Origin of the sequence: Veillonella parvula (assembly GCF_048309325.1) — a bacterium.
GTDB classification, from domain to species: domain Bacteria; phylum Bacillota; class Negativicutes; order Veillonellales; family Veillonellaceae; genus Veillonella; species Veillonella parvula_T.
Window position 1 is genome coordinate 233,187 of sequence record NZ_DBFBTX010000005.1, and the last position, 57,671, is coordinate 290,857.

At 37.7% G+C, this 57,671-nt stretch carries 53 protein-coding genes, 1 other RNA gene, 1 riboswitch and 1 other annotated feature (1 of these 56 only partly in view); of the genes, 44 read left to right on the top strand and 10 right to left on the bottom strand.

Annotated features, from left to right (window positions below):
• The 32 genes from ACMKPP_RS05780 to ACMKPP_RS05935 all read left to right on the top strand — a co-directional run.
• On the top strand, positions 1–399 hold the 3' end of the coding sequence (locus ACMKPP_RS05780) for a DUF2163 domain-containing protein (protein ID WP_418369438.1). Its footprint begins 456 nt before the window's first position; 399 of the gene's 855 nt are visible here — the last part of the coding sequence; its start codon lies beyond the left edge, outside the window; its stop codon occupies positions 397–399.
• On the top strand, positions 396–860 hold the full coding sequence (locus ACMKPP_RS05785; RefSeq protein ID WP_418369439.1) for an NlpC/P60 family protein: 465 nt from the start codon (positions 396–398) through the stop codon (positions 858–860). Before ACMKPP_RS05780 ends, ACMKPP_RS05785 begins: the two co-directional genes overlap by 4 nt.
• On the top strand, positions 860–4,615 hold the full coding sequence (locus ACMKPP_RS05790) for a phage tail protein (protein ID WP_418369440.1): 3,756 nt from the start codon (positions 860–862) through the stop codon (positions 4,613–4,615). Before ACMKPP_RS05785 ends, ACMKPP_RS05790 begins: the two co-directional genes overlap by 1 nt.
• Positions 4,616–4,626: 11 nt before the next feature.
• Positions 4,627–4,947, top strand: coding sequence for a hypothetical protein (locus ACMKPP_RS05795; protein WP_418369441.1), 321 nt, complete (start codon positions 4,627–4,629; stop codon positions 4,945–4,947).
• Between the two features lie 18 nt (positions 4,948–4,965).
• Positions 4,966–5,934, top strand: a complete 969-nt coding sequence (locus ACMKPP_RS05800) for a leucine-rich repeat protein (RefSeq protein WP_418369442.1) — start codon at positions 4,966–4,968, stop codon at positions 5,932–5,934.
• Positions 5,935–5,957: 23 nt separating this feature from the next.
• Positions 5,958–6,488 (top strand): phage holin family protein, encoded by a 531-nt coding sequence (locus tag ACMKPP_RS05805; protein ID WP_295815403.1) that lies wholly within the window; start codon positions 5,958–5,960, stop codon positions 6,486–6,488.
• Between the two features lie 56 nt (positions 6,489–6,544).
• Complete coding sequence (locus ACMKPP_RS05810; protein WP_418369443.1) at positions 6,545–6,934, top strand: YcbK family protein; 390 nt, start codon at positions 6,545–6,547, stop codon at positions 6,932–6,934.
• 13 nt (positions 6,935–6,947) lie between these two features.
• The gene (locus ACMKPP_RS05815) at positions 6,948–7,397 is read left to right on the top strand and encodes a hypothetical protein (protein ID WP_418369444.1); all 450 of its coding nucleotides are present in this window, start codon (positions 6,948–6,950) and stop codon (positions 7,395–7,397) included.
• A gap of 327 nt (positions 7,398–7,724) precedes the next feature.
• Positions 7,725–8,030, top strand: coding sequence for a hypothetical protein (locus ACMKPP_RS05820; protein WP_418369445.1), 306 nt, complete (start codon positions 7,725–7,727; stop codon positions 8,028–8,030).
• Positions 8,015–8,443 (top strand): helix-turn-helix domain-containing protein, encoded by a 429-nt coding sequence (locus ACMKPP_RS05825; protein ID WP_418369446.1) that lies wholly within the window; start codon positions 8,015–8,017, stop codon positions 8,441–8,443. The genes ACMKPP_RS05820 and ACMKPP_RS05825 overlap by 16 nt, the downstream gene beginning before the upstream one ends.
• Before the next feature lie 257 nt (positions 8,444–8,700).
• Positions 8,701–9,423 (top strand): tRNA (adenine(22)-N(1))-methyltransferase, encoded by a 723-nt coding sequence (locus ACMKPP_RS05830; protein ID WP_418369447.1) that lies wholly within the window; start codon positions 8,701–8,703, stop codon positions 9,421–9,423.
• Between the two features lie 20 nt (positions 9,424–9,443).
• Positions 9,444–10,547 carry a Nif3-like dinuclear metal center hexameric protein gene (locus tag ACMKPP_RS05835; protein WP_418369448.1) on the top strand — a complete coding sequence of 368 codons (1,104 nt, stop codon included), beginning with the start codon at positions 9,444–9,446 and terminating at the stop codon, positions 10,545–10,547.
• A 49-nt stretch (positions 10,548–10,596) separates the two neighbouring features.
• An RNA gene (gene rnpB / locus ACMKPP_RS05840) (RNase P RNA component class A) lies at positions 10,597–10,947 on the top strand.
• A gap of 57 nt (positions 10,948–11,004) precedes the next feature.
• Positions 11,005–11,334, top strand: coding sequence for a thioredoxin family protein (locus tag ACMKPP_RS05845; protein ID WP_205112493.1), 330 nt, complete (start codon positions 11,005–11,007; stop codon positions 11,332–11,334).
• A gap of 274 nt (positions 11,335–11,608) precedes the next feature.
• Positions 11,609–12,748 carry a hydrogenase small subunit gene (locus tag ACMKPP_RS05850; RefSeq protein ID WP_418369449.1) on the top strand — a complete coding sequence of 380 codons (1,140 nt, stop codon included), beginning with the start codon at positions 11,609–11,611 and terminating at the stop codon, positions 12,746–12,748.
• A complete protein-coding gene (locus ACMKPP_RS05855; protein ID WP_418369450.1) occupies positions 12,748–14,649 on the top strand; it encodes a nickel-dependent hydrogenase large subunit in 1,902 nt (633 codons plus the stop codon). The genes ACMKPP_RS05850 and ACMKPP_RS05855 overlap by 1 nt, the downstream gene beginning before the upstream one ends.
• Positions 14,650–14,663: 14 nt before the next feature.
• The gene (gene cybH, locus ACMKPP_RS05860; RefSeq protein ID WP_287511120.1) at positions 14,664–15,473 is read left to right on the top strand and encodes a Ni/Fe-hydrogenase, b-type cytochrome subunit; all 810 of its coding nucleotides are present in this window, start codon (positions 14,664–14,666) and stop codon (positions 15,471–15,473) included.
• Positions 15,466–16,044 carry a HyaD/HybD family hydrogenase maturation endopeptidase gene (locus ACMKPP_RS05865; RefSeq protein ID WP_302498308.1) on the top strand — a complete coding sequence of 193 codons (579 nt, stop codon included), beginning with the start codon at positions 15,466–15,468 and terminating at the stop codon, positions 16,042–16,044. Before cybH ends, ACMKPP_RS05865 begins: the two co-directional genes overlap by 8 nt.
• A gap of 68 nt (positions 16,045–16,112) precedes the next feature.
• Complete coding sequence (locus ACMKPP_RS05870; protein WP_008714244.1) at positions 16,113–16,490, top strand: hydrogenase expression/formation C-terminal domain-containing protein; 378 nt, start codon at positions 16,113–16,115, stop codon at positions 16,488–16,490.
• Between the two features lie 376 nt (positions 16,491–16,866).
• Entirely contained in the window at positions 16,867–17,877 is a 1,011-nt protein-coding gene (locus ACMKPP_RS05875; protein WP_004696372.1) for a glycosyltransferase family 2 protein, read from the top strand.
• 84 nt (positions 17,878–17,961) lie between these two features.
• A complete protein-coding gene (locus ACMKPP_RS05880; RefSeq protein ID WP_008714242.1) occupies positions 17,962–18,774 on the top strand; it encodes a C40 family peptidase in 813 nt (270 codons plus the stop codon).
• A gap of 277 nt (positions 18,775–19,051) precedes the next feature.
• Positions 19,052–21,667 carry an alanine--tRNA ligase gene (gene alaS, locus ACMKPP_RS05885; protein ID WP_418369451.1) on the top strand — a complete coding sequence of 872 codons (2,616 nt, stop codon included), beginning with the start codon at positions 19,052–19,054 and terminating at the stop codon, positions 21,665–21,667.
• Between the two features lie 154 nt (positions 21,668–21,821).
• Positions 21,822–22,082 (top strand): IreB family regulatory phosphoprotein, encoded by a 261-nt coding sequence (locus ACMKPP_RS05890; RefSeq protein ID WP_004696366.1) that lies wholly within the window; start codon positions 21,822–21,824, stop codon positions 22,080–22,082.
• The gene (ruvX, locus tag ACMKPP_RS05895; protein WP_004696363.1) at positions 22,082–22,501 is read left to right on the top strand and encodes a Holliday junction resolvase RuvX; all 420 of its coding nucleotides are present in this window, start codon (positions 22,082–22,084) and stop codon (positions 22,499–22,501) included. Before ACMKPP_RS05890 ends, ruvX begins: the two co-directional genes overlap by 1 nt.
• A 25-nt stretch (positions 22,502–22,526) precedes the next feature.
• Positions 22,527–22,823, top strand: a complete 297-nt coding sequence (locus ACMKPP_RS05900; RefSeq protein ID WP_008601328.1) for a DUF1292 domain-containing protein — start codon at positions 22,527–22,529, stop codon at positions 22,821–22,823.
• A 243-nt stretch (positions 22,824–23,066) separates the two neighbouring features.
• The gene (gene mltG / locus ACMKPP_RS05905) at positions 23,067–24,500 is read left to right on the top strand and encodes an endolytic transglycosylase MltG (protein WP_314983968.1); all 1,434 of its coding nucleotides are present in this window, start codon (positions 23,067–23,069) and stop codon (positions 24,498–24,500) included.
• 23 nt (positions 24,501–24,523) lie between these two features.
• On the top strand, positions 24,524–25,132 hold the full coding sequence (locus ACMKPP_RS05910; RefSeq protein ID WP_119563189.1) for an O-methyltransferase: 609 nt from the start codon (positions 24,524–24,526) through the stop codon (positions 25,130–25,132).
• Positions 25,132–26,376 carry a peptidase U32 family protein gene (locus ACMKPP_RS05915; protein WP_418369452.1) on the top strand — a complete coding sequence of 415 codons (1,245 nt, stop codon included), beginning with the start codon at positions 25,132–25,134 and terminating at the stop codon, positions 26,374–26,376. The genes ACMKPP_RS05910 and ACMKPP_RS05915 overlap by 1 nt, the downstream gene beginning before the upstream one ends.
• A gap of 3 nt (positions 26,377–26,379) precedes the next feature.
• Positions 26,380–26,655: a DUF4911 domain-containing protein gene (locus ACMKPP_RS05920; RefSeq protein WP_314983964.1), complete on the top strand. Its 276-nt coding sequence runs from the start codon at positions 26,380–26,382 to the stop codon at positions 26,653–26,655.
• Between the two features lie 101 nt (positions 26,656–26,756).
• Entirely contained in the window at positions 26,757–27,746 is a 990-nt protein-coding gene (locus tag ACMKPP_RS05925) for a hypothetical protein (protein WP_418369453.1), read from the top strand.
• Between the two features lie 237 nt (positions 27,747–27,983).
• Positions 27,984–28,216, top strand: a binding site (T-box leader).
• Positions 28,217–28,358: 142 nt separating this feature from the next.
• On the top strand, positions 28,359–30,269 hold the full coding sequence (thrS, locus tag ACMKPP_RS05930; RefSeq protein WP_012864554.1) for a threonine--tRNA ligase: 1,911 nt from the start codon (positions 28,359–28,361) through the stop codon (positions 30,267–30,269).
• Positions 30,270–30,427: 158 nt separating this feature from the next.
• Positions 30,428–31,633: an MFS transporter gene (locus tag ACMKPP_RS05935; RefSeq protein ID WP_418369454.1), complete on the top strand. Its 1,206-nt coding sequence runs from the start codon at positions 30,428–30,430 to the stop codon at positions 31,631–31,633.
• A 164-nt stretch (positions 31,634–31,797) separates the two neighbouring features.
• Here ACMKPP_RS05935 and ACMKPP_RS05940 read toward each other — a convergent pair whose 3' ends face one another.
• A complete protein-coding gene (locus ACMKPP_RS05940) occupies positions 31,798–33,291 on the bottom strand; it encodes a DASS family sodium-coupled anion symporter (protein WP_413085282.1) in 1,494 nt (497 codons plus the stop codon).
• Positions 33,292–33,724: 433 nt separating this feature from the next.
• On the opposite strand from ACMKPP_RS05940, the gene infC reads away from it, so the two are divergent.
• From infC to ACMKPP_RS05965, 5 genes are all read left to right on the top strand, one after another.
• Entirely contained in the window at positions 33,725–34,243 is a 519-nt protein-coding gene (gene infC / locus ACMKPP_RS05945; protein ID WP_038150063.1) for a translation initiation factor IF-3, read from the top strand.
• 20 nt (positions 34,244–34,263) lie between these two features.
• Positions 34,264–34,461, top strand: coding sequence for a 50S ribosomal protein L35 (gene rpmI, locus ACMKPP_RS05950; protein WP_004696338.1), 198 nt, complete (start codon positions 34,264–34,266; stop codon positions 34,459–34,461).
• A 46-nt stretch (positions 34,462–34,507) separates the two neighbouring features.
• Positions 34,508–34,858, top strand: coding sequence for a 50S ribosomal protein L20 (rplT, locus tag ACMKPP_RS05955; protein ID WP_004696335.1), 351 nt, complete (start codon positions 34,508–34,510; stop codon positions 34,856–34,858).
• Between the two features lie 141 nt (positions 34,859–34,999).
• Complete coding sequence (locus ACMKPP_RS05960; RefSeq protein WP_413085283.1) at positions 35,000–35,554, top strand: hypothetical protein; 555 nt, start codon at positions 35,000–35,002, stop codon at positions 35,552–35,554.
• Positions 35,555–35,821: 267 nt separating this feature from the next.
• Positions 35,822–36,463 (top strand): PdaC/SigV domain-containing protein, encoded by a 642-nt coding sequence (locus ACMKPP_RS05965; protein WP_227037082.1) that lies wholly within the window; start codon positions 35,822–35,824, stop codon positions 36,461–36,463.
• A 125-nt stretch (positions 36,464–36,588) separates the two neighbouring features.
• Here ACMKPP_RS05965 and ACMKPP_RS05970 read toward each other — a convergent pair whose 3' ends face one another.
• A complete protein-coding gene (locus ACMKPP_RS05970; RefSeq protein WP_024061940.1) occupies positions 36,589–36,858 on the bottom strand; it encodes a hypothetical protein in 270 nt (89 codons plus the stop codon).
• 116 nt (positions 36,859–36,974) lie between these two features.
• Here ACMKPP_RS05970 and ACMKPP_RS05975 point away from each other — a divergent pair, with 116 nt between their 5' ends.
• Complete coding sequence (locus ACMKPP_RS05975; protein WP_278606706.1) at positions 36,975–38,306, top strand: hypothetical protein; 1,332 nt, start codon at positions 36,975–36,977, stop codon at positions 38,304–38,306.
• A 98-nt stretch (positions 38,307–38,404) separates the two neighbouring features.
• Here ACMKPP_RS05975 and ACMKPP_RS05980 read toward each other — a convergent pair whose 3' ends face one another.
• Positions 38,405–40,363: a DUF2075 domain-containing protein gene (locus ACMKPP_RS05980; RefSeq protein ID WP_278606707.1), complete on the bottom strand. Its 1,959-nt coding sequence runs from the start codon at positions 40,361–40,363 to the stop codon at positions 38,405–38,407.
• Between the two features lie 142 nt (positions 40,364–40,505).
• Here ACMKPP_RS05980 and ACMKPP_RS05985 point away from each other — a divergent pair, with 142 nt between their 5' ends.
• The 3 genes from ACMKPP_RS05985 to ACMKPP_RS05995 all read left to right on the top strand — a co-directional run bounded on the left by ACMKPP_RS05985 (position 40,506) and on the right by ACMKPP_RS05995 (position 46,086).
• Positions 40,506–41,450, top strand: a complete 945-nt coding sequence (locus tag ACMKPP_RS05985; RefSeq protein WP_418369455.1) for a DUF4268 domain-containing protein — start codon at positions 40,506–40,508, stop codon at positions 41,448–41,450.
• 1,425 nt (positions 41,451–42,875) lie between these two features.
• Positions 42,876–44,051: a DNA cytosine methyltransferase gene (locus ACMKPP_RS05990; RefSeq protein ID WP_278606633.1), complete on the top strand. Its 1,176-nt coding sequence runs from the start codon at positions 42,876–42,878 to the stop codon at positions 44,049–44,051.
• Positions 44,038–46,086: an ATP-binding protein gene (locus ACMKPP_RS05995; RefSeq protein WP_278606632.1), complete on the top strand. Its 2,049-nt coding sequence runs from the start codon at positions 44,038–44,040 to the stop codon at positions 46,084–46,086. Before ACMKPP_RS05990 ends, ACMKPP_RS05995 begins: the two co-directional genes overlap by 14 nt.
• 966 nt (positions 46,087–47,052) lie before the next feature.
• Here the strand turns inward: ACMKPP_RS05995 and ACMKPP_RS06000 are convergent.
• Together ACMKPP_RS06000 and ACMKPP_RS09815 are read right to left on the bottom strand one after the other, a co-directional pair.
• Positions 47,053–48,264 carry an L-lactate MFS transporter gene (locus ACMKPP_RS06000; protein ID WP_413085287.1) on the bottom strand — a complete coding sequence of 404 codons (1,212 nt, stop codon included), beginning with the start codon at positions 48,262–48,264 and terminating at the stop codon, positions 47,053–47,055.
• Between the two features lie 89 nt (positions 48,265–48,353).
• Positions 48,354–48,441, bottom strand: a riboswitch (ZMP/ZTP riboswitch).
• Between the two features lie 259 nt (positions 48,442–48,700).
• Positions 48,701–48,835 (bottom strand): hypothetical protein, encoded by a 135-nt coding sequence (locus ACMKPP_RS09815; RefSeq protein WP_256195453.1) that lies wholly within the window; start codon positions 48,833–48,835, stop codon positions 48,701–48,703.
• A gap of 176 nt (positions 48,836–49,011) precedes the next feature.
• Between ACMKPP_RS09815 and ACMKPP_RS06010 the strand changes: the two genes are divergently transcribed.
• A complete protein-coding gene (locus tag ACMKPP_RS06010; RefSeq protein WP_021148297.1) occupies positions 49,012–49,608 on the top strand; it encodes a hypothetical protein in 597 nt (198 codons plus the stop codon).
• 201 nt (positions 49,609–49,809) lie between these two features.
• On the opposite strand, the gene ACMKPP_RS06015 is transcribed toward ACMKPP_RS06010, so the two are convergent.
• Positions 49,810–50,469, bottom strand: coding sequence for an HAD family hydrolase (locus ACMKPP_RS06015; RefSeq protein ID WP_413085288.1), 660 nt, complete (start codon positions 50,467–50,469; stop codon positions 49,810–49,812).
• 139 nt (positions 50,470–50,608) lie between these two features.
• Between ACMKPP_RS06015 and ACMKPP_RS06020 the strand changes: the two genes are divergently transcribed.
• Positions 50,609–51,448, top strand: a complete 840-nt coding sequence (locus tag ACMKPP_RS06020; protein WP_215675529.1) for a hypothetical protein — start codon at positions 50,609–50,611, stop codon at positions 51,446–51,448.
• A 150-nt stretch (positions 51,449–51,598) separates the two neighbouring features.
• Here the strand turns inward: ACMKPP_RS06020 and ACMKPP_RS06025 are convergent, their stop codons facing one another.
• Together ACMKPP_RS06025 and ACMKPP_RS06030 are read right to left on the bottom strand one after the other, a co-directional pair.
• Positions 51,599–52,906: an APC family permease gene (locus tag ACMKPP_RS06025; protein ID WP_215675531.1), complete on the bottom strand. Its 1,308-nt coding sequence runs from the start codon at positions 52,904–52,906 to the stop codon at positions 51,599–51,601.
• A 15-nt stretch (positions 52,907–52,921) separates the two neighbouring features.
• Entirely contained in the window at positions 52,922–53,662 is a 741-nt protein-coding gene (locus tag ACMKPP_RS06030) for a gamma-glutamyl-gamma-aminobutyrate hydrolase family protein (RefSeq protein ID WP_215675533.1), read from the bottom strand.
• Between the two features lie 221 nt (positions 53,663–53,883).
• Between ACMKPP_RS06030 and ACMKPP_RS06035 the strand changes: the two genes are divergently transcribed.
• Entirely contained in the window at positions 53,884–54,927 is a 1,044-nt protein-coding gene (locus ACMKPP_RS06035; RefSeq protein ID WP_412416503.1) for an AEC family transporter, read from the top strand.
• Between the two features lie 94 nt (positions 54,928–55,021).
• On the opposite strand, the gene ACMKPP_RS06040 is transcribed toward ACMKPP_RS06035, so the two are convergent.
• Positions 55,022–56,578 (bottom strand): putative polysaccharide biosynthesis protein, encoded by a 1,557-nt coding sequence (locus tag ACMKPP_RS06040; protein WP_287507360.1) that lies wholly within the window; start codon positions 56,576–56,578, stop codon positions 55,022–55,024.
• 3 nt (positions 56,579–56,581) lie between these two features.
• Entirely contained in the window at positions 56,582–57,511 is a 930-nt protein-coding gene (gene fba / locus ACMKPP_RS06045; RefSeq protein ID WP_195394676.1) for a class II fructose-1,6-bisphosphate aldolase, read from the bottom strand.
• Positions 57,512–57,671: the final 160 nt, after the last annotated feature.

Here is a 57,671-nt window from a genome sequence, read left to right on the forward strand (position 1 = left end):
TATCCGAATAGGCGGTATTATCCACAATGCCCCTTTAGCGTGTATTCAAAAGAGTGCGGCGTTGATATTTCAAAATTCAGAAAGAGCGGCAAGGTTACAGCTTTAGGCTCTGGCCCTAATTCCATAAGAATTGATATACCATTTACAAATGGCTATTACACAGCTGGCGGCATTGATTGGATCACTGGCCCATTAGCAGGGCAATCTACACAGATATTACAAAGCATTGACGGCGTAATATTGTATATGAGCGCTCTCGAGGTAAGCCCAAGAGTCGGCGACCAATTTTATATATATGCTGGCTGTAATAAGACACCTAGTGAATGCAAAAATAAATTCAATAACTGGAATAGGAACAGGGCGACGCCTTACGTACCACTAAAGGAGAGCATACGATGAATACTTTAACAACTGGCGAAAGGATAGCTAATGCTGCGATTGAATGGCTAGGCACTCCATACGCCAATAATTCAATGGTAAAAGGTGCTGGCGTCGATTGCTCTTATCTGTTAGTGGCTGCGGTGGTTGATAGCGGCCTCATGAAAGCCGATAGACTACAGATAGAAAACTACTCAAATGAGTGGCATTTACATCACTCAGAGGAGAAATATCTTAAATACGTGCAACAAGTCGCCGATGAAGTGAAAGAGGGCTCTCCGCTTGAAATTGGCGATTTTTTGCTATATCAATATGGCCGATGTATTTCGCACGGCGCTATATATATCGGTAAAGGGCTTGTAATTCATGCTTTCGTTGATTATGGCGTGATTATATCCAAGCTTGATGATGTGATTTTTTACGATAAGAAAGGCCGCTCACGTTTGAGGGCTGTGTATAGATTTAGAGAGGAGCGTAAATAATGGGCTTTTTATTCAGAGGCAAAAGTACAACTAGCCGAGCCGATATGATCGCTGATTTTCAAATCAATACAGCCTCATATGGTGAGGTAGTTCCAGAGATATTGGGTACTACTCGAGTAAGCGGCAACATCATAGATTATGATGATTTCACAGCTCGCGAGCATAAAAGCACCACTAGAACTGGTAAAGGTGGCGGTGCAAAGCACACAAATATTACTTATACCTACTCTGTAGCGGCTGCTATTGCTCTATGCGAGGGCCCTATCGCTGGTATTGGTAAGGTATGGCGTGATAAGGAAATATATCAATATCCGAATGAAAAAATCGAGCTAACTTTATTTAATGGCGAGGCTGCTCAAACGCCGTGGCCTTATATGCTATCTAAGCACCCAGAAAAGGCATTGCCTTATAGTGGTTTAGCTTATATGGCTGGCGTGGTTGATTTAGGCGAGCGTGGCAGTTTACCTCAATATAATTTCGAGGTATATGGCAAGCTAAGAGAAACAGGCGACGGCGTAGACGTCAACCCAGCTGACTATATCGAGCATGTACTGCAATCGGTTGGGGCAGATGTACAAATTGAGGGCATTGAAAACTTTAGAGCCTACTGCAAGGCGGCTGATATATTAATCAGCACACCACCAGAGCAAAAAAGCGCTAAAGCTCAAAGCATTATTAATGATATAGCCGAGATCACAAATAGCCTTGTATTCTGGAGCACAGACCGCCTTAAAATCGTGCCTTTAGCCGATAAGCCTATCGGCACGTGGACACCTGCGAACCAAATTCAATACAACTTAACGGCAGATGATTTTATCGCAGGCACAGACGGCCAGCTTATTTTGTATAAGCGAAAAGATACAAGCGAGGCCTATAATGAGGCTACAGTTGAGTTCATTAATCGATCTAATGGCTACGAGAAAGAAACAGTATCCTTTGAGGTGGTGGCTGATGTACAGCGCAACGGCTTAAAACCTGCCTCAAAGAAAACGGCTCACTACCTATATACAAAGGCTAGGGCTCAATACTACGCTGAACAGTTGGCTATGAAACGCTTATACGCTAAAACTCAATACACATTTAGGCTAGATTGGGCGTTCTGTACTCTCGAGGTTGGCGACTTAGTAACGCTTACAGATGAGGCCTGCCAGCTCAATAAGCAAATTGTAGTAATTACCGCAGTAAATGAGGCGGCAGACGGACAACTCGAATTTACAGCCGAGGGTAAGCCTGCTGGTACATATGCACCAGCTCGCTATGATGTGCACGAGAACGAGCGGCCTTTCATTGATTATAACCAAGCCGCGCCGAGCGTTAACGATGTGGCAATCTTCCAGACTGTTGGCGATGTAGGCGGCAATCAAGTATTCATCGGCGTTAATGCGCCGAGTGGTTGGGGCGGTTGCTCTGTATGGCTTTCTGATAATGGCGAGAATTACAGCCGTATAGGTTCTATCACACAACAGGCTCGCATGGGCCGCACTCGGTTAGCATTCAACGAAACAGCGAACGCCTGCGAGGTTACTCTTAATCAAGGCGTACTCAAAGGCGGTACGCACATTGACGCCGAGCGAGCGAATACGCTTTGTTGGGTAAATGGCGAGGCGTTCAGTTATGAGGGTGTTAATATGGGCCCTAATAACCAATTTTCATTGAGCGGCCTTGTACGAGGCCAATACGGCACTAATGCAATTAGCCATAATGCTGGTGAGCGGTTTATTCGTGTAGATGAGGCGCTTTTCCGTTATCCTTATAGAAAAGAGGATATAGGAAAAACAATATACCTCAAATTCACCTCTATGAACCTATTTGGAAGCAATGAGCAAGGGCTCGACGAGGTGCAGCCGTATCAATACACATTGACGCCGTACTTCATACCAGAGGTTACAGACCTTACTCTATATACTAAATACTACGAGATCACTAATAGGGTTAAGTCATTCGATGTGGTGGCAGAGTTTAACGTGCCACATATTAATAGCCTTGATACTGTGGAAATCTGGTATAGAGAGCCTAACGGTCAATGGAAATATGGCGGCGCAGGTGAGGGGCAAGTCATTATAAGCGGCTGTGAATTAGGCCATACATACGAGATTAAAGCCGTTGTAAAAGATACACACGGAAACACCTCGCAGGGCGTATCTAAGAGTATTACCGTAGAGCTAAAGAGTGAAATTCCGAATAAGCCGCTAGGCTTTTCTATTTCATTCGGCGATATGGCTCATTTCAACTGGTTAGAGGTTAGAAATGCCGATGTAGATTATTACGAGCTAAGGCTTGACTTGAACGCAGGCCAAAATGACGGCTTAATTGGCCGTAGCAATAACACTACCTATAGTGGCATATTGCGTAATCGTACTGGCAAGGTATACTTGTATGCTCATAACCCAGCTAAAGGCTACGGAGCACCTGCAGAATTGACTTATAACGTGCCGCAGCCTAAACAGCCGACCAATCTCAAAGCAACAGGCAATATCAACGGCATAGGCGTTACATTCGAGGCTATTCCTGCGAACTGTAAGGGCGCTAATGTATACATTGATAGTAAAGTGTATTTTACAACTACAAACGCTCTAAGTATTCCTTTAGAGGCTGGCGTCTACAATGTGAAAGTGGCTTACGTTGATATATTCGGCGAGGGCATAGCTACAGAGGCCGTGAGCGTGGCAGTTAAAGCTAAAATTGATAAAGAGCTACTCGATATGGAAAGCCTCGGCATATCTAATATGGATAAGGCTATTAAGGCTTTAAACGATGAAGTCGGCACAGTCAAGACTAGCGTTAATGGTTTTGAGAATAAACTCATCGACCAAGCGAGTGCGTTTCAGCGCTCTTTGAATGATTTAAATAAGCATGTAAGCTCACAAATCACTCAAATTTCAGAGGGCATTGAGTTGAAAGTAACAAATGCACTAGGCAAGCTCGACGGTAAGGAACTTATAAGCCGCATTAACTTAACGCCAGCAAGCACTAAGATTGACGGCAAGCTATTGCACGTTACTGGACAAACTTTATTTGATAAAAATATTATCGCTAGAGGTATGATACAAGCTGGCGCAGTTACAGCCGATAATATCCACGTTGACAACCTAGCAGCTATATCGGCCAACATAGGCGATTTACAAGGCGGCACTATTACTGGTACCGTAATCAAAAACGCCTCAAATACGTTCAGCGTTGACGCAGAGGGCAATATCAGAGGTGTAAATATTACAGGCTCTAGGATAGACGCAAACAGCGTATATGCAAATGGCGAACCGCTTAAAAATACTAATTTTATGACGATGCATGTTGTAAGCGGTCAAAAAATTAGCCTGCCTAGCGGATACAATTACGAGCGCTGTTTATTCTATGCAACTAACGTGAAAATGAATAAAGAGGCCACATATAAATTAAATGGTCGATATTTTAGCCACGAGGATATGCGCCAGATACACGACTTCAATAACCGATATTCGATGTACTGGAACGGAAAGCCAGACGGTGGCAGAATGGACGACCTCGAAGGCGGATATTGGCTACATGGCGAGCCGTTGCAAAATCGAGTTTTCTTTCCAAACGGAGATAGCCCAGACGGTGGAACATTCTCATATGGCCGAGGTTATGCGAAGAATAATGCAGCTAGTCAAAACAATGACGGCCGCTGGTATAGAGGCTGCGGCGTAACTAAAGAGGGCTATTTCTATTTCTTTTATAATAGTGGCCGATTTGGTTATTATGGCGAGGCTGATTTATTAATAATTTCATTCTGGTAAGGGGGCATTTAGTGGACTGGGTAAAGCGACAAAATGAAATATTACACATAGGCTCTGATTGGCGGCGAGCATATACGCTCGCCACTGATTTGGATATTTCAAACGGTCAGGCCGTGTGCAAGATTAGAACTGGTCAAGGTAAATTGTTATGTGAGGCTGAAACGAAGATACAGGATAAGACTGTATACGTTACCATTCCAAGCGCAAAAACGCTGGAAATCGATAAAGCCTATATCAAAGGGGAATATGATGTATTCCTCACAGTAGGCACTAACACATTTAAGCTGATCATGGGTGATATAGCATTCATTCGTGATGTATCAATGCATTAATTAAAAGGAGAAATAATTATGCCAAACGAACTTCAAAAAATCTTAGTTGAATTAGCTGATAAACCTCTAAATATAAATCTAGGCTTAGGCGAAAAACCTGTCAATATGAATATTAACATTCTGGGCTTAAAAGGCGTTGACGGAACAGACGGCCGCAATGGTGCTGACGGCCTAAGTGCCTATGATATCGCTCAACTAGAGGGCTTTAGAGGTACTCGTCAAGAGTGGTTAGAATCTCTAAAAGCAAAAGTTGAGTTGCCTAACGCTTTTACAGCATTAAAACGTAAGAATATTTATTTGCCTAACGCTCAACTTGATACTATATTAACTAAGCTCATCGAGTTAATGGGTAATAGTATTGATGTTCCTGTTAAGCCTCTTGAATTTGACCAACCAGCAAATGGCCAAACTTATATTAATGTATATGGGCAGCCTCATTTTAAAGTTGCTTTGAGCGGTCAAGGCGTGCAAAGTGCTACAGTTATCGAGGATAGCGGTAAAGCAAAATTAAACCTAACTACACCTTTTGCGTCCGATGATGTGGATATTGAATATTTCAACTTACTAGATGAGTCTATCGGTACTTATAAAGTGCGTGGAAATGGCGGCACTAAAACAACAATCGGTGATTATGAATTTGCAAATAATTACGATACTCAAAATTACGAGTTCCCAGAAGTTACGACCGTAGGGGCTCATGCATTCGGCAACTCCGCCAAGATAATCAAATTGCCTAAAGCCGTTAGAATTGACAAAACTGCATTTGATAATTGCGCAGATGTAACAGAAATTTATATCCCTAATTTTGTAATGCAACAAGGTAATGAGTTCCAAACAATCAATATGTATGAGCTCGTTAAATTAGTAGTAAACGAGGCGTCTGACGTTGAAGCATTAGCAAAAATGCTTTTGAGTCGAGGTAAAATCTATAATCAAGACGAAACTAAGCGCTTTGACAAAGAATCTAAATCTTGGGTGCAAGCATAATTTAAACGTGGTAAGGGGAACAAATGCAAGAATTAACAAATTTCATGAGCGAGGCATGGCGAACTCTTACAGAGTCCTTTGTGCTTAAAGCTATATTGGCATTTGTTGCTGAAATAGCTATATATATGATTGGACTTAAACACGTGCAGGTGCTAGGGATATTCATTTTGTTAGTATTCCTAGATTTACTAACAAAATGGGCGGCTATCGGCTATCAAATGTTGCTAGATTTAGGGGCTAGCCCAGAGAATATTAGCGGTTCTGATAAGTATATCGCTATTCCTGCTGCTTGGGGTAAGGGGTTAATATCCTCTAAGCATATGCGAAAGCCCTTTGTTACAAAAGTGCTCACGTACTGCCTTGCAACCGCTGCGGCATGGTGCTTTGATTTCATGGCTGGAAACTACGCTTTTGCGGTTAATCTAGTATGGCTGTATCTTGGCTCGGTTGAGTTCCTAAGTATTCTCGAGAACATGAGAGACGGCGGAAACAGTACAGTAACAGGGTTATTAGATATAGTCCACTCAAAAATAGATATGATTTTAAAAAAATAATTAGGTATTGGCTGCATTCGTAAAGGGTGCAGCCTTTTATATTGGGGGTAAAAACTATGAAAATTGGCGAATATTTCGACGATTACGAATTTGCTTGTCATTGTGAGCGGCATGAGGTTGATGAAAACGGACGCAATAAACTAGATCACATCATCGACAAGAGGCTTGTAGACCTGTTAGACAGAATTCGTGAGCGCTTAGGCGTTCCTGTTACTATCAATAGCGGCTACCGCTGCCCAGAGCATAATGCCGAGGTTGGTGGTGTTCCTAATTCCTATCATACGCAAGGCGTTGCTGCTGACATTACCTACGACGGAATTGACGTAGATTATCTCGCACAAATTGCCGAGGAATGCGGCGCCGACGGCATAGGTAAATATTACTATCAAGACTTCGTTCATGTTGATGTGCGAGGTTATGAGGCTCGCTGGAGTGATATGGACTAAATAGGGGGTTATCATGTATGAGAAATGTAAGACATACCTCGAAACGCTTAAATCTAAGGCTACTATGCAGCGCCTTATTGTTGGTGCTATTTGTGTTCTGTTCCTCTATGGCGTTGGCAGCCTCGCAAGTGGATATTTCACAGCCAGAGCCAACTATCAGCGTGCCATTGAGCGACTGGAACAGACTGAAAAACAGCTTGCAGAAATCCGACGCCTCAATCGAGAACTCAACAAACTCATTGAAACAAGCCAACAGCTTAACCACGACGCAGGCGAGCGAATTAACCGAATTGAGGGCTATCAACAGCGAGAGGACGCAAGCCTTAACCGAATTGAAGACTATCAACGAGAAACAGGGGCAAGAATTAGCGAAAGCCTCGAGCAAAATAACAGAGCAAGAGGAGAGATTAAATCAAGCCTCGAACTCATTAGACGAATTGAGGAACGAAATCAAGAACAATAGACGAACCGAGCAACGCCTCAGACGGCAACGTGATACATGGGCCGCTGGTGGTGTGATTGGTTTTCTAATTGGCGCAGCTGGCGCTATTCGATGAAATCGAGGTGATCCGATTATCTCCCTACTATGTGAGGGTGGACGCATAGCTTTGATAATTGGTAAGTAAATAGGCCTACTATATTGAATATATACATTTAATGTAGTGGGCCTTTATTTTTTTGTAAAAATAGGAAAAAATTTTAAAAAGTGCTTGCATCATCACTCAATGAGTGATATACTTAAATCAAGGTAAGGGATATAAACCCAGTTAGTATATAAGGAGATAGAAAAATGCAAGCAACTAAAACTTACAACGAATTAACAGAATTAGAAATGAAAAAATTAGTAGTTCCAGCAGGTACAACAGCAAGCGACTATAAAAACTTTGTTGTACACTACAATAAGAAGGGCGAACTTATCAGAGTGGCATTAGGCGAATTTAGCGAAGAAAAAAGCCAACAATTAAAAGAAGAATGGAACAAGCCAGACGCTATGGATTATGCGATTGTAAAGGCTGGTAAAACAAAACCAAGACAAATGCAAGTATTCACAGCTGAGGAAAGAAAGGCGATCCGTGATACATGGTTAAAGAAATAAATAGAATAAAAGAGGCTAGATTAAATGCTGGCCTCACACAAGCAAAAATGGCAGAGATTTTCAAAATGCCAAAGAGAACTATAGAAAATTGGGAAACAGGCAGCAGAAAGCCGCCAGAATGGGCCGAACTATTGGTGATAGATAAACTAAGAAACATAAGTGAGGATATTATGGATTTGCTAATTAATAAAGAAATTACAAAATGCGTTATTGTTGATGAATTGCCAAATAATAAAGGCGATATAAGCGAATATCAAGACATTACACGCAACGCCACAGATATAAAGGGAAATGAATATAAAGTAACGAAAGTTACATATACCGACGGAACATATAAATACATGGCAGAACGATTATATGATTTAAGCGACGATAAAGAATTTCAAGATCTATCAAGCAAAATTAATGATTAAAGTAATAGGGTAGGCGGTAGAATTTATATAAAAGTGGTTCGCTTTATGGTATGAATTGCCCACCATTATGTTGATATCTACCGTCCTTGAGATTTCAAGGGCGGTTATTTTTATATGTAACTCATTTTGAGGCAACATAATAGAGATTATTTTAGAATAGTATTGTGTCTATAGATATATAAACGAGAATAAATAAGTAAGAAAATAATCAAGAATTAGTAATTAAGAATAAATAATTAGTGATAGTAGAGGAAGTTATGGAACCTAGACCTATGATGGACCGCCTAGAAGCGGTATTCTCAATCGTACCAAAGGCTCATGCCATTGCAGATATTGGTACCGATCACGGCTATTTAGCGGTAGAGCTTATCAATCGTCAACGTGCTGAATACGTCATTGCCGGGGATGTGCATAAGGGTCCGTTAGAGTCTGCAAGAGCATATGTTGAGTCTTGTGGATTAGCCTCTAAAGTAGATTGTCGCTTAGGGGACGGACTTAAAGTGACCAAGCAGGGCGAGTTGAATGGTGCCATCTGTTGCGGTATGGGTGGCTTTTTAATGCGAGATATTATAGATGCAGGTCCAGAACCATTAGAGTTCTATGTACTCCAACCACAGAATGGACAAAAAGAATTACGTCAATACATGGTTCAAAAGGGATATGTTATCGTTCTAGAAATCATCGTAGAAGATGCTGGTAAGCTCTATACAGCGTTTTTAGCAGTACGCAATGATTGTGTAGAAGCTTATACAGGTATGACTGAATATGTAGATGCTTATCAAGCGTTACCGGAAGATTCCTTGTTGTGGTCTGTAGGGGCTTTATTGGAACAAGACAGACCACCACTTTGGAAGAAATATATAGAGTATTTAATATATCAACGACAATGTGCCTTGGAAGATATGACAGAGAAATTAAGTTATATTGATAAATATCAGGATTTAGAGCAGGAAGTTAATTTTCTTTGGAATCTTTTATAGAATAGAGAGGAAGTGATTTTATGACGACGGTTCAACAAATTATTACTGTAATGGAACAACTAGCACCCCGCTCCTATGCAGAGTCTTGGGATAATGTAGGTTTAATGGTGGGCAATCGGAATGCAGTTGTTACAGGTGTAGTGACTACGTTAGACGTAACAGAAGAGACCATAGAATATGCTATTGAACAGAATTGTAATCTAATTATTAGTCATCACCCATTGATTTTTAAAGGTTTGAAACAATTATCCTGCGATATGGTACAAGGTCGCATGATCAATCAGTTGATACAACATAAGATTGCCGTATATAGTGCTCATACAAATCTTGATATTGCACCAGGCGGTCTTAATGATATGTTGGCGAAACAATTGGGCCTCACAGATATTAAGGGCTTTATTAAAACTGGTGAAGAGGTGCTCTATAAGGTGACGACCTTTGTACCTGAAAGCTCGGCTGATGCGGTTCGTTTGGCTATGGGGAATGCAGGGGCAGGCCGAATTGGTAATTACGAGTATTGCAGTTTCAGTATCCATGGTGAAGGGCGCTTTGTTGGTAATGAAGATTCTCATCCTGTCATTGGGACAGCGGGCACTTTGACTGTGGCTCCTGAGGTACAAGTAAATGCTATAGTCGATGGTACACATTTAAGCGAAGTCGTAACGGCTATGAAATCAGCTCATCCGTATGAAGAGGTGGCTTATGAGGTTTTAAATATAGTTGAGCCTACCAGTTCAACTCAATATCTAGGACGTGTAGGGCGTTTGCCAAATGCATTAAACTTAGATTCTTTCCGTGAATGGGTACAAGAGGCTTTGCCTGATGCCAATATTCGCTTTGCCGGTGTTGCGCCAGAAACAATTCAATCTATTGCGCTATGCTCTGGTGCAGGTGCTGAATTTATTAAGGATGCTGCTAGATTACATGTAGATGCCTATATCACGGGTGATGTGAAGTATCATGAGGCGCAAATGGCTAAGGAATTAGGCTTACTCGTAGTTGATGCGGGTCATTTTGGAACTGAGTCTATAGTGGCGCGTGGTTTGTGTGACTATTTAATCTCTGTAGGATTTACTGTTCCTGTGAAAGCTTTTACAGAACAAAATGATTTCTTCTTTGTGTAATGATGCATTTTCTTGCAACAAATTGTTAGCTATGATAAACTGAATTGAAGCAAGTATGAAAGACGATTGCGAGTCTATAAGACTCGAGGAAAGTCCGAGCTCCATAGGGCAGGATGCCAGATAACGTCTGGCGAGGGTAACCTTAGGGAAAGTGCCATAGAAAAGGAAACCGCCACGTAAGTGGTAAGGGTGGAAAGGTGAGGTAAGAGCTCACCAGCAGTCTGGTAACAGGCTGGCTCGGTAAACCCCATCCGGAGCAAGACCGAATAGGGAAGGGTTAAGGGTGGTCCCGCCTACCTTCCGGGTTGTGTCGCTCGAGCGTGCAGGCGACTGTACGCCTAGAAAGATAATCGTCACCGCGCAAGTGGAACAGAACTCGGCTTATTGATTGCTTGCTTCCATATTTAACATATAATTGATAGTATATAAGATTGTAGATCTTTGTTAGGAGAACTTCATGGCAATTACAGCAATTACTAGTGTACAAGAATTTGATGAGAAAGTGCTTGGCGCTAAAGGTTTAGCTATTGTTGATTTTTGGGCTGGTTGGTGCGAACCTTGCACCGTTATGCGTCCAGAGATTGAAGACGTAGCAGAGCGTTTAAAAGGTCAAGTAGAATTCTTTAGTGTTGATGCAGAAGATAAAAATCTTCGAGGTATTTTGTTAAAAGAAGATGTTGATGGTATTCCATCCTTAGTATTCTTCCGAGATGGTAAAATGCTTGATTCCCTTGTGGGTTATAAAAAAGCAGATATGCTTGAGTCTCTAATAAAGGAAGTTATCTAATTAATTAATAACTAGGAATTCGTAGAAAATAAATAACATGAGGCTGTATATAAGAAAAGTTAATTTCTTATATACAGCTTTTTTGTTAAATTTTATAGTTTTTAAAAATGTTAAGTGATATAATAAAATAGTAAAAATATGATTGTTATCATGCTGGTTGAACTTCGTCAAACTGATAGAGTGAGCTCATAAAAATGATTTCTGTCATAAACGTTGTAGTTTATTAAGTAATATAATTATATTGCGCAAAGTTGTTGTAAGGAGGCTATATTCCATGAAGAATCGTATAAATAGTTTGTGGACACTCTTCCAAGAACGCCGTTTGAGTCGACGCACATTTATGAAATCCTGTGTAGCACTCACTGCTATTTTAGGTCTACCTCCAACGATGTTAGACACCGTTGTTAAGGCTGCCGAAACAACTGAATTACCTACGGTGATTTGGTTGCATGGTCATGAATGTACTGGTTGTAGTGAATCTTTTATCCGTTCATCCTCTCCCTTTACTTCTGATGTTATTTTGAACATGATTTCTCTTGAATATGATGATACTTTGGCGGCAGCGTCTGGCACACCACTAGAGGAACATTTAGAAAAAATCATCAAAGAAAAAGCCGGTAAATATATCTTGGCTGTTGAAGGTGGCGTACCACTTGATGAAGATGGTGTTTATTGCACAGTAGGTGGACGTACATTTAAAGAATCCCTATTAGAAGCAGCTAAAGGAGCTGCAGCAATCATAGAATATGGTTCTTGTGCTTCTTGGGGTGGTATACAGGCTGCAAAACCAAATCCAACAAATACAGTTTCTGTATCTTCCGTTGTAACTGGTAAGCCAATTATCAAGGTCCCTGGCTGCCCTCCAATTCCAGAGGTTATGACTGGTGTAATCATGCACTATGCATTATTTGGTCAAATCCCACCTCTTGATGCGCAAGGTCGTCCAAAACAATTTTATGGCAATCGTATTCACGACACATGCTATCGTCGTGCCTTCTTTGATTCTGGACTCTTCGTTGAAAAATTTGATGATGATGCATCTAAATCTGGTTGGTGCTTGTACAAGGTAGGTTGTCGTGGACCTCAAACATATAATTCTTGCGGTAATCTACGTTGGTGGAATGGTTTGTCCTATCCAATTCAATCCGGTCACGGCTGTATTGGTTGCTCTGAAAAGGGCTTCTGGGATAATGATGTGTTCTACAAACGATTACCAGATATTCCATTGGCTAATACTATCACAACTGCTGATACAATCGGTACAGTAGCTGCCGTTGGTGCCACTGCAGCGGTTATCGTTCATGGTGCAGCAACTCTTACGCGTAATAAAATTCTTGATATGAAAGAAGAAAAACGCTTAAAAGAACAAGGCTTATGGGATGAAAAGAAACATAATAATGGAGGAGGTCACTAATGAAACGCGTAGTAGTAGATCCGATTTCCCGTATTGAAGGTCATTTACGGGTTGAAATAAAAGTTGATGAAGCGAGTGGTAAAGTAGAGGATGCATTGTCTTCTGGTACTGCTTGGCGCGGTATCGAACTTGTTGCTAAAGATCGCGATCCTCGTGACCTTTGGGCGTTCGTACAACGGATTTGTGGTGTATGTACTACAACACATGCGTTGGCAGCATTACGTGCGGTAGAGGATGCAATTGGAATTACAATTCCTAAAAATGCAAATTATATACGTAATATCATGCATAGTAGTCTAGATGTGCATGATCATATCGTGCATTTTTATCACTTACATGCGCTTGATTGGGTTAGCCCGATAGCAGCTCTTAGTGCAGATCCTGCTAAAACCGCTCAATTACAAAATGATGTATTAGCAACTTATAATGTGAGCGGTTTAGCACCTGCGGAAACGGCATCAAAAGATTCAGCCTATCCTAAAGAGTTTCCTAAGGCTACTACAGCATACTTTACGGCTGTACAACAAAAGGTTAAAAAAATAGTTGAATCAGGTCAATTGGGGATTTTCTCTGCTCAATGGTGGGATCATCCTGATTATAACTTGTTACCTCCAGAAGTTCATTTGATGGCCGTATCTCATTATTTGAACATTCTTGATCGTCAACGGGATATTGTAATTCCTCATGTTGTATTTGGTGGCAAAAACCCTCATCCTCATTACATTGTAGGTGGCATGCCATGCTCTATTTCTATGAATGATATGAATGCCCCTATTAATACACAACGCCTTGCCGCCGTAGAGCAATCTATTGCATTGACTAAAGACTTAGTTGATAATTTCTACGTGCCAGATCTATTAGCTATCGGTAAAATATATGTAGAAAAAGGTATGATCGATGGTGGTGGCCTTGCGAAGAAACGCGTTATGTCCTATGGCGATTATCCTGATGATACGTACACCGGTATTTCTAATGGTGACTATCATAAGAAATGTATTGTTCGTTCCAATGGCGTTGTTGAAAACTTTGCGTTAGGTGTAGATAAAGCAACATTTATCCCATTAGAAGGTAAAGATTTCATGGATCCTCAATACCTTAGTGAAGAGGTTGATCATTCCTGGTTTACATATCCAGATGGAACAAAAACACTTCATCCTATTGAAGGTGTTACTGATCCTAAATTTACAGGTCCTAAATCTGGTACAAAAGAAAAATGGGAATTCCTTGATGAAGATAAAAAATACTCTTGGATTAAATCTCCAACTTTCAAAGGAAAAACTGCAGAGGTTGGTCCATTAGCAAAGTATATTGTTGTGTATACAAAGGTAAAACAAGGCATAATCAAAGACCCAACTTGGGCTGAATCTATGATTGTTCGTCAAATTGATACAGTATCACAAGTATTGGGTGTACCAGCTCATGTATGGATGACTACTATGGTAGGACGTACAGCATGTCGTGGTCTTGATGCACAAGTCGCGGCAAATATTAGCCAATACTTCTTTAACAAACTTGTATCTAATATTAAAAATGGTGATACTACAGTAGCGGATATGACTAAGTTTGAACCAAATACATGGGATAAAGATGCTAAAGGTGTTGGTCTTGTAGATGCGCCTCGTGGTGGTTTGGGGCACTGGATACATATTAAAGATGGACGCTCTGCAAACTATCAATGTATCGTACCATCTACATGGAATGCGTGCCCTAAAACTGCAGCTAATGAACATGGTGCCTATGAAGATGCTATGATTGATACACATGTAAAAATTGCGGATAAACCACTTGAAATTTTGAAGGTAATTCACTCCTTTGATCCATGCCTAGCATGTGCAACCCATTTATACAATAAAAAAGGCGAAAAAATTGTTTCCGTCAATACAGATGCATTGTGTAAATAAAGGGTGGTGGACTTATGTTAATACATACTGACAAAAAGGCGTATGTCGTATTTAGTTTATGGCTACGCATATTCCACTGGACTATGGTGCTTAGTGTAACGGCTTTATTCTGGACTGGTTTATATATTGGTGATCCAGGGTTTTCGGCTATTACAGGTAATCCAGAGCCAACTTTTGCAATTGATGGTTGGTTTTCTATGGAAACTATGCGTCGTATCCATTTCATTGCGGGTGTTATCTTAACATCCTCCTTTATCTTCCGATTTGCCGGTGCTCTTTGGAATCGAGGGGACAGACTATTGCCTAAATTCCGTCAAAAACGGTATTGGTACGGTCTTAAAGAAACTACATTGCACTATTTGATGATCCCTCAAAAACATGAACATCATTGGCTTCGTAATTCCTTAGCTAGAACTGCGTATATGATGGTATACATTATGTTCTTCTTTGAAATCTTAACGGGTTTTGCAATGTATTCGATGATTGAGCCTAATGGTGTTCTAGGAATGTTATTTTCACCAGTGGTTACATTATTTGGTGGGGAATACAAAGTCCATGTTATCCATCACTACATTGCGTGGGGATTCTTGTTCTTTACTATTGTTCACGTGTATATGGCATTCCGAGAAGATGTTATGGAGGAATCGGGCGAAGTATCGGCTATGGTTTCCGGTATGAAATATTACGCTCATGATCCAATTGATATTGAAGACCTCAATGGTAAACGTCGTCGTGGGGAACGTATTGATAAACCATCTGGTACTACATACCGTCCAAGTGATCCTAATGATCCTAGAGAAAGAGAATTACAAGAAAATGATTAATACAAGTACTGATATCATCAGTGGCTTGGAACAATACGCGGACTCAGAGGGTCCGCGTATTGATTTAAATAGCCTTTATGATGATGGAGACAATGAAATTATCCTACTCGGAGTCGGCAATATTTTGCTTACCGATGAGGGATTAGGTGTTCATGTAGTAAAAGAATTGAAAGAATCTTTCACATTCACGCCTGCAATTTCCATTATTGACGGTGGCACTATGGGAATGGAATTACTTACGTATATGCGTGGTATGAAGAAAATCCTTCTTGTAGACGCTATTAATGGCGGAGATGCTCCAGGAACTATATATGAATTTCCTCATAAGGAATTAGAACAATATTTTACGGAACATATTTCTGTACATGAAGTAGGAATGCAAGATATTTTACGCATCCGTGCTATTCAAGAGGATCCATTAGAAGATGCAGTGGTTATCGGTGTAGAGCCGGAATCATTGGAAATTGGTTTTGAACCTAGCGAGCCGGTACAATGCGCCTTGCCTGAGGTTAAGAAACGTGTTTTGAATGTACTACGAGAATGGGGCGTAGTAGCTGAGCCTAAAGCATAAAGTGAAAATTTCATATAGTATATAGATAGCTTATAGAATGTAAAGATAGTCTCTGTATAGGAGTATTTATGATTGAAAATTATGGTAATGTTCGCGCCGTTTTAAATGAGTTGCGTTTGGCTCTAAAGAATTTGCGTGAAACTGGTGAGACATATTCGATTTATATTGAAAAAACGGGTTTAACAGAGGAAGAACAAGTTGAAGTATTAGAAACACTTGGACGCGGTCATATTACGATTAACTTTAATGAAACTGATCAACCTGTAGAATGGTATGAATCACAATTTTCTGGAATCTGGATTGGGACTTATAAAAATGGTCGTGATGACTCAATTTTACATACCGTAGAGGTCGCTAAGTATCCAGTTGTAGCTGGTGCTTATATAGAGGATATGGAACTGGCGGAGGAAGATTTACAATCTTGGATTGATGCTGCTGGATTATAGTAAAGGAGACCCTTAAGGGGTCTCCTTTTTATGAAAAATAGATGAAAATAGATATTTTTGGTAAATTTGTGATAAAAATACATATAAATTTTTGATTAATATTTAATAAAGTCAGAAATAATCATATTTATTTACATATCATTAAAATAAATATTTTTTATAAATCGCTTTATTAATTAGATTTACAAATAAATAGATATTATATTGATTTACTGTATTTATATAAAAGATAAATGAAGTGTTTTATTGGTGTTTTATAGAGAAATGGCTTATTTACTGGCTTTATAAACATTATTAGACCTATTGTTAACCTTTAGCATTTGCCTTAATTTACTAATTAACATAAAATATGTGAGTAAAATACTTTGGAGGATTTATGTTACTTTCTATTGTAGTGCCTGTATATAACGAAGAGGAAAATATAGCGAACTTTTATAAAGCTGTAACTGATGTTATGTCAGGTCTCACGTATGATTATGAACTAATCTTCGTGGATGATGGATCTAGTGATTCGTCAGCTATGATACTGCGTGAAATTGCATTCAATGATAAACATGTTAAAGTGTTATTGCTGGCTCGTAACTTTGGGCATCAAACGGCACTTACATGTGGACTTGATTATGCTCATGGCGATGCAGTCATTACAATGGACGGTGATATGCAGCATCCGCCTGCATTGATTCCTGAACTAGTTCGATTGTGGGAATCAGGGTATGATGTGGTGCGTACCATTCGCGATTCAACTGATGACGCTAGTTGGGCTAAATCTTTCACGTCTAAGTATTATTACAAACTAATGAACAAAATGGCCGATGTTCCTATTGTTGAAGGTGGGTCAGATTTCCGCCTCATGAATAGTAAAGCATTGGGCACGTTGAAACGATTTAGAGAACATGGTCGATTTTTGCGCGGTATTGTCGGCGCCTTAGGGTATAGACAAGCAGAGTTGCACTTTGTGGCACCACCTCGATTTGCAGGTGTCTCAAAGTTTAGTGTGCGTAAAATGATTCGATTTGCTCTCGATGGTGTAACCGCTTTTTCTAGGGTGCCTTTACGGGCGGCCTTGTATGTAGGTGTACTTTGTGGTGGAATGAGCTTTTTGCTCATCTTACATCTTTTGTATGTATATCTTACAGGACAAGCTTTGAATGGGTGGACAACCTTGGGCGTATCAATCTTGTTTATTGGTGGAATTCAACTCGTCGGACTGGGGATCATTGGCGAGTATGTAGGTCGTATTTTTGAAGAGGTGAAGCAACGGCCTTTGTATTGGGTTAAGTCAGCTATAAATTTTGAAGAGCATGAAGAGGCTCCGTTACTCGGACCAAGCAGTGCAGATGTTTTTATGGCACCAGAGGCTTATACCAACAAGAGCAAAGAAGACTAGCTGTATTTGTGAATGCAAATAAATAGACGGTTAGTATATTTTGAATAAATAACTTACTTTAAAAGTTTTTTGGAAAGGAAGCATATGAAGTCAAAATATAGTAAGGTTAAAATAACGGCATTAACATTAACTTTTGTGTGTGCCACAACAGCCATGGTTGGCGCAACAACATTACAATATGGTGATAAGGGCAAAAGTGTTACAGCGGTTCAACAACAACTAATTAAACACGGCTATAATGCTACAGATAAAAATGGTGTATATGGTAAGGAAACGAAGTGGGCAGTTCGTTTATTCCAACAAGATCGTGGCCTTCCAGTGGATGGTATCGTAGGTCCTGCTACGTATAACGCATTGATGGGTGCTCCTCGTTCTACGAAGGCAGTATTGACTCAAAATGCAGCGACTAAAGCAGTAGCAACGAAATCCGCTTTTACAAACAGCAACGCGACATCCCGTCGTATCGCTGGTCAATCCATTAATGGCAAGAACGTTAAATTAAACAATATTACGAAAAATGAAACACCTAGCAGTATTCACGCAATCTTGGCAGAAGCTGACAAATACCGCGGTGTACCATATGTATTTGGCGGTACTACTCCAAGTGGCTTTGACTGCTCTGGTTATGTTAAATATGTATTTGAAAAACAAGGTATTTCCTTACCACGTTTGGCAGATGAACAGTATAACGTAGGTGTTGAAGTTTCTCGTGCGAACTTGAAAGCAGGGGATTTGGTATTCTTCGAAACATATGAACCAGGTCCATCTCACTCTGGCATTTATATTGGCGATGGCAAGTTCATTAGCGCCACTTCCAGTCGTGGTGTTGCAGTAGCAGATCTTGATACTGGCTATTGGGGTGAACGTTACATCGGCGCAAAACGCGTTGTACGCTAATTTAATAACTAGCTATAAAAGAGGCTATACGAATCAATTTTGTTTTGTTGATTTGTATAACCTCTTTTTATGTTTATTATTCACGATTTAACTAGCATTGACTAAATTTGATCTTTACTTTTATTGTAAAAAATATGGATTAAAATTTATATCTTTAACAGTCTGATTGGATTAGTGTGAAAGTGCGGGAATTCCGCATAATCTCAATGTTTTTGATAGATTTTATATCGTTTTTGAGTTATAATGAAGAGTAAATAATTTTAGGAGGAATATACACATGAAGGGTAATGAACTGCGTCAAGCATACTTGCAGTTTTTTGAAAGTAAAGGACATTTAAAATTAGATAGTTTTTCTCTTATACCAGAAAACGATCCGTCTTTGTTATTGATCGGGGCAGGTATGGCGCCATTGAAGCCTTTCTTTACAGGTAAATTGGTACCTCCTTGTCGTCGTATTACAACATGCCAAAAAAGTATGCGTACCGGTGACCTTGAAAACGTAGGGCGTACAGCACGGCATCATACATTCTTTGAAATGTTGGGGAATTTCTCTTTCGGGGACTACTTTAAAAAAGAAGCTATTCATTGGGCGTGGGAGTTTTTAACTGAGGTTATTAAACTCGATAAAAATAGATTATATGTTACTGTATATCCAGATGACCAAGAGGCATATGATACATGGCATAATGATTGTGGTGTAGAAGAGAGCCATATCACGCGTCTCGAAGATAACTTCTGGGAAATTGGCGAAGGCCCATGTGGTCCAGATAGCGAAATCTTTTTTGATCAAGGTCCTGAACATGGTTGTGATGACCCTAATTGTGCGCCAGGCTGTGATTGCGATCGCTATCTTGAAATTTGGAACTTAGTGTTTACTCAATTCAATAAAATGCCAGATGGATCTTATGAACCATTACAACATAAAAACATCGATACAGGCGCCGGTCTTGAACGATTGGCTTCTGTATTACAAGGCTGTAAAACAAACTTTGAAACCGATTTGATTTTCCCAATCATCGAAGCCACTGCAAAACGCGCTGGTGTTACATATAACGAAGATCCAAATACAGATGTTTCTTTAAAAGTTATCGCTGACCACGCTCGTGCTGTCACTGCATTGATCTCCGATGGCGTACTGCCATCCAACGAAGGTCGCGGCTACGTATTGCGTCGTATTTTACGCCGTGCTGTACGTCATGGCCGTTTACTTGGTATTGAAGGTATCTTCTTAACACCACTTATTGATGTAGTTGTAGACATTCTTGGCCCTGGTATTACATCTATTGCTGAGAAACAAGACTTCGTTAAACGCGTGGTTCAAAACGAAGAAGAACGCTTTAACCAAACCTTGGAACAAGGTCTTGAGTTATTAAACTCCTTAATCGATACATTAGCCGCTGAAAAGGCAACTGTAGTTCCTGGTTCTGAAGTATTCAAACTATATGATACCTATGGATTCCCTTGGGAATTAACAGAGGAAATCGCTTCTGAACGTGGTTTTACAATCGACCATGAAGGCTTTGAAGCTGCTATGAAAGAGCAACGTGAACGCGCTCGTGAAGCCCGTGTTAAAGAAGATGCAAAGGTAGCAACACCGGATATTACATTCTTGAAAGACGAAGAACTTCTTGAGGACGAGGCTGTAGAAGCATCTTCTGTATTGATGATAGGTAAAGGTGCTGAACGTTTACAAACAGCTGCTGACGGTGATGAAATTACTATCATCGTACGTACGACTCCATTCCATGCAGAAGGGGGCGGACAATTAGGCGATACAGGCTTTATTGTAGGCTCAATGGGTAAAGTAGAGGTTCATAACACTAAACGTTTACCAGAAGGCACTGTATACCATATTGGTACTGTTGTAGAAGGCTCCATCTCTGAAGGCGATGATGTCACTCTTGAAGTGGATACAAATCGCCGTGCAGCAATGGCTCGCAATCATACAGCGACCCATTTGTTACATGCTGCTTTGAAACAAATCTTAGGTGAGCATGTAAACCAAGCAGGTTCTTTAGTAACTCCAGATTACTTGCGTTTCGACTTCACCCATTTCTCCCCTGTAACGCAAGAGGAACTTGATCAAATCGAAGCACTTGTAAATGAAGAGATACTTAAAGCAACTGATCTTGCCATTGCTGAAATGTCCATGGATGAAGCAAAAGCAAAAGGTGCTATGGCGCTTTTCGGTGATAAATATGGCGATGTGGTTCGCGTTGTTGAGGTCCCAGGATTCTCCGTTGAATTGTGTGGTGGGTCCCACGTAGGAAATACCGCATTCATTGCCTCTTTCCGCTTAACTTCAGAAGCTGGTATCGGTTCTGGTGTACGTCGTATCGAAGCGATTACTGGTCGTGCAGCTCTTGATGCAGCAAAACAAGATCGTTTGACTATTGAACGCATGGCAAGCGAGCTTAAAACTAAATCCTCTCAAATAGAAGAACGCTTACACCAAGTATTGACGGAAGCTAAAGAAACAGCAAAAGAATTAGAACAAATTCGTAAAGAAGTTTCTGCTGCGGGTGCTGCCGACATTATTGCTGGTAAAGTTATGGTAGGTGATGTAGAGTTTGTAGGGGCTGCTGTAAAAGCATCTTCTATTGATGAATTACGAGATTTAGCTGATATGGGCCTTGATAAAATGAATGGCTCTGGTGTGGTTCTTGTAGGCGCTGCTATGGGCGATGATAAGGTAAACTTTGTATGTAAAGTATCTAAAGATGTCGTTGCTAAAGGTGCAAAAGCAGGTAATATTGTTAAAGCAGCAGCTCAAGTAGCTGGAGGTAATGGCGGTGGCCGTCCAGATATGGCACAAGCAGGTGGTAAAGAGCCAGCTAAATTAATGGAAGCATTAAAAGCTGGTGGTGAAGCCTTAAAATCTATGTTACAATAGGCATATAATTTTATAATTATACTTGTATCTGTTATAGAAATTTTTCATAATGCATAAAAAGTTACTGACTTTGTAGCTTTAATTCAAGTATAATAGTAGGTGAGATTCCACTTTTATGGTGAAATCTGCCGATGTAATAAAAAGGAGGGATACGATGAACGTTTCAGATGAAACCATGTTATTCCGTAAAGTAGACGATGAACCGATGACCGCTGAAGAGGTGCTTACGCGTGTTTATCAATCTATTCAAGAAAAAGGTTACAATCCAATTAATCAAATCTTAGGGTATCTAATCTCTGGAGACCCTGCGTACATAACAAGTTATAATAATGCGCGTTCCGATATCCGTCGTTTAGAGCGTGATGACTTGATTGAAGAATTGTTGAAAGAATACGCAAAGGCTAAACAACTATAATGAGAATTATGTCATTAGATGTAGGCAGCCGTACTATTGGTATTGCCTGTAGCGATGCACTGCTCATGACAGCACAAGGTATTGAAACCATTCGTAGAACATCTCTAGAAAAAGACTTTAATCGCTTACAAGAACTCATTTCTGAATATGAAGTACATGAACTTGTGGTAGGTATGCCGAAAAATATGAATGGTACAAAAGGTGAACGGGCTGAAAAGACTGAAGAATTCGTTGCAAAGATGAAGGAAGTCATCGATTTACCTGTTACATATTGGGATGAGCGGTTATCTACTGTTATGGCTGAACGTCAACTCATTGCGGCTGACGTGAGCCGTAAAAAGCGTAAATCCGTTATCGATAAAATGGCAGCGGTTGTAATTTTGCAAGGATATTTAGATCGCTTGCAGTTTAATAAATAAGTATTTTCTTTAAGGAGGGTTTCCAATGGTTGACCAAAATTTTGAAGGTGAAGTGTATTATTTGGAATTCGAAGACGAACATGGTAATAAACAATACTTCACAGAAGATGTTATCTTGAGTCATGAAGGTCAAGAGTATGCCGTTCTTGTGCATGTACAAGATGAAGATGCTGATCATGAAGGTCAAGATGACACATACATGATCTTGGCTCGCATCGAAACAAACGAAGAAGGCGTAGAAGAATACGTACCTTTGGATGAAGAAGATGAAAACTTTGAAACTCTAGTAAAATTGTATGAAGACATGGATGAAGACGAATAATCGTCTTTAGCATAAATTTAGCGTATTGTCAGTGGACAATGCGCTATTTTTATTTTGTTATACATTATCATTGTTGTAGAAAGACGAGACTTCATTTATGCTAAAGGCATAACAAATTCACAAAATTAATATATTGCATAAAATGTAATAAGCGTAATCATTGCCCTTTTATATAGGGGAAATATAGAGTTTATGGTATAATGAATTGATATACTGTTATGTTATAGAAAGGAACTCAACAACGTGAGAAAAGCCTTAAGATATATTTTGATCCTAGTTATTGTAGGTATATTAATTATTGGTGGAGGCCTTGGTGCATTGTACTTTGTACCGAATACCTTTGCTCAAGATGATGGAACACAAGTAGTCGTTATAGAAAAAGGTCAAACGGGTACTGAAATTGCAGATATGCTTTTTGAAAGAGGGCTTATTCGCTCAACTCAAGGCTTTAAGCTTTGGTTATACTTGAGTGGTACCAATGATAAGCTTCAAACTGGCCATTATCAAATACCTAATAAGGTAACTGTGCACGAACTCATTTCTTTGTTACAAGAAGGTCATGTAGAATCTATTCGTGTTACAATTCCTGAAGGCTATACAGTTGGGGATATCGCTATCGTTCTTGAAAAGAATCAAATCATGAAGGCGAAGGACTTCTTGGCTGAAGCTAAAACTTATGTACCATACCCATACATGAAAGGCACAAAACCTGCTACATATCCTGTAGAAGGCTTCTTGTTCCCAAGTACATATGAAATCCCCGTAGGGGCTACACCTCGTGATGTTATTCAAATGATGGCTGATGAAATGAATCGTTATCTCACACCAGCTGTGAAGAAACAAATTCAAGCTCAACATATGAGTATTCATGACTTTGTAACCTTGGCGTCTATCGTTGAACGAGAGTCGTTATTTGATGCAGACCGTCCAACCATTGCAGGGGTATTCAAAAAGCGTCTAGCTCATGGTATTCCATTGCAATCTGATGCGACTATTTCCTATGTACTTGGTTATGCAAAGGAAAATGTAACGATTGGTGATACACAATTGCAAAGCCCATATAATACATATGTATCTAAAGGTTTACCACCAGGACCAATTGCAAACCCTGGTAAAAAAGCTTTAGATGCAGTATTACACTCTGAAAATACAGATTATTTATACTTCGTAGCAGATAAAGAGGGGCATAATCACTTCTCTAAATCATACGAAGAACATTTAGCAGAGGTTAATAAAATTTATGGCGCTGACACAGTAAAAAATTCTTCTGCTAATACTGAAGTAGCTGCACAAGCTGGTCCTAACTATGACGTAGCAGTAGCGACTACAGAGCCTAATTATAATTATAGTTCTGCAGAAGCAGTGGAAGCAGATTCTCAATATGTTGATGTAGAACCTAGTTATAAATACACACCAACTACAGTTCCAGCGGCTGAGGTCCCAGATCCTGTACCAGGTTCAACACAAAATCAATCATCGACGCAAGTTACACAAACTGCTCCATCCTATGGAAATAATACAAATACCAATACGTATGTACCAACGACGACACCTGTACCTGAATCGATGCAGAACGTTATTCCTAATGCACAACAAGCACCACAAATTCAGGTAGAATCTGCAAATCCGGCTGAACGCTCTACGTTGGTAGTTCCTAGTGGTACTAACAATAGATAATGTAGGAGATTTAATCTACTTTCATGATATTAAATGATATTTTAAATGAACAGCGTATTTACGCGATGATTAATGATGTGCCGATTTTACGAGAATCTGAGGTTCATCTATTTGAAGAATTAATAGGTTTATACCGGCCCACCTCTGTGTTAGAGGTGGGCACAGCCATTGGTTACTCCGCTTTGTTGATGGCACCATTACTCGACGAAGAGGACGGGCATATTACCTCCATTGAATTGGATGATGTGCGCTATGAAATGGCGAAATACTATATTAACCAATCCGATTATACCGATAAAATTACATTGCTAAAAGGCGATGCGTCTCAAGTCTTAACGGAACTCACAGGCGAATACGATCTAGTGTTTTTAGATGGGCCAAAGGGGCAATATTTAAAACAACTTGAACTTATTCTGCCGCATGTGAAAGAAGGGGGCGTCATTCTTGCAGATAATGTACTCTTTAGAGGCTATGTAAGGGGCGATAAGGAACCGCCAAAACGGTTCAAAACTATCGTAAAACGGTTACAAGAATACTTAACATATGTTGAAAATAAAGAATTGTTTAACACCACCATTTATCCCATGGGTGATGGTATGAGTGTGAGTGTGTGGAAAGGGCACAACAAATAATGGCAGAACATTTTATGGAATTGCTTTGTCCTGCAGGTAATATGGACAAGCTTAAAATGGCTATTCGCTATGGTGCGGATGCCGTATATTGCGCAGGTAAACGTTTTGGCTTGCGCGCAGGTAACTCTAATTTCTCCGATGAGGAATTAAAGGAAGCTGTAGAATTTGTACATGCGCATGGCAAAAAGATTCATGTTACATGTAATATCATTCCTCACAACGAGGACTTTGAAGGTTTAGAAGACTATTTGAAATTCCTTGAAAGTATCGGTATTGATGCTATCATCGTTGCAGATATGGGAATTTTCAGCCTTGCTAAGCGCGTAGCTCCAGGTTTAGAGCTTCACGTAAGTACACAAGCTTCTACTACGAATTGGCATACAGTTCAGATGTGGAAAGAACTTGGTGCCACACGTGTTGTAGCGGCTCGCGAAGTATCCTTAGCAGACCTTAAAGAAATGAAGGACCATGTAGATATTGAAATTGAGTCCTTTGTACATGGTTCTATGTGTATCTCTTACTCCGGTCGCTGCTTATTGTCTAACTATATGACAGGTAATCGCGATGCTAACCGTGGTCAATGTTCTCAATCTTGCCGTTGGAAATATTCTCTTGTAGAATCTAATCGACCTGGTGAATATTACCCAATCGAAGAAGATGAACATGGCACCTATATCTTTAACTCTAAAGACTTGTGCTTGATTCACCGCATTCCAGATCTTTATGAAGCTGGTATTGATAGCCTTAAAATCGAAGGGCGTATGAAATCAGTTCATTATTGTGCCACAGTGGCAAAAGTATATCGTACAGCGATTGATACATATCTTAAAGAAGGTAAAGATTGGTATGTTCGTCCAGAATGGATTGCAGAATTAGAGAAGATTTCCCATCGTCCTTATACAGATGGCTTTGCAGAAGGTCGTCCTGATGAAACGGCTCAAAACTATGGTAAATCTACGAATACGCAGAGCCATGACTTCATCGGTTTAGTTATAGGCTACAACGAAGAAGAAAAATACGTTGATCTTGAACAACGTAATAACTTCAAGGTGGGCGATAAGGTAGAATTCTGCCAACCGAAAGGGGAACTCGTTGAAACTGTTATCGAAAAAATGACAGATGAAGATGGCAATCCTATCGATGTAGCACCTCATGCACAAATGAAAGTACGTATCTATATGGATACACCACTTGAACCGTATTCCATGATGCGCCGTGAGTGCAAACCTAAAGAAGATGAATAGTTTATGAGCGGTACAGCCTTAGAGCCGAGTAAATCAATCGGTGCATTTCCAGATGTACCAGACTTAACCACCTCTGGAGAAGAAGCGTATGTGTACTTTCACATTGATACTAAACATACGAATTTCATCAATCGCATCATTGAAGGCTATGAATATTTAGGTGTTATGACCTCGGTAGATGCGAGTGGGCGGTGTATGTTGCGCTGCACACCATCTACAAGGCCTTTGGCGCTTGAAGTATTAAGTAGTTTATCCGACTATGTCACTATAGAAGGTTAAGTATAATTTTGATTGTAAATCGTATGAGGAAATTTAATTACTTTACTAGATTTACAATTACATCAAATGTATACGAATTGTAGAGAAATGAGAGTGTATCTATGAAACAATCTATTTTGAAACGCACATTATTAACAGCTTGCCTTGGAGTATCTATGGCAGGTGTAGCTATGGCGGGTCCTGTAGGCCCTGTAATCATTCCTCAAGCAGGGGATGTGGTTGTTATCAACCATGGTCCTGATATGACTTTCACAGGGAATATTAATTTTGATGTTGAAAGCCAAACTAACAACAATTTACAAATTGGTTCTACTGTGATTCCTAATGTGGTATACGGTGCGGCTTTTAATAAGTCTGGCGCACCAGATACAATCATCCCAGCTCAAACGTATGTATATGTAGGTACAAAAGATGGGGCGAATGCTTTCACAGAAGCTAGCGATGCAGATAAAAAAGGGGCAAGCTGGAATGTGGAAACATTGAAGAAAACTAAATCTGGCGATGTACAATTGGCGAGCCGTGGCGTTCCTGAAAAACCATTGGCTAACCAAGTGGCGACCATTAAAGATTCCATTATGCTTAGCGCTGTAGACCTCAGTACTACAGAGGTGGGACGCAATAGCAAGGGCGTTTTATATATGACCGTATCTAAGGAATTGAAATTGACTGCTGACACAGGCATTCCTGATGATGTACGTGAAACGATGCCAGCCATGTTCCGGGGCAAAATGGGAGACTCCCTCATGGTAAACCTCATGCCTCTAAATGAAGAAGAGAAGCAACAGTTAGCGGCAAATCCACATAATGCCAATACTATCGTATTCAACCGTGGTATGAACATGGCAAAAATGATTGGATCCTCTGCACGTACAAGCAAGGTGTACACATACATGAAGGACCATTATTTGAACCTTGTTATTGTAGCGAAAGATTATGATGATAACGGTGCTCGTGGTAGCGGTGTTATGATGGTATCTAAACAAGATAACTCTAATGACGTGCTCTTAACACTCTACAAAGGTCCAGACCTTTCCACTAGCAAATTGGAAAAAGTAATTGGTGCTATGTTGTCTACAAACTTCAAACGTTAATTTGCAAATAATGTATATAATGGCTCGAGATTCTGATATGTTCTGCCTTTACTGGTTGTCTAGTAAAAAGGACATATCACTCTCGGGCCGTTTTTTTTAAGATATATGTATATATAGGTATAAATAAAGGTGAGATTTGCAGTTTATAGCTTTTACAGAAATTACAGTTTATAGTTCTTATTAAATTTACAGTTAAACTGTATTGAATTTTTTAGTCCTCTATGATACTATAATCTAGTAAAAGTGATGCAAAGGACATGATTCTTTTATCCCTGTGTACCAGAGAGAGGCTGATGCTGGAAATGCCTTACACATATATTAGAGTTACCCCCTTTAAACTGATTTGTCGAACCTAAGTAGGCAAATACGGTCGCCACCGTTATCGGGCTTAATGAAGTGAATTAACTATACACATATATTGGTATAGGTAGTTAACTAGGGTGGAACCGCGAATGATCTTCGTCCCTTGTTGGTAGGGATAGAAGGTCTTTTTTTATTACCCAATTTCTACAAGCTAATTACTCAATGTTTATGTATTGTGTGGTAAGTAGGTATATTGGTGAAAGTAGAAAATCAAAGCTATCCTAGTTTATAAATTGGAGGAAAGAAAAAATGGCAGATGTAAAAATCATTTTACCTGATGGTAGTGCAAAGGAATACGCTGCTGGCACTACTCTTGGGGAAGCAGTAAAACAACTATCTAACAGCTTGGCTAAAAAAGTACTAGCTGCAAACGTAAATGGCGAATTAACAGACCTTCGCGAAGAACTTGTAGATGGCTCTGAAGTTGCGTTCTTAACATTCGAAGATGAAGGGGGCAAACATACTTTGCGTCACACAGCTTCTCATATCTTGGCACAAGCTGTTAAACGTTTATGGCCTGAAGCTAAATTGGCTATCGGTCCTGCTATCGATAAGGGTTTCTACTATGATATCGATATGGAACATATTTTGACTCCTGAAGATTTGGGTAAAATCGAAAAGGAAATGAGCCGTATTGTAAAAGAAAATTTACCGATTACTAAATCCGTTATGCCTCGTCAAGAAGCTATCGAATTCTTTAAAGCTAAAAATGAAGATTACAAGGTAGAATTGATTCAAGATCTTCCTGAAGATGCTGTAATCTCTTGCTACTCTCAAGGCGATTTCATCGATCTTTGTGCAGGACCTCACGTGGCATCTACCGGTAAGGTGAAAGCTTTCAAATTACAAAGCATTGCAGGTGCATACTGGCGCGGCGATGAAAAAAATAAAATGTTGCAACGTATCTACGGTACAGCATTCGAGAAAAAAGAAGAACTGGATGCATACCTTCACATGCTTGAAGAAGCGGCTAAACGAGACCACCGTAAGCTTGGTAAAGAACTTGGCTTGTTTGTTATCAAAGAAGAAGGTCCTGGTTTCCCATTCTTCTTGCCAAAAGGCATGGCTCTTCGCAACGAATTAGAAAACTTCTGGCGCGAAGTTCACCATGAATTTGAATACGAAGAAATTCGTACACCAATCATCTTGAACAAACAATTGTGGGAAACATCTGGTCACTGGTTCCATTACCGCGAAAATATGTACACTACAATTATTGACGAAGAAGAATATGCAATTAAACCAATGAACTGTCCAGGCGGTATCTTGGTTTATCAAAACGAAATGCATTCTTACCGTGACTTCCCATTGCGTTACGCTGAACTTGGTCTAGTTCACCGTCATGAATTATCTGGTGCATTACACGGCTTGTTCCGGGTACGTGCTTTCACACAAGACGATGCTCACGTATTTATGTTGCCATCCCAAATGCAATCTGAGTTGATGAAAGTTATCGAATTATTTGACCGTATCTATAGCCAATTTGGTTTGAAATACCATGTGGAATTATCCACTAAACCAGACAATGCTATGGGGGATGATGCGATTTGGGAAGCCGCTACAGAAGCATTGCGTAATGCTATCGAAGCAAAAGGTATTCCATACGTAATTAACCCTGGTGATGGTGCATTCTACGGTCCTAAACTTGACTACCATATTGAAGACTCCTTAGGCCGTACATGGCAATGTGGTACTATCCAATTGGATATGAACTTGCCAGAACGTTTCCAAATTGAATATGTTGGCGAAGATGGTCAAAAACATCGCCCTATTATGATTCACCGTGCATGCTTCGGCTCCATGGAACGTTTTATCGGTATCTTAACTGAACACTATGCAGGTGCATTCCCAACATGGATGGCTCCTGTACAAGTTAAAATCTTGCCTATCTCTGAAAAACACGTTGAATATGCTAAGGACTTGGCAAAACAAATGCATCGCGATTATGTACGCGTGGAAGTAGACGATCGCAGCGAAAAAATCGGTTATAAAATCCGCCAAGCACAAATGGCAAAGGTTCCATACATGCTTGTTGTGGGTGATAAAGAGGTCGAAGAAGGCACAGTTAACGTTCGTAAACACGGTGGTGACGAATTGGGCTCCGTACCATTCGAAGAATTCTTCAATTCTATTAAAACTGAAATTAAAGAACGCAACTAATTATTTACCATCCTAGTAATTATAATGTTATAAATCCCCCTCACATCTTGCACAATTTAAATTAGTCTGTATAATTTAATAGTGATGAAATTATAAGAGGGGGATTTTGTATTATATTCTCTTTAATTGTTACCTGTGAGTAGCGAAAGGAAATGACTATGAAAGAAGTAAATTCATACGGTTGGAAAGCTGTTATTGGTTCCTCTATTGGCTATGCCATGGATGGGTTTGATCTCTTGATTCTCGGCTTTATGCTGACCTTAATTTCAGGGGACTTAGGTTTGACCACAGGTCAAGCAGGTTCCCTTGTGACGTGGACCTTGGTAGGGGCTGTTATTGGTGGTTTTATCTTTGGTACCTTGTCAGATAAGTTTGGTCGTGTTCGTGTGTTGACATGGACTATTGTGTTATTTGCTGTATTCACTGGTCTATGTGCTTTTGCACAAGGTTATTGGGATCTTCTCATATATCGTACAATTGCCGGTATCGGCTTAGGCGGTGAATTCGGTATTGGTATGGCCTTAGCAGCTGAAGCGTGGCCTGCACAACACCGTGCAAAAGCGACGAGCTATGTTGCCATCGGTTGGCAGTTAGGCGTATTGGCCGCAGCACTGTTAACGCCCGTATTGCTCCCTTATATTGGCTGGCGTGGTATGTTCATGGTTGGCATTATTCCTGCCTTTGTAGCCTGGTTCTTCCGTGCGAAATTACATGAACCAGAAATCTTTGTTCAAAGTAAAGAAATTAAGGAATACTCCCATACGAACTCATTCAAGTTATTAGTAAAAGATGTAAGAACTACAAAGACATCTATAGGTGTTGCTATTTTAACATCCGTTCAAAACTTTGGTTACTACGGTATTATGATTTGGTTGCCTAATTTCTTGAGTAAGCAATTAGGTTTTTCCCTTACTAAATCTGGTTTGTGGACTGCTGTTACCGTATGTGGTATGATGGTCGGCATTTGGTTATTCGGACGATTGGCTGATAAAATTGGTCGTAAACCGACATTTATTTTGTTCCAAGTATGTGCTGTGGCATCTATCTTGATTTACTCTCAACTATCTGATCCAACAGCTATGCTATTTGCCGGTGCTATTTTAGGGGCCTCCGTAAATGGTATGATGGGTGGCTACGGTGCCTTGATGGCGGAAGCATACCCAACAAGTGCTCGCGCAACGGCTCAAAACGTATTATTTAACATTGGTCGTGCCGTAGGTGGCTTTAGCCCAATGGTAGTAGGCATGATCATCTCACTGTACTCCTACCAAGTGGCAATCGCTTTCCTCGCGATTATCTATGTAATCGATATTTTAGCAACAGTATTCTTAATTCCTGAACTAAAAGGTAAGGAATTAGAATAAATAAATAATTTTGAAAGCTTTACATTGAAAAGAACATAGACGTTTTATATTGAAACGCATATAAAAATCAAGAGGCTCTGTCATAAGACAGAGCCTTTTATAGTATGTTTAATTTAAAATATTAGAATTATCTAGAATATTTGGTCTATTTAGAATATTTAGACTTAAGCAATTCCGATCCAGTGCCAGTATGTAAGTGCAAATACGAGCATCATTACATATCCAATAATTGTTAATGGAATACCTGTAGTCATAAATGTTTTTACGTCGAATGTATCTGTACCGTAAGCTACCATGCCTTGTGGTGAGTTTACTGGTAATACTAAACCGAAGCAGATTGCATATTGCATGAGCATTGTTACGCCAAGTGGATTAAGTCCTTCTGCGGAATGTCCCATAACGATAGAGATTACGATAGGAATCATGGCAGAGGAAAGGGCTGTAGCTGATGCAAATCCAAGGTGGATTAAAATCAGGAAGGCAGCCATAATAGCAATCAAAAGGAATACGCTTGCCGTTTCAAGGGAAAAGGCATTTACAAATACTTGAGCGAGCCAGGTGGCCGCTTTCGTTTTAAGTAATACGGAACCAAGACCGATACCAGCACCAAACATGACAATGGAGCCCCAATCTATGTTGGATTGGGCAAATTTCCATTCCAGAATACCGAGATTAGGGAAGAAGAATAGTGCGATGGCTACGATTGTTGAGGTTGTAGTATCGATGGTATGTAATTTACCTCCAGTCGCCCAGAATGCTAATAAACCAATAGAGATGCATAATAGTTTCTTTTCATCGAATGTCATTGGACCGATTTCTTTACGCATCTTAGCGAGTTGTACATCACCGCCAACGAGTTCTTTAAATTCAGGTTTAATTAAAGCTTGAGTTACAAAGTAGGTAATGATAGCCATAATAATTGAGAACGGTGCAGCTGCTGTGAGCCAATCAATCCAGCTTACAGATGTGTTCATCTGTGTTTGCATAAACCCAACAGCTACGAGGTTTTGGGCGGCTGCTGTTTGAATCATAATATTCCAAAAGGTATCTACCTGTACGGCGCCTACCATAAGGAGCGCGGCTACACGGCTTTTACGTTCAATACCTAAGTTTTCAACGATACCGATAATAATTGGAGCAAGACAAGCGATACGAGCCGTTGCACTTGGTACAAAGAAGGCTAGAATAAGACCTGTAATAATAACACCTAAATAGATACGGCTTACCTTTGTACCTACGCTAGATAATACGAGCATGGCAATGCGACGATCTAGTCCCGTTTTACGCATGGCTACGGAAATAAACATAGCGGCACCGACGAGAATCATGGCTGGCGAAGAATAACCTGAAATAATTAGTTTTAAGGCATTAGCTGTGCCCATAGCTTTCGCTGGCGCCTCTGGGTTCGGAGAGAAACCTAGTAACAAGGCTGTGAGCGCCGTAATCATGGTCGCACTTACCGGATAGGATACAGCCGATGTCATCCATAAGATGATAGCAAAGGCGAGGACACCAATCATACGATGACCACCTGTAGATAATGTTTCTGGTGTTGGTAATAATAAAATGCCACCGAGAACAATAAAGGCAAGAATAAGACCTATATTTTGAATTGTTGTACGCGCCTTTTGAGGAGGCGAACTAGTTGTTACACTCATAATAAAACCCCTTTCAATTTGTGTAATACCTATTACTATATAATATCTAGTTAGACAATACCCAGTTAGATAATACTCAGTTAGATAATACCTAGTCAGGTAGAATATGTTATATATATTATTGTATCGTATTTTTCTATAGAATTAATAATTATATTATAGAAATATTGTATACATAAAGGGGGATAGGTGTCAGTAAGTATACCTATATACAGAACTTATAATCTCTGTTATACTGTAAGAGTTGTAATAATAAATTGCTGAGAGCAACCTAAGATTGTTGTTGACTTTCACTATCTAATTTGTTATTATAATTAAGTAATTTATGAAGCAGAGGCCATCCGCCACTCACCTAATACCAAGAAGTATGAGGTTAATATAGAGAATTCTATTCGGATGGTGTTTGCCGTCCGTTTTTTTTATTCTCTTGGAGGTGAACGCTATTAGCAAGGATACACCACGCATTAATGAAGAAATTCGTGCTCGTGAACTTCGTGTCGTAGGTCCTGAAAACGAACAAATCGGTATTATGTCTGGCCGTGAGGCTTTGGCATTGGCTGAAGAACAGCATCTTGATCTTGTGGAAATTGCACCTAACGCTAAACCACCAGTAGCTCGCATTATGAACTACGGTAAATATCGTTATGAACAACAAAAACGCGAGAAAGAAGCGAAAAAGAAACAAAAAATCGTAACTTTGAAAGAAGTCAAATTACGTCCACATATTGAAGACCATGACTTTTACGTAAAAATGAAAAACGCATCCAAATTCTTGGCTGAAGGTAACAAAGTAAAAGTAACCATCATGTTCCGCGGTCGTGAACTTTCACATCCAGAACTAGGCATGGCAGTGTTGACACGTTTTGCTGAAGAACTCAAAGAAACGGCGTCTATTGAAAAAGCAGCTAAATTAGAAGGTCGTAACATGACCATGATTTTAGTAAGTAAATAAGGTATTGGGAGGATTATATTATGCCAAAAATTAAAACTCGTCGCGCAGCGGCTAAACGTTTTGCAGTAACTGGTACTGGTGAATTCAAGCGTGCGAAAGCTTTCAAAAGCCACATTCTTGAGAAAAAATCTCCAGCTCGTAAACGTAATTTACGTAAAGCTACATTGGTTGCAAAAGCTGACCATAAACGCGTAGCTAAATGCTTACCATACGCTTAATCGTTAACTATTAGATCGATACATCGTAATTTAGGAGGAATATACAATGGCAAGAGTGAAAAAGGGCGTTACAGCTCATGCACGTCATAAAAAGATTTTAAAATTAGCTAAAGGTTACCGTGGTACACGTTCCCGTTTGTTTAAAAAAGCTAACGAAACAGTAATGAAAGCGTTATACTACGCTCGTCGTGACCGTCGTGCGAAAAAACGCGAATTCCGTCAATTGTGGATCGCTCGTATCAACGCAGCGGCTCGCATCAACGGTACAACTTACAGCCGTTTCATCGCTGGTTTAGCTAAAGCAGGCGTTGAAGTAAACCGTAAAATGTTGGCTGACTTGGCAGTTAACGATGCAGCAGCATTCGCTAAACTTGTTGAAGTAGCTAAAAACGCTTAATAACATAACAATATACATTGAGGACTCTCTTTGGAGGGTCCTTTTTTATGTGGTGAAAGTAATAGATTATCAATACTTTTATAATATGATATCCTATACATATAATGTGTGTGATAATATTAAAAGAGAGGATTTAAATTAATGAAAAAGTTATTTTCTATGTTATTGTTAGCATGTATAGTAATACCATTACAAATCCAAGCTATATCGATGGAAGCTATTAAAAATGATAAGAATAATATTCCTATTCTTACAGGGAAAAATGCCATTACGTATTTTGTAGACAAGAGTTCTATTAAAAGAATAGAAGAGAACCAGTTTATTTATAAAGCACAGGCAGTTGTATATGAGGTCGAAAATAATAATAGTCGTAGAACTAACTCATATATTCACAAGGTTTTAGTTACTTATCGATATGATATAAACCATTCTGTAGCCAGCGTATTACGTACTCCACAGTATGCACAAGACTATTCACTTCTCATATATGCTAAACAAGCTAGCTCTGGTATGAAATTAACAATAAATAGTGTGGAAGATTTTAATTATGAAGGTGTGGCTTTAGGGAATTTCGGTAATATTCCAGAACAATACGTTGATGTAGCTTTGCATGATCCTAAATATGTTGTAGGTAACTATATCTTTAAAGAAGCTTATGGTACAACTTTTGAAAATATGACTCTTCATAAGAAATAAGATAAATGAGTTTATGGAAGTAGCTAAAAACGCTTAATAGCATAATAATACAGATTAAGGACTCTCTTTGGAGGGTCCTTTTTGTATGGTGAAAGTATGATATAGCTACATTTATATTTTAGTGTAAAATACTAAATCGTTTTAGCTGTTTTATAAAGTGAAATAAACTATCAAAAAAGTAAAATATAAAAGAGGAGTTTTATTATAGCTTGTAGAACTAACATAGTAATAAACCTATTTAAGGTGCTTGTAAAAGGAGACATTATTATGGGAATCTTTAAAAAGCTATGTATGACCTCTATGTTAGGTGTTATGTTAACTGTACCAACGTATGCAACTGTTGTTACAGGCAGTCAATCAGATGTAAATTTAGATTTAAAGTATCCTTTAGTTTATACAGATCATGCTTATGCTCAAAGAGTTATTAATACAGATATTGCAAATTATGTACTCGAAGCAAAGGATATGTATTACAACCAACATATTTATCAAGTTTCTCAAAACTATAAGGTTACCTATGAGGATAGTCAAGTTGTTTCAATCCTACTAACTACCTATTATTACTACGCCGGAGCTGCTCATGGTATGTATAATACAAGAGGTCTTGTATATAATAAAGTAACAGGTCAACGCATTCCATTATATAACTATATAAAAATTGCGAATGCAGCACAATTGGATAACGGCTTACGATCCCATGTATTAAGTTATTATACAGGTAATCATACAAAGAGCTATATTCCAAGTGGATGGAGTGTAAAATATGTAACCGATAACTATTGCTTACGTGGTAAGGGGAACATTGATCTAGTTTACCAACCATATGAACTAGGACCGTACGCAGCTGGTAATACTTATATTGGTTTTACACCAAAAGCCATTGAATACTTTAACCGCATGAACTCCTAATACAAGTGTAGCTTTAAATTGTGTCTTATCAGTACATTGATGCATTAAATAGTATTCTTGTTATAAACTCTATAAAAGCCTATAGTACATATACAGTACTATAGGCTTTTAGTGTACTTATCATATTATCTTCTATATCCGCCACATCCTCTAGTATTAGAGTTTTGACCACAGTAACTTTGGCTAGTATTGTTACAAACTGTATTGTTATTATTACAGTTGTATTGAGCGTTTGTATTACAATTGTATTGAGTATCTGCATTACATTTATACTGAGCATTGGTATTGCAATTTGCTTGTGATCCATTGCATACATAATCATAAGCAAATCCTGTAGATACAGCCGCTGTCACGGCTAAAAGCGTCATGACAATCATACGTTTTGTAAACTTCATAGGTATCACCTCCTCATTTCTATACTTATATTGTACTACTAAATGTCAACTAAAATATGATATTCTATACATATATACTATTTGAGAGGCATTATGTGAAAGGATGAGAGTCTATTATGAAACGTATATTGATGGCTACACTATGTTTTAGCTGTGTTACGTTAGGAAGTCATGCGATTGATATTAATATACCAGGTGCGGATCCTACAATATCAAAGGATGCATATCAAAATTATCGCAAGACTGATTTAGATGTACACAAGATGGAACGTGAGGTTGAAGCAGAGATAAAAGATTATATGCCCAAAGCAGTGGTAGGTAATGGTGATATAGATTTAGATAAGGTAATTTATTCAAATCGTGAGTTAAACCATTCACTAAATTTTTCTTCAACAGTATTTATTTTAAAGGAGGATGGGGCAAATATAAAATTTACTATGCCATATCCAAGTAGGTATGGTAATACTGAAAAAATTTCAGATGGCACCTCTGCTTTCGAACAGGCAATAATTATGAGTCCTAATGGAATTATGGCCTATGAATTACGACATCAACCAGCTGGAAATAATTGGGAAGATAGTAAGATTCCATATAACAAGTTGACTATTGATGATATGAAAGCTATTGCAGAGAAAACAGCTGGAGTGTATAAAGCGCCTAATCCTTCTTTATATGCTGATAAATTTATGTATCCTACTATAGAAAAAGCCACATGGGATGTAACATATGCTAAGGGGACTCCGATGGTAGGGAGTATCAATTTTACAATGAAGGATACACCTACAATTTCCTATCATATCGGTTACAATTTGACACCTAAAAAACAGTTGAATTCATTGGAGAAACAAGGTGTAGATAAGACTAAAGAAATTATAATGTCACCTTTGGTAAACTATGTTCTACCATCTATTGAGTCAGCTAAGGATATCCTTTCTAAAAGTAAGACATTAAAAATTAATGATTTTATATTTTTAACACTAAAAACAAGTAAAATGGTACGGGTAGATAAAAGCGATTCGTATATGTACATACATGATAGCGATCATTATAAAGAGGGGATTATGGTGATGCCAATAGCAGATACTGATATGCAGCATCTAGAGAATATATTCCCAAAAGTTGTACGAAGTATCATTATGTCTGACAAATATTCGATGCGACAACCAATTCAATTTGCTACTGTATGGAATGATGCTATGCCATCTGTATACTTACAAATTAAGCGCCCTAAAACAACTTTGTATATGTTAATATCTCATGACAAACAATTTGTATATACGCACTTTATTATGTCTAATAATAGTAATCTATTGGTAAAAGACTATCGTGATATTGTGCAATATGTGGATACTAATAACAATAAGGACTACTATAATACATTTCAAAGTGGACTGGGGGCTAAGATGCCAAAAGAAATGGTTACTTATGATATTAAGAATACTAAGTAGTCGTTATTTATGGGTTGAATAATAATTAAAAATGAGCCTGTAGCACTATACTATTATAGTGCTACAGGCTCATTTTACTATATCAAGTCTTTAAGACTCTATTTTGTTGTATTAGAACTCGTTTTATCGGCTGCTAGTGGTTGTTCTGCTAGAACAACTTGAGGTTCATCGTAAGTATAGCTTAATTGATGATTATAGGCTAATTTAAAATAATTGGCTAATCCTTTATTTGTACAGTAGATGTAGCAACCTTTTTGGCCGCGTGTCATTAATGTACGGTATGTATTTTTTACAATTTCATTTGCAATACGATGTCCTTCTTCAGGGTTTTCTTTTAAAAGTTTTTTGATACCTTTGATAGACTGATCTGTTTTAGCACGTTTATTAATATCTACGATGAGTTTGCCATTTTCATAACGTAAATCATCACCGATAATCACACCTACATACTCAAACTCAAGGCCTTGAGTGGTATGAATACAGCCGGCTTCATTAATAGAGTCTGGATCTATTGCATATGTAGTAGAATTTTCCAAGTTCCAGCTGATTCCAAAATTATGTTCCGGTATTTGGATATCTTTTACAAGAGAAGCTGTTCGACCTTCCTTCGGCCAATCCCAACAATAGCCTGCTAAGACTCGAGACTTATTGTTTATCTTATTTTTTGTTTTTATCGCAGCATACATAGCATTAGGATCATCAAAAATCCTAAAGTCATAATCACCTTCAAAACCATCATAGTTTGCTGTTTCAGCAATTTGAAGAACGTTGTCTAACCAAGCTAAATAGCCGTCAGAACCATTACAACGGAATTGAGATTCTAGTGCGCCTTCATAAATAAGAGCTTTTTGTTCAGTACTAAACTTTAATATTTTATCGATGGTACCTGCATCTTTAAAAGTAACACGTTGATTCCGATCAATAAAGAAGACACTAAAGAGGGAGGCATTAATAATTTCTTTGATTTGGTCTTCCCCTTCATTTTGGTACATTCCAGATTTTTCACGTAATCTATGTGCTTCATCAACAATTGCAATTTGAAGTGCATTTTTAGAACGTGTATGGAATGTACCACTACTTTGAAATAATGCTTTAATCTCTGTTTTCTTAAATCCTTTTTGTAACATGGTACTATATACATTTCGTGGTGCTGCATTAGATGTAATATACTGCGCCATATATCCATTATGGATACATTCAGCTAATAAGTTTATTGCTACAACACTTTTACCAGTGCCGGGACCGCCACGAACAATATATACCGTTTTTTGATTGTTCTTAATAGCATCTAGGGCAGCTTTCTTTATTCGTTCGAACTCAACCTTTTGGTCATCAATAAGAACAAATTCTTTATTGCCCTTCAACATACTTAGAATCGAATCCTGAAGAGCTTTAGATGGTTTGAGCCTACCATGCTCGATAGATTCCATGATATTTGTTGTGTCAGGTTTTGGGATATAGGTCTTGATAAAGTTACGTAAGTTATTCATCTGACCTAATGTAAACATAGGGGATATGTCTAATATAGCACTATAGATTGGATCTCGTAATTCAGTTGAGATACTTTCATCAAAGTTATGTAAAAATGCACATGGATGTAACTCAATAGGTCTCGTCTGTACATCTTCATTAAAGTTTTCAATGAGGCTACAGTAGGACCAGGCTTGGTAGGATGGGTGTGTGACCTCACGAAGTCCGCCTCTAAGATAGGTAGATACAATATTATCCTTATCTTCTACTTTGAAAGCTTCGCCCCATTGTTTTAATTCAACGATAATAACGTGTTCTTTATTATTCTGATCAAGGCCGGTAATAATAAAATCGACACGCTTTTGGGTATTCGGAACGATATATTCAATGGCAACACCGGCCAAGTCCGGGATTGCTATATCACGCATGACATTAGCCATATAGGATAATGAAGTCTGCCATGAATGAATTTCAGATTCGCCAACACGACGATATTTTTCTGTTAATGTTTGATGTAATTTTTTGACCAAGACACCTTGTTCGAAATCTTGGATGAAAGCTTGTTTTGTGGAAGAGTAGATAATCATATATTTATCCTAACTAAAAATGAAGGAAATTTCATGAAGTTTATTGAATAATATTATTATAACATTCTTGTTAGTAAAATTTAGGGAAAGAAAGTTATTTATTATAACTTTAAAATGTTAGTATTAATTTTTAGGAGGAAAGATGTGTATAGGTAAACTTGAATCTGTTGATGTACGGAAATTATGGGCACATGAACAATATGATTTCTCAGTATGGCTTGCAAAAGAAGAAAATTTATCAATTTTAGGGGAAGAGTTAGGTATATCTTTTACTGATGTTAAAACAGAGCAGTTTATTGGATCTTATCGATGTGATATAGTTGCTAAAGATGATAATAATAAAGATGAAATTGTCATTATTGAAAATCAATTAGAACGTTCTGATCATGACCATTTAGGAAAAATTATTACTTATGCGTCTGGTTTAAATGCATCTACTATTATTTGGATTGTTACACATGCATGTCCTGAACATAAGAGTGCTATAGAATGGTTGAATAATAACACAATAAGTGATATTAATTTTTTTTTAATTGAGTTAAAGGCATATTGTATTGGTGAGTCTTTACCAGCCCCTAAATTTGAAATTGCAGAAATGCCTAATGATTTTGTAAAGAATGCAAATACAAAGTCTAGTGATAAAACACTAAATCGTTCACAAGCGGCACGTTATGATTTTTGGACACGTTTTATTGAATATAGTTCTATTCAATCTTCAATACTTAAAAATAGAAAAGCAAGTACTAGGGATAAGATGTTCATATCTCTTGGTACAAACAAAATTCGTATAGAGATTAAACTTACTGATAAAGATCATTGTATTAGAATAGTCTTATGTATTCGTGATAATAAAGATTTATATCGTTTACTTGAAAGTTTTAAGAATGATATTGAAAATGAGGTGGGACATACTTTAGACTGGCGAAATTCTGATGGCTTTAAAAAAGCAGAAATTGTTTATGAAATACCTGGCTTAGATTTTGATGATGATAGTAATTATAATGATTTAATGCGAGATACATTGGAAAATATAGTTCAACTAAAGGCTATTTATATTAAATATTTAAAGAAAACAGGGATTATGTAATTTACCTAATTGTAAAATGAAACTGAAAATTATTTAGAGCTACTATTAATTTCTTCTAAAAATACTTCTTGTAGTGTTTTGTAATGTTAAATTTTATGTGGCAAGTTATTATATTAGTGCAGGGAATGTCGGAGTGTATGTTCTGAGACACTTTCTATTTGTTTCTCTTTTGGAATAAAGCGTCAACATAAACCGTATGTTTTCCGTTAGAGTCTTGCTTCCAAGCTAAATAGGGCATTGCAAAACAGATAAGTAGTATGTCGTCTTCATAATTAAATATATCTGCAAATTTTAAACCATTATTAGCGGTTATCGTCTTATCTAACAATTCTAGCTCCATATTTTCTTAAATGTACTTAACCATATTTCCTTTACATCACTAGAACATGAAGAAGCACAGCGTAAAACTATATATAGTCTGCTTGTTCGTTCTATTAAAGAAGTCAATATATAGTCTGTTTTATTTTTTTCTCCACGAACAGTGGCTATTTCCCAATGAACAATCTTTTTTCGAATTTCAATCGTAGTATCACTAAGTTCTATTGATTTTCTTAGCTCATGTTTATACTTGTTTAAAACGGACTTTTTTATTGAGCGACTATTACTAAAGGTAGATCAATAGCTTTTACCCCAAGTAGAGCTAGATAAAGATAATTATATAAAGTTTTAGTATAAACTATTTCATTATGTGAAAATATACACTTACGTTTAGTATATCCGTCAGCAGTATCAAAAGATCAATGTTCTTTATATACTTTCTCTTCAACCTAAGGTATGAAGGTCTCTATGGAGCCTAACTTTGTAGTATTAAATTAGCCAAGGCTTTGTTGTTCATATATTAATTTTTCGGAGTTTGCTAAATATACAAGGCGAGCTTTACCTTGTCGAATTTGAATAATAGATCCATATTTTAACTCTGTATAAATAGTAGTTCTAGAGCGACTTAATATGATTACAATATTTGTAACAGAATCACCAGCGGGGATTTTTTACATAAAATTTATTCTTTAAGGTTTAAGCGTTTGTACGTAATGTCGTTTCTTGATTAATATAGCCCATACTGATTACCTCGGTTAAATTATATTTAATTATTTAAATCATACACAAGGGTCACTATGGATTTTTAGTTGTTTAATTCATTCTACAATTAAGCGAAATCTGTTAATATTAATAATAACAGTATTAGCTTTTCAAAAAGAATCGTATGTTACTAAATTAAATCTTTTGTACTATTAATATTCATTAAATAGTTAAACGAGTAAAATAATATTGTAAGTTTATATGTGTGAATATATAATGAAATAGAAAGCAGTTATAATAAAGATGCCTAATATTTTAGGTGTCTATTTAATTATAATATGTGAGATAAATTTCTTAGTTTGTTATAACTTTAATTATATTTTAATAAAAATAGGATGACTATATATGAAAATTGTTGATTTATTTTCTGGAGTAGGTGGGTTAACTTTTGGATTTTATTATCGGAAAAGAGGAAATCAATTTGTTAGAAATCGTAAAAATCAATTTATATTTGCTAATGAATTTTCTGATAGTGCAGCTCGTGCATTTAAAAGCAATTTTCCTGATATACCGATGATACATGAGGATATATCAAATATTGATAAAAAATATTTGGATACTTATGGATTAATAGATGATATTGATTTAGTTTTGGGAGGACCTCCATGTCAATCCTTTAGTATGGTTGGAAAACGTCAATACGATAAACGTGCAAAAATGTATAAAGAATATATAAGGTTGTTAAGTATTTTAAAACCTAAAATGTTTATATTTGAAAATGTTGTAGGGCTATTAACTATGAAAAATGATAGAGGAAATCCTGTTATAAATGATATTATGAAGATGTTTCAAAATATTCCTAAAAATAAGGATTTGGGTTATCGTATTGAACAAAAAACTTTGAATTCTCAAAATTATGGGGTTCCTCAAAGTAGAGAGAGGGTTTTTCTTATTGGTATTAGAAACGATTTAGATAATCGTTATTGGCGTTTTCCAGTAGAAACTCATGGGAATAATGGAAAACATTATTTGACTGTTAAAGACGCTATATCGGATTTACCTCATTTAGAAGCTGGTGAAAGTTGTACTGAATATTCTATACCAGCACAATCAAATTATCAGATTTTAATGCGAGGAAATAATATATGTTTAATGGATCATTGTGCTGGAATTAATGGTGAAAAAATTAACACGGTAATTAAAAATATTGAACAAGGACAAGGTAAAGAGGATTTTAATAAATTAGTTGAAACAGGTATTCTTGATGAAAAATACTATTTAACATCAGGATATAAGAATACTTATGCAAGGTTATGGTGGGATAGACCAGCAACAACTTTAACTAATAGCTTTGGAACACCGTCTTCATTGAGATGTATACATCCACAGGAAGATAGAGCTCTATCAACACGTGAAGGCGCAAGAATTCAGTCCTTTCCAGATTGGTTTGTTTTTTTGGGGAATAAGTATGAGCGTAATTCTCAGATTGGTAATGCTGTTCCACCATTATTAGCATTAGCATTATCTAAGTCTGTGGATGAATGTTTTAAAAAATGGGAGCAGAATAATGAACAGGGATAAGTTTACATTTTCTTTTGGTTGGTTGGCATTAAAACTTTTGGGAAAGAGTTTATATTCAAATGCATGGAGTGCAATATCTGAACTAGTAGCAAATGGATTTGATGCCGGAGCAAGAAATATTTATATTTTTTTTGATATTTGTGATAAGAAGAATGCAGTTATTGAAATTTTTGATGATGGAAGTGGAATGGGGAGAGAAGATTTATCTTCCTCTTATGTAAAAGTTGGATATAATAAACGATTAAAAAACAATAAGGGAATAGAAGATAGCTATTTAGTAATGGGGCGTAAGGGTATTGGTAAATTAGCTGCTTTATATTTATCAGAAAATTATTATCTAATTACAAAAACTACAAATGGTAAAAATATTCAGCTACAAATGGTATACAATGAGAATAAAAAAAATGAAAATGAACCACCTTATTTATCCATTTGTAAGGATAAAATAAACTTGTCATGTTATGATAAATGGTCAACATTTAAATCAGGAACTTATTTACAAATGAATAATGTTGATTTAACTGGTTTGGGAGAAATTGCGTTTGAATCATTAGCAAAGAAATTATCTAACTTTTTTGCATTAGACTCTATGGCAGATAGAAAAATAAATCTATGTGTAAGAGAAAAACAAAGTGATAAAATAGTATTTAAGGAAATTAAAAAATCTATAGCTTTTAAGAATATGGCATTTTTACTATATAATCATAATAAATTCAAAAAGATTGCTGACCAATTAGCTGGACATAAGGTTTTATTTCCCATGAATCAAGAAAGAGAATATAAACATGATATTGAAATTCAAAAGTTTGAGGATCTTGAGAGTATAAACTATAAAGGAACTATAGAATATAAGACCTCTAGTGGTGAGTATATAAGCAAAAAGTATGAGTTGCGTGGCTGGATAGGTTTACACAGTACTATAGATTTAAAACAAGCTAAAAAAAATGATGATGTATTTTCACGTAATAAGTACTATAACCCTATTCAATTGAGGTTATATATTAGAAATAAATTGGCAACGGATAATTTTTTATCATACTTAAATAATACTCAGGCTTTTATTAATTATATTGAGGGTGAAATCCATTTTGATATATTAGATGATGATGATTTGCCAGATATTACAACGTCAAATAGACAAAATGTAGATGAACATGATGAGCGTGTAAAAATTCTAGCTGATATAGTTAATAAGTATATTGATTATTTAATAAAAAAAAGAATAAAGCTGAATAATTTAATAAAAAATGAAGAAACATCAATTGCAAAAAAAGGTAAAGAACGATTTACAAAGGAGTTTAAAGAAGAATTAGAAAAGTATACTTATTTAGATGCTAAAGTTAAAGATGAATTATCTTTGGTAGTGAGTAATAAAATTAAAGGTGATATATCAGTAAAAGATAACTATATGGTATTTATATCTCATGCAAGAAAAGATAAAATATTTACAGATTTTATATATAATTTATTGTTGAAACAAGGTGTAAATGATAATGAGATATTTTATACATCAAAGGATGAAGATTCTAGTAGCTATAATAATATAGATCCTTTAGCAAAACAGATTAAAGACAATATTATTAATAAAAATGTATTATTATTATATTTGACGAGTTCCAATTATAAAAAGAGTGAATATTGTTTGTTTGAAGGCGGCGCAGGTTGGGCAACTAGAAGTGTTGGAGACTATATTTTATTATCATTAACGTATAATGAGATTCCTAAGTTTTTAACAAATGGGAAGTTAGAATATTTACTTGAAGAAAATAAGTCCGTTTCACTTAATAGGAAAAATTATACAAATATTGTGGATATATTAAATAAAATTATACAGCATTTAAATTCTGGTAGGAGGAGTGAAGATTTGATTGATTTATTTCCTAAAGCAGAAATACCTTCTGATATAGAACTTGCTGAATCTGAAAAAAAGATTGAAGAATATATGGATTCCGAAATAATAAAGCATTGGAATTTTTATATTGGTGATAAAATAGAAGAGTATTTAAAGAATAAATATTTAAATAATGCTGAATAAATTTTTAGTGTGAGAATCATAATCTTTTTATAAGCGTTGTATTATTTTTTTAGTATGATTAGTCATATAATCGATATTAATCTTTTAGGTATTGATTCTTCAACTCCTGATAATGCGTATTAGCAAGTGCTTTATACGACTAATTCAATAAAGAATATATATGATGTAGACCAGCGTAATTGAGATAGCGTCGCTTACGACTAAAGAACATATATAAACAAATTCGTTCAAATAGTATAAGTGATGACGATATTACATATTTAGATAGGACATATATGTTGCTAAACAACGTCAATTAAAGAGGGATACTGTCGTTAATTTACATAATATTGTTGGAGGTATATTCTTAACACTACTATTTGCTGTACTGATAAAAGAAGCACTAGATAATATGTTTAATTCAAAAGTTTATTATTTTGTTGAATCTTCAATTATTGCTAATTATGTATTACCATCAATTTATTCACTTCAAAATTTAGATGATTATAGCAAGGTTGAGAGACATATAAAGCATATTCCTTTAGGGTGCCTAAAACAGCTGTAAAAGCTACGAGGTTAAATGAAAAACTAGATGGTGTAACTTTTACAATTGATAAAGATATAAATCAACAAGGTATATTGATGTTTATTACTTATGATGAAAACCATAAGTATGTAAACACAATTCAATACCCATTAGACAATGGTTCATATAGTAAAACTCAGTTACGTAAATTAATTACTGATGTAAAATTATCATCTACTGGTAACCTGTATGAAGGCGATGTTGGGTTTATCTAGTTAAATCTATTTATAAATGAAATAAGGAACGAAATACCTAGATTTCTTTCCCTGTTTTAATATGATATACTTTATATCAAAGTGAGGCATAAATGGTTTGGTCGCCAGGCTTCGCTTCTAGAATTTAATGTTGAAGAAACGGTCTGATATCATGTCAGGCCGTTTCTTCATGTTTAAATGGAGTTATTAGTTGTGTAACTCTCGTTTGCCGTATAATTTTAGGACTGTAGCAATAATTGTATTTATTACAAACAGAACGGCAAAGCATTTTAAAGCAGTAGTATAGCCATATCCTGTTTCGTGAAAGTATGACACGAGCATAGGCCCAGCGATGCCTGCTAATCCCCAAGCAGTTAGAATACGGCCGTGAATAGTGGAGAGCTGGCGTATACCGTAGAGATCCGCAAGATATGCTGGCATACAGGAGAAACCGCCGCCATAGCAAGTGATAATGAGAAGGATTAAAATTTGAAATGTTAGCGCGCTATTGGTTTGGGCAAGTAAATAGAATGCGACGATTTCTATAATAAAGAATAGTATGTAAGTTTGTGCTCGTCCAAGGTAATCGGAAATAGTAGACCATGCAATACGCCCCCCGCCATTGAAGATACCGATGATACCAACTAACGATGCAGCTGCTGTAGGTGTCATACCAATGGTTTCTTGTGCCATAGGGGACGCTAAGGATAGGAGGCCTATACCACAGGTAATATTAATAAAGAATACCCACCAAAGGGCACTGAATTGCCAAGTTTTCATGGCATCATTGGCTAGCATGCCATGGTTATGAACGTACATGGTGGATTTATCTTTCGTAGGTCGAGTTGGATGTTTTGGTTGAGGTGCTTTTAAATAGAGCGAAGAGGCGCCCATAATTACGAGATAGATTACACCGAGGATAATGAAAGTATCCACCAATCCAACCTGAGCTACGAAGTATTGCATAAGAGGCCCTGCAATGAGAGAAGCAAACCCAAAACCCATAATAGCTAAACCAGTAGCAAATTCTGGGCGATTTGGAAAGTATTTCACGAGTGTAGAAACTGGTGTTATATAACCAATGCCTAGTCCAATGCCACCGATGATGCCGTAGAAGAGATAGAGTAAGGTAAGATTGTGTATGCTAAGTGCATAGGCCGTACCCAATAATCCGGTTACCCAGAATAACATAGCGAGAAGTCCACTTTTCTTAGGACCAATTTTTTCTGCAAAGGATCCAAGAAAGCCCGCAGATAGTCCGAGCATTAAAATGGCTAATGAGAATGTCCATGTTGTTTGCGATAAAGTAAAACCCATATCTGCCATAATAGGACGTGTGAGTACACTCCACGCATATACACTACCAATGGATATGTGCAAACCAATGGCTGCCAATGCAATAAACCAACGATTTCTCATAAGAAAACTCCTTTCATATAGGTGAGATATTCAGATATAGATAAAGAAGCATTTGTTACGAGAAGGCAATAAAAAAGACCATCTGAACAAAAGCTTGCCCAGACGGTCGGCTATCACACGATGTGTGCTACTGTGCATGTAGTTAATTCTACGTATCCGTCAGCCCAGTAGGAATATATTACAAATATAGCAATTGAAAGGACATCTTGTCGGTGATATAAGTCACTATCGTATGCACTATGAGGATTTATAAAAGAAAACAAGGAAAGAAATCCTTAGATTCCTTTCCTTATTTAAATATGATATAATTTATATCAAAGTGAGGCATAAATGGTTTCGACGCCAGACTTCGCTTCTAGATTTATTGAATTGAAGAAACGGTCTGACTTCTATGTCGGGCCTTTTTTCATACCACGATTAGAAAGCTAGCTTTCAGCTAGAGGTCAATCACTTTGCTGCCATGATAATGGTCGCTACAAGTATGCCAAAGGAAATCATGAGTGATAACACTTTGAATGTACTCATATTGATCACCGCCAATCTCTAGAAGATTAGCAAAGGCTGGACCCATTTAGAGGCCTCAAGTTCAATATAGTGTTGTGAATAATAAAAGTAAATAGATTAGAGGTTCCTAATAGTCACCTAGGTGACCAATAGGAACCTCTTTCGTTTTGTAATTACTATCATAAAAACGAATTAACTATGTTACAATACAATTAATATTAGTGTTTAGTGGGGGAGATATTTATGAAACGTTGTATTACATTACTAAGTTTAGGTTTGTGTTTAGCGGCACCAATGCTTTCAAACGCTAACGATATTAGACCTCTAATACATGTTACGAATATACATAATGGTCAATATGATGAGGGTTTAGATGCTATTACAGAAACCAAGTTTTTTGGTCCGTATCAGTTCCGTGTATTGAAGGGCTCTGTGGAGACTAAAGGGGAAACTAAAGATATAGATGGCAGAGCCTTTAGAACCTCTGATGGTGTCTTCATGCATGTGAAGGCTAGATCTATCGATAATACAAGTATTTCTTTAGATAAAGAGATTGAAAAAATTGTTAAAGATAGAACGGTTCCTGAACCTACTGCAAAGATGGTATTGCCTATTAAGTATGATGTAACAGAGGTCGATAATGATGGTGTGCGTAGTTTACTAGCCGAATTTATGTATGGCTGGCCATTACATAATAGGACGGATATGGTATTAGTTACTGATTATGAAGACACTCGTTACTATTATAAGTTGCAGTTTTATAGAGACAAGTTACCAAATGGTGTTCGCATTGAGCAGTTGCGCCAGATGATTATGGATGCGCAGTTTAGTTATAAATAAGGTGTTTTTGATCAGACTTCCATATTTGTGTATCCTAATGTATTTAGTCAGTCTGTAATATTTAGCTGAACGGGTATAGTAAAAGTAAATTAAAAAGAGGTTCTTATGAGTCAACTTGTGACCATCAGGAACCTCTTTTGTTGCGCAAGAGTTTATATAGTTTTCAAACTATTATAATATGCTTTTACCTAAAGGAAATTATTATTTATTTAAGCTTTCAACAATGCTTACAATATCGGCTGCTTTTCGGGCAATATGTGTGACGCCTAGTTCTTGATGGAGAGATTCCTCTCTAAAGCCCCATGTAACACCGATGCAAAGTAGGACGGAGTTTTCTGCAGTAGCTACGTCAACTTCAGAGTCACCTACATAAATAGATTCATTCGGTGTAGAGTTTAGTTCTTTTAAGGCTTGTAGTACCATATCTGGTGCTGGTTTACGTTGTAATCCTGGTCTTTCACCAATGGCAACAGGTAAACGATCGCCAAAGTACTCTTTATTGAGCGGTGTTACACCTTCTTGGATTTTGTTGGATACGATGGCTAATTTATAACCTTGTTCACGCAATACATCAAGCATATCTAGGATGCCTGGGTAAGGCGCTGTTGTGTCTTTTAAATGCTCACTATAGTAAGCTTTGAACTCATTGATATATGGCTCTAATTCATGATCAGCTACTGTACTTGGGAGACACTGACGCATTAAATAGGTTACTGCATTACCCAGAGCTGCTTTTACCTCTGCTAGCGATTTTTCAGGGAAGTTATGTGTACGTAGTACATGATTTACAGCATTGGCTAAATCTGTAGCTGTATTGAGCAATGTGCCGTCGCAATCAAAAATGATGGTAGTATATTTCATAGGGGCCTCCGATATTAAATCAATATGTACTTTTTAAGTATATGATAAATATGTAGAAAATCAAGAGAATAGACCTATTAGTTATTATAATTGTGTTACAATAATAGAAGTAATAAGTACAGTGTATAGGAGGCGTAGTATGACTGAAATACAAGCTCTTTTATTGATAAAATCCATCCTTGAATCCGCAGATATTCACGGTATTGAACATATTTTGAGTGAAGATTGTGAGTACATGTCTACAGGCCGTGGCATCATTGGGCGAAATCGTAATGAAACGGTTGAGTTTTTGTCTTCTATGACTGAGTCCATCAAGGCTGATAATGTTCCTGTTACCTGTAGGGTCATGCATATTACTGATGTGTACGAGGAGGATGCGCTGTTCCACGAGGGGCGTCATGGTTTAACTGTTTCTTATGAAAGCGACGATAATTACGTGTACATGATTTTTGTAGATGTAAATGATGAGGGCCTTGTAGACCGTATCGTTTCTAGTCAGGAGAACTACAGTATTGAGTATGACGATCTTCGCTTTGGTGATGATGAAAGTGAGTATTCTTTTATAACGCCGCTAACAACTGTGAAAGACTGGATTACAGCCCTCAGCATATGGTTAGAAACAGCCAATGTTGATGTTGATGATTTCTATCAATATATAGATGAAGACACACGTGTTGTGTTCCAAAAGGGTGATGCTGAATCTATTACCCTTGAAAGCGGTCTTGATGTAGAGGATTATTTTGATCAATTAATGAACCAACACTTTGATGCGGTGCCTCATATCATTCGAGATGAAGAAGATGGATTAATTTTAACCTACGGCCCTATGAGTGCCATTGCAACCCTCAATGAAGAGGGAGCATTAGCTCTTATCAGTATCTATATCGACACCCGTGATGAAGACGAAGCAACGGATGAGATTGGCTATATCGAAGAGGACTTAACGAAGGAAACTATAATTGAAGAGGATCTATATTAGTCGATACTACTCATTTGATATATTTAATCTAATTAGAATTAATAGATAAAATAAAAACTACCAGTTAAACATATATCTTTTAAACAGATCTTCTACTATGGAAGGAGAAGCTACTAGATATTATGAATAACTGGTAGTTTTTTGTATTATTTACATTTCGTCATGGTCTTTAATAAGCCCAGCTTTTTTCTTTTTCCAATAGGAATAGTAGAACGGCAAGATTACGATACAGCCGCCTAGACCCCATAGTAATTGGTTGGTTTGTGCTTGTGCAAGCATCCAGAGGGATGTGCCAATGGCGATGACTGGGATTAAGTAGCCACCAGGGATTGTGTAGGAACGAGCTTTGTCTGCCCATTTACGACGGAAGATAATAACAGCCAAACACGTTGGTAGATATTGTGTAAAACGAGATACCGCACTAATAGCTGCTAGTGTTGTAAAGGAACCGGACCATGCAAGTAATACACTGGCAATGGCAGTAACGATAGCTGCTATATATGGTGCATTATAACGATTACGTTTTGCCAAAGCACTTGGTAGCATACCATCTTCCGCCATAGATGTTGCCACACGAGGCGCATAGTAAGCTTCAGCAAAGTTGATACCGCCCATAGAGATTAAGGTACCTACTAATACGATATACATGCCAATAGGACCAACGATCACATTGAATGCATCTTGTACTGGAGCTTTAGTATTTGCTAAATCTGTACCAAGTACACCAATGGATACGGCAAGGATTGCCATATATAGAACCGATACGAGAAGCATACACATGATAATCGCACGTGGTAAATTCTTTTTAGGATTTTTCATATCCTCTGCAGCAATGGCAATAACTTCAAACCCTGTATAGGCAAAGAATAGAAGAACTGCAGCTTGGGCAAATGATCCATCTACATAGATGTCTTGAGGGAAGACTGGTGTAAAGTTAGCTCCATTTATAAAGAAAATACCAATTGCAATAAATAGGGCAAGAGGGACTAGCTTAGATATAGTGATTAAGTTGTTAACGAATTTGGATACATTAACACCAAATATATTTACAATGGTAAGACCTACAATTAAGATAAATGAAATGACATCCTTTGCAAAATCACCACTTAAAGCTGGTACTGCAGCACCTAATGCTGTAGCAAAGCCAACGGCCATAGCCGCCCATGCAATAACGGTTACGATCCATTTTAGAACGCCCACTTCAAAGGCCCAGAAATCACCTAAAGCATGTTTTGCATATAGATAAGGGCCTCCATTACGTGTGAATAGGCTAGCTGCCTCTGCAAAGCAAAGGGCGATACAACCTGCAATAACGGCGTCAAATAAGAGGACGCCTAAACTAGCGGAACCAATTATAGAATATGCTTTGTTTGGTAGTAGGAAGATACCTGTTCCTACAATACCATTTATTCCTAGGAGTACAATACTCCAAAAGCCAAATTTTCCTGTTTCTTTCATGATACAATCTTCCTACTATTTAGTTATATTTTCTTGAGTTGCTTTTACGAATGCAGTAAATAAACGCTTTGCATTTTCGTCATTTGTAGACATCATTTCCGGGTGGAATTGACAGGCGACTAACCAAGGATAGGATGGATCCTCTAAACCTTCTACGGTACCATCCTTAGCTCTTGCTACAACTTGTAATCCTTTACCGACATTTTTAACTGTTTGGTGATGATGGGAGTTCGTAATCCAAGTGTTACAACCTATAGCACCAGCCAGTTTTGATTTGGACTCAATATCTACCGTATGGGTACCAAGAGAAGGCGTTTGATTCTGAGAGTGTTTTATTGTACAGTTTTGATCATATTTTAAATCTTGGAATAAAGAGCCTCCACGATATACGTTTAAGATTTGTAAGCCACGACAGATACAAAAGATAGGAATTTGTTTTTCTTCTGCTGCTTTGATTAAAGCAAAGTCGAATTGATCGCGCTCTGGAAATACATCGCCAAGACCTTGTAAAGGTTCTTCTCCATAGTGGAGAGGGTATACATCATGGCCGCCGGATAATAGTAAGCCATCAAGCTTTGCTACCGTTTCACGAGCTACATCAAGATTTTTGGTAAACGGAATTATAACAGGGATGCCACCAGTTTCCTCAATAGAACGAGGATAATCTTGGTTTACGTAAGAACGTAACAAATCTACGTAAGGACCACCATTATCTCGTAAGATATTGCCGGATATGCCAATAAATGGTTTCGTCATAATATCACCTCATATGTGTAAAAATCTGTATAATCTTATGTTAGTGTATCAGATTTTCAGGGATAAAAACATTACTAATAGATATAATTATAAGCCTTATAATAGAGAAAATATGTTAAAGTTGATACATTTTACTATATTTTATTTTAAGATATAGTTGTATCTGTTTATTGCGAAACATGGTATGATAAACTACGAATGAACTGTGCGGGAGGTTTACTATGGTTTTTCTAACATCCTTACAAAGTATCATACCTATTGTACTGCTTATTTTGTTAGGATATATATTAAAAGGGCGGGGCATGTTTAACCCTACCTTTAGTGGTAATTTATCGCGATTTATCATGTCGGTTGCATTACCAGCGGGAGTATTTGTATCTGTATTACATCACCTACATACTTCAGATATATGGAATTTACGATATGGCATGTTAGTGGTTGTCCTAACATATGTTATTGCATATATCGTAGCGTTCATTATGATGAAAATGCTGAAAGTTCCTAGAGGACGACGTGGTATTTTTATCAATATGGTAGTAAATGATAACTGCTTGTTTATTGGGTTACCAGTGCAAATCGCACTCTTTGGGCAAGATGCGCTGCCGTATTTCCTGTTATATTACATCGGTAACACTATTTCCGTATGGATGGTAGGGGTATTCCTTATAGAACTAGATCCACTGCCAAATTCTGAAGCAGATTTTAATAATGGCTGCCATAAGATTGATAATATAAATAATAGTTCAGTATCTACTGAAGGTAAAAGCAAGAAGCCTAAATTTGATTGGAAGAAGTTATTACCACCACCATTATTAGGTTTTTTTGTGGCATTAATCTTCTTGTTCTTTGAAATTCCTTTACTTCCAATTTTGCATACTACCTTGAATTACTTGGGCGATATGGTAACCCCATTGTCGTTAATCTATATTGGTATTGTGCTTCATGATGCGGGCTTAAAAAGCATGCGTTTAAATAAAGACTCCATCGGTGGGATTGTAGGACGATTTGTTATTTCCCCGATTATCATGTTCTGTTTGATTATGGTTTTACAATATGGAGTAGGTATAGTTCTAGAGCCAATTGCAATCATTACCTTTGTTGTACAATCAGCAGGACCTGTTATTGCTGTATTGCCAATTGTAGCGAATGAATCAAAAGCTGATTTGCCATTTGCTACAGGTCTAGTCATGATTAGTACCATACTATTTGTTGTAGTAATTCCAATCATAATGGAAATTTTAACAATGATAGGTATACAGGCTTAAAGTAAGAAGAAGATTAAAATAAGTAAATAAAAAAGGTTCCTAATGGTCATATAGGTGACTATTAGGAACCTTTTTTTATGTAAGTATATACAGCTTATCTAAAGAATCTGCCCACTAGAGGCATGCTAGCACCATCGTTTTTATTAAGGCCTTTTAAAAGAACCATGATAATTACGTACAATAGTAATCCTTCAATACCAGTGAGTATAAAGTTAGCCCACATTGGTAAGATATCTATTAAATAGTGGTAACTCATGAAAATGAGTACGCCCATAACACCGGCACTGACCACGTTTTTCCAAAGTAGAGAAATATCAAGGAAGTAGCCTGTGTATTTTTTGATATAAATCAAGTTAAGTAACGCTGCAAAGCCAATATCAGCAACGGTTGCCCAAGCGGCACCGCCGATGCCCAGCCAAGGAATAGCAGTCAGTGTCCAGTTAAGGATGACCTTGATTATGAGGGAAATCCCCATATTAATGACTGGAATACGTGGCCTGTTGAGACCTTGTAAGATACCTGTTGTTACTTGATGTACACCTAGGAAGAATATAGAGAACGCTGTAATCTGCGTTGCAAGCTCTGCCTTAGGCGCATTATAGATTAAGGTAACTGTAGGAGCAGCGAGTACATATAATAGCACTGTAAATGGTACGGTTGCCATAAATGTTAAACGCATAGATCCTGCAGTGCGATCATATATACCTTGATGATCTCGTTTGGCAAAGGCATGAGAGATAGCTGGTACAATACTTGTCGCAAGGGCTGCGGTAATGATGGTAGCCAAATTGATGAGTGGCACTGCCATCCCTGTAAGGTAACCGAATAGCTCTGTTACTTCGTTCATCGGGAACCCAGCATCTAATAAGCGACGTGGTACGATGAGCAAGTCGAGATTCGCCGTCAACGGTAACATGATACTTGCTAAGGAAATTGGTATGGACAATGTTAAGAGTCGTGACAAAATTTCTTTAGCTGATTCACGGGGACCATCGTAGCTTTCACCAGTACTACTAGCCTTAGGTAATTTGTAGTAGTAATACAATAGCACTAGGAAGGCTCCAAAAGCACCTACACCTGCACCCAAGCTAGCGCCACCTGCCGCGGCTGGTAAACCGTAAGGTAATAAAATAGCAGCAGCACCTAGCATAACGATAACCCGTAGTAATTGTTCTACAATTTGGCTAATCGCTGTGGGAGTCATCATTTCATAGCCTTGGATATACCCGCGGAAACAGGAAATCCATGTTACAAAGAATACTGCCGGAGCGAGCGCGATGATAGAGTAGTAGGCACGGCTTTCAGCAATGAGACCACTAGAAATTAACCAATCTGCACCAAAGTACATGGCAAGACTGGCGATAAAACCTGTTATAGTCAACATTGTAAAAGAAATATTGAATACTCTCTTAGCACCACCAAAGTCGTGTAAGGCTAATCGTTCTGCCGTCAAAATAGAGATGGCAATTGGCACACCTGCGCTCGAAATTTGCAATAGTAACAAATAGATAGGAAAGGCCATCTGGTAGATGCCGATCCCTTCACCACCCAAGATGCGGGATAGAAGAATCCAGTTGATACTACCGATGGCTTTCACTACGAAACCGGCAATGGTTAAAATTAAGGTTCCTTTTAAAAATCCACTAGCCATTGATTATAGTTTGTTGGAAGAACCCAATACATTTTTAATTTTGTGAGCTACCATGCCTTTAATAGCATCACGAGCAGGTCCTAAGTATTTACGAGGGTCAAATTCGGATGGGTTTTGAGCCAAGTATTCACGTACAGATGCGGTCATAGCAAGACGAAGGTCTGTATCGATGTTGATTTTGCAAACCGCCATTTGAGCTGCTTTGCGAAGCATTTCTTCAGGAACGCCTTGAGCACCAGGAATGTTGCCACCGAATTCATTACATTTTGCTACGAATTCAGGCAATACGGAGGATGCCCCATGCAATACGATAGGGAAGTTAGGCAATAATTCGCCAACTTTTTTCAAACGATTGAAGTCGAGGTAAGGGTCGCCTTTGAATTTGTAAGCACCATGGCTAGTACCAATAGCGATTGCTAAGGAGTCTACGCCAGTTAGGTGTACGAATTCAGCAGCTTGTTCTGGGTCTGTAAAGCGAGCATCTGCATCGGATACGTTTACATCATCTTCAACACCAGCCAAACGGCCTAATTCTGCTTCTACTACAACGCCATGAGCGTGAGCATATTCAACAACTTGTTTAGTGATTTTTACGTTTTCATCGAAATCATAGTGAGATGCGTCGATCATAACGGATGTGAAACCACCATCTACACAGTCTTTACAGATTTCAAAGGAATCGCCGTGATCAAGGTGAAGAGCGATCGGTAAGTTGCTGTCTTCAAGAGCTGCTTCTACGAGTTTAACAAGGTAAATATGTTTAGCATATTTACGAGCACCTGCAGATACTTGCAAGATAAGAGGGGATTGTTCCTCTTTCGCTGCATCTACGATACCTTGTACGATTTCCATGTTGTTTACATTGAAAGCGCCAACAGCATAGCCGCCTTCATAGGCTTTTTTGAACATTTCTGTAGTAGTAACTAATGGCATGTTGTCCTCCTTGGCTCTAGAGCCTGTCATATCATGTTATTAATACTGTGACTGCTAGTATTTCTAGCGCATATGAGCTAGATAAAAAAACTAGTGTTATTGCAATCATATATCAATTCAAGTTAAGTATATCAAGAAACACTATAAAGGGCCAATATTT

Excerpts from the sequence above, each read along its gene's own strand:
- ACMKPP_RS05785 (WP_418369439.1), top strand. The coding sequence starts at position 396 with ATGAATACTTTAACAACTGGCGAAAGGATAGCTAATGCTGCGATTGAA.
- ACMKPP_RS05790 (WP_418369440.1), top strand. The coding sequence starts at position 860 with ATGGGCTTTTTATTCAGAGGCAAAAGTACAACTAGCCGAGCCGATATG.
- ACMKPP_RS05800 (WP_418369442.1), top strand. The coding sequence starts at position 4,966 with ATGCCAAACGAACTTCAAAAAATCTTAGTTGAATTAGCTGATAAACCT.
- ACMKPP_RS05805 (WP_295815403.1), top strand. The coding sequence starts at position 5,958 with ATGCAAGAATTAACAAATTTCATGAGCGAGGCATGGCGAACTCTTACA.
- ACMKPP_RS05810 (WP_418369443.1), top strand. The coding sequence starts at position 6,545 with ATGAAAATTGGCGAATATTTCGACGATTACGAATTTGCTTGTCATTGT.
- ACMKPP_RS05815 (WP_418369444.1), top strand. The coding sequence starts at position 6,948 with ATGTATGAGAAATGTAAGACATACCTCGAAACGCTTAAATCTAAGGCT.
- ACMKPP_RS05820 (WP_418369445.1), top strand. The coding sequence starts at position 7,725 with ATGCAAGCAACTAAAACTTACAACGAATTAACAGAATTAGAAATGAAA.
- ACMKPP_RS05825 (WP_418369446.1), top strand. The coding sequence starts at position 8,015 with ATGGTTAAAGAAATAAATAGAATAAAAGAGGCTAGATTAAATGCTGGC.
- ACMKPP_RS05830 (WP_418369447.1), top strand. The coding sequence starts at position 8,701 with ATGGAACCTAGACCTATGATGGACCGCCTAGAAGCGGTATTCTCAATC.
- ACMKPP_RS05835 (WP_418369448.1), top strand. The coding sequence starts at position 9,444 with ATGACGACGGTTCAACAAATTATTACTGTAATGGAACAACTAGCACCC.
- ACMKPP_RS05845 (WP_205112493.1), top strand. The coding sequence starts at position 11,005 with ATGGCAATTACAGCAATTACTAGTGTACAAGAATTTGATGAGAAAGTG.
- ACMKPP_RS05850 (WP_418369449.1), top strand. The coding sequence starts at position 11,609 with ATGAAGAATCGTATAAATAGTTTGTGGACACTCTTCCAAGAACGCCGT.
- ACMKPP_RS05855 (WP_418369450.1), top strand. The coding sequence starts at position 12,748 with ATGAAACGCGTAGTAGTAGATCCGATTTCCCGTATTGAAGGTCATTTA.
- cybH (WP_287511120.1), top strand. The coding sequence starts at position 14,664 with ATGTTAATACATACTGACAAAAAGGCGTATGTCGTATTTAGTTTATGG.
- ACMKPP_RS05865 (WP_302498308.1), top strand. The coding sequence starts at position 15,466 with ATGATTAATACAAGTACTGATATCATCAGTGGCTTGGAACAATACGCG.
- ACMKPP_RS05870 (WP_008714244.1), top strand. The coding sequence starts at position 16,113 with ATGATTGAAAATTATGGTAATGTTCGCGCCGTTTTAAATGAGTTGCGT.
- ACMKPP_RS05875 (WP_004696372.1), top strand. The coding sequence starts at position 16,867 with ATGTTACTTTCTATTGTAGTGCCTGTATATAACGAAGAGGAAAATATA.
- ACMKPP_RS05880 (WP_008714242.1), top strand. The coding sequence starts at position 17,962 with ATGAAGTCAAAATATAGTAAGGTTAAAATAACGGCATTAACATTAACT.
- alaS (WP_418369451.1), top strand. The coding sequence starts at position 19,052 with ATGAAGGGTAATGAACTGCGTCAAGCATACTTGCAGTTTTTTGAAAGT.
- ACMKPP_RS05890 (WP_004696366.1), top strand. The coding sequence starts at position 21,822 with ATGAACGTTTCAGATGAAACCATGTTATTCCGTAAAGTAGACGATGAA.
- ruvX (WP_004696363.1), top strand. The coding sequence starts at position 22,082 with ATGAGAATTATGTCATTAGATGTAGGCAGCCGTACTATTGGTATTGCC.
- ACMKPP_RS05900 (WP_008601328.1), top strand. The coding sequence starts at position 22,527 with ATGGTTGACCAAAATTTTGAAGGTGAAGTGTATTATTTGGAATTCGAA.
- ACMKPP_RS05910 (WP_119563189.1), top strand. The coding sequence starts at position 24,524 with ATGATATTAAATGATATTTTAAATGAACAGCGTATTTACGCGATGATT.
- ACMKPP_RS05915 (WP_418369452.1), top strand. The coding sequence starts at position 25,132 with ATGGCAGAACATTTTATGGAATTGCTTTGTCCTGCAGGTAATATGGAC.
- ACMKPP_RS05920 (WP_314983964.1), top strand. The coding sequence starts at position 26,380 with ATGAGCGGTACAGCCTTAGAGCCGAGTAAATCAATCGGTGCATTTCCA.
- ACMKPP_RS05925 (WP_418369453.1), top strand. The coding sequence starts at position 26,757 with ATGAAACAATCTATTTTGAAACGCACATTATTAACAGCTTGCCTTGGA.
- thrS (WP_012864554.1), top strand. The coding sequence starts at position 28,359 with ATGGCAGATGTAAAAATCATTTTACCTGATGGTAGTGCAAAGGAATAC.
- ACMKPP_RS05935 (WP_418369454.1), top strand. The coding sequence starts at position 30,428 with ATGAAAGAAGTAAATTCATACGGTTGGAAAGCTGTTATTGGTTCCTCT.
- ACMKPP_RS05940 (WP_413085282.1), bottom strand. The coding sequence starts at position 33,291 with ATGAGTGTAACAACTAGTTCGCCTCCTCAAAAGGCGCGTACAACAATT.
- rpmI (WP_004696338.1), top strand. The coding sequence starts at position 34,264 with ATGCCAAAAATTAAAACTCGTCGCGCAGCGGCTAAACGTTTTGCAGTA.
- rplT (WP_004696335.1), top strand. The coding sequence starts at position 34,508 with ATGGCAAGAGTGAAAAAGGGCGTTACAGCTCATGCACGTCATAAAAAG.
- ACMKPP_RS05960 (WP_413085283.1), top strand. The coding sequence starts at position 35,000 with ATGAAAAAGTTATTTTCTATGTTATTGTTAGCATGTATAGTAATACCA.
- ACMKPP_RS05965 (WP_227037082.1), top strand. The coding sequence starts at position 35,822 with ATGGGAATCTTTAAAAAGCTATGTATGACCTCTATGTTAGGTGTTATG.
- ACMKPP_RS05970 (WP_024061940.1), bottom strand. The coding sequence starts at position 36,858 with ATGAAGTTTACAAAACGTATGATTGTCATGACGCTTTTAGCCGTGACA.
- ACMKPP_RS05975 (WP_278606706.1), top strand. The coding sequence starts at position 36,975 with ATGAAACGTATATTGATGGCTACACTATGTTTTAGCTGTGTTACGTTA.
- ACMKPP_RS05980 (WP_278606707.1), bottom strand. The coding sequence starts at position 40,363 with ATGATTATCTACTCTTCCACAAAACAAGCTTTCATCCAAGATTTCGAA.
- ACMKPP_RS05985 (WP_418369455.1), top strand. The coding sequence starts at position 40,506 with ATGTGTATAGGTAAACTTGAATCTGTTGATGTACGGAAATTATGGGCA.
- ACMKPP_RS05990 (WP_278606633.1), top strand. The coding sequence starts at position 42,876 with ATGAAAATTGTTGATTTATTTTCTGGAGTAGGTGGGTTAACTTTTGGA.
- ACMKPP_RS05995 (WP_278606632.1), top strand. The coding sequence starts at position 44,038 with ATGAACAGGGATAAGTTTACATTTTCTTTTGGTTGGTTGGCATTAAAA.
- ACMKPP_RS06000 (WP_413085287.1), bottom strand. The coding sequence starts at position 48,264 with ATGAGAAATCGTTGGTTTATTGCATTGGCAGCCATTGGTTTGCACATA.
- ACMKPP_RS09815 (WP_256195453.1), bottom strand. The coding sequence starts at position 48,835 with ATGGGTCCAGCCTTTGCTAATCTTCTAGAGATTGGCGGTGATCAATAT.
- ACMKPP_RS06010 (WP_021148297.1), top strand. The coding sequence starts at position 49,012 with ATGAAACGTTGTATTACATTACTAAGTTTAGGTTTGTGTTTAGCGGCA.
- ACMKPP_RS06015 (WP_413085288.1), bottom strand. The coding sequence starts at position 50,469 with ATGAAATATACTACCATCATTTTTGATTGCGACGGCACATTGCTCAAT.
- ACMKPP_RS06020 (WP_215675529.1), top strand. The coding sequence starts at position 50,609 with ATGACTGAAATACAAGCTCTTTTATTGATAAAATCCATCCTTGAATCC.
- ACMKPP_RS06025 (WP_215675531.1), bottom strand. The coding sequence starts at position 52,906 with ATGAAAGAAACAGGAAAATTTGGCTTTTGGAGTATTGTACTCCTAGGA.
- ACMKPP_RS06030 (WP_215675533.1), bottom strand. The coding sequence starts at position 53,662 with ATGACGAAACCATTTATTGGCATATCCGGCAATATCTTACGAGATAAT.
- ACMKPP_RS06035 (WP_412416503.1), top strand. The coding sequence starts at position 53,884 with ATGGTTTTTCTAACATCCTTACAAAGTATCATACCTATTGTACTGCTT.
- ACMKPP_RS06040 (WP_287507360.1), bottom strand. The coding sequence starts at position 56,578 with ATGGCTAGTGGATTTTTAAAAGGAACCTTAATTTTAACCATTGCCGGT.
- fba (WP_195394676.1), bottom strand. The coding sequence starts at position 57,511 with ATGCCATTAGTTACTACTACAGAAATGTTCAAAAAAGCCTATGAAGGC.